General features: G+C 65.3%; 57 protein-coding genes and 2 pseudogenes (2 of these 59 only partly in view). 13 read left to right on the forward strand and 46 right to left on the reverse strand.

What is annotated here, in order from left to right:
* Both HNP60_RS10605 and HNP60_RS10610 read right to left on the reverse strand, forming a co-directional pair.
* On the reverse strand, nt 1-272 hold the start of the coding sequence (locus tag HNP60_RS10605) for a hypothetical protein (RefSeq protein ID WP_184153442.1). 385 nt of this gene lie to the left of the window's left edge; 272 of the gene's 657 nt are visible here — the first part of the coding sequence; its start codon is at nt 270-272; its stop codon lies beyond the left edge, outside the window.
* Between the two features lie 431 nt (nt 273-703).
* Nucleotides 704-2,164 carry a DNA recombination protein RmuC gene (locus HNP60_RS10610; protein WP_184153445.1) on the reverse strand — a complete coding sequence of 487 codons (1,461 nt, stop codon included), beginning with the start codon at nt 2,162-2,164 and terminating at the stop codon, nt 704-706.
* Between the two features lie 130 nt (nt 2,165-2,294).
* Between HNP60_RS10610 and HNP60_RS10615 the strand changes: the two genes are divergently transcribed.
* Nucleotides 2,295-3,362: a PA0069 family radical SAM protein gene (locus HNP60_RS10615; protein ID WP_184153448.1), complete on the forward strand. Its 1,068-nt coding sequence runs from the start codon at nt 2,295-2,297 to the stop codon at nt 3,360-3,362.
* Between the two features lie 43 nt (nt 3,363-3,405).
* Here HNP60_RS10615 and dnaE read toward each other — a convergent pair whose 3' ends face one another.
* A complete protein-coding gene (gene dnaE / locus HNP60_RS10620; RefSeq protein WP_184153451.1) occupies nt 3,406-6,897 on the reverse strand; it encodes a DNA polymerase III subunit alpha in 3,492 nt (1,163 codons plus the stop codon).
* Between the two features lie 166 nt (nt 6,898-7,063).
* On the opposite strand from dnaE, the gene HNP60_RS10625 reads away from it, so the two are divergent.
* On the forward strand, nt 7,064-8,224 hold the full coding sequence (locus HNP60_RS10625; protein WP_184153454.1) for a Yip1 family protein: 1,161 nt from the start codon (nt 7,064-7,066) through the stop codon (nt 8,222-8,224).
* Between the two features lie 7 nt (nt 8,225-8,231).
* Nucleotides 8,232-8,558, forward strand: coding sequence for a DUF1905 domain-containing protein (locus tag HNP60_RS10630; protein WP_184153457.1), 327 nt, complete (start codon nt 8,232-8,234; stop codon nt 8,556-8,558).
* A 64-nt stretch (nt 8,559-8,622) separates the two neighbouring features.
* Here the strand turns inward: HNP60_RS10630 and HNP60_RS10635 are convergent, their stop codons facing one another.
* The 3 genes from HNP60_RS10635 to HNP60_RS10645 form a co-directional block, all read right to left on the reverse strand.
* Nucleotides 8,623-9,288, reverse strand: coding sequence for an SDR family oxidoreductase (locus HNP60_RS10635; protein WP_184153460.1), 666 nt, complete (start codon nt 9,286-9,288; stop codon nt 8,623-8,625).
* Nucleotides 9,289-9,383: 95 nt separating this feature from the next.
* Nucleotides 9,384-10,055, reverse strand: a complete 672-nt coding sequence (locus HNP60_RS10640; RefSeq protein ID WP_184048178.1) for an ABC transporter ATP-binding protein — start codon at nt 10,053-10,055, stop codon at nt 9,384-9,386.
* A complete protein-coding gene (locus HNP60_RS10645) occupies nt 10,048-11,298 on the reverse strand; it encodes a lipoprotein-releasing ABC transporter permease subunit (RefSeq protein ID WP_184048175.1) in 1,251 nt (416 codons plus the stop codon). Before HNP60_RS10645 ends, HNP60_RS10640 begins: the two co-directional genes overlap by 8 nt.
* Before the next feature lie 780 nt (nt 11,299-12,078).
* Here HNP60_RS10645 and HNP60_RS10650 point away from each other — a divergent pair.
* On the forward strand, nt 12,079-12,546 hold the full coding sequence (locus tag HNP60_RS10650) for an Hsp20 family protein (protein WP_184157007.1): 468 nt from the start codon (nt 12,079-12,081) through the stop codon (nt 12,544-12,546).
* Nucleotides 12,547-12,645: 99 nt separating this feature from the next.
* Here HNP60_RS10650 and HNP60_RS10655 read toward each other — a convergent pair whose 3' ends face one another.
* The 3 genes from HNP60_RS10655 to secG form a co-directional block, all read right to left on the reverse strand.
* On the reverse strand, nt 12,646-13,416 hold the full coding sequence (locus tag HNP60_RS10655) for a GNAT family N-acetyltransferase (RefSeq protein WP_184153463.1): 771 nt from the start codon (nt 13,414-13,416) through the stop codon (nt 12,646-12,648).
* 76 nt (nt 13,417-13,492) lie between these two features.
* Nucleotides 13,493-15,127 (reverse strand): CTP synthase, encoded by a 1,635-nt coding sequence (locus HNP60_RS10660; protein ID WP_184153466.1) that lies wholly within the window; start codon nt 15,125-15,127, stop codon nt 13,493-13,495.
* A gap of 82 nt (nt 15,128-15,209) precedes the next feature.
* Nucleotides 15,210-15,590 carry a preprotein translocase subunit SecG gene (gene secG / locus HNP60_RS10665; protein WP_184153469.1) on the reverse strand — a complete coding sequence of 127 codons (381 nt, stop codon included), beginning with the start codon at nt 15,588-15,590 and terminating at the stop codon, nt 15,210-15,212.
* A gap of 285 nt (nt 15,591-15,875) precedes the next feature.
* On the opposite strand from secG, the gene HNP60_RS10670 reads away from it, so the two are divergent.
* Nucleotides 15,876-16,436, forward strand: a complete 561-nt coding sequence (locus tag HNP60_RS10670) for an OmpA family protein (RefSeq protein ID WP_184153472.1) — start codon at nt 15,876-15,878, stop codon at nt 16,434-16,436.
* A 27-nt stretch (nt 16,437-16,463) separates the two neighbouring features.
* Here HNP60_RS10670 and uvrC read toward each other — a convergent pair.
* From uvrC to HNP60_RS10715, 9 genes and pseudogenes are all read right to left on the reverse strand, one after another.
* Nucleotides 16,464-18,387: pseudogene (uvrC, locus tag HNP60_RS10675) on the reverse strand (excinuclease ABC subunit UvrC).
* 131 nt (nt 18,388-18,518) lie between these two features.
* Nucleotides 18,519-19,172, reverse strand: coding sequence for a F0F1 ATP synthase subunit B family protein (locus HNP60_RS10680; RefSeq protein ID WP_184153475.1), 654 nt, complete (start codon nt 19,170-19,172; stop codon nt 18,519-18,521).
* Nucleotide 19,173: 1 nt separating this feature from the next.
* On the reverse strand, nt 19,174-19,659 hold the full coding sequence (locus HNP60_RS10685) for a F0F1 ATP synthase subunit B family protein (protein ID WP_184153478.1): 486 nt from the start codon (nt 19,657-19,659) through the stop codon (nt 19,174-19,176).
* Nucleotides 19,660-19,745: 86 nt separating this feature from the next.
* Complete coding sequence (locus tag HNP60_RS10690) at nt 19,746-19,973, reverse strand: F0F1 ATP synthase subunit C (protein WP_014076610.1); 228 nt, start codon at nt 19,971-19,973, stop codon at nt 19,746-19,748.
* 48 nt (nt 19,974-20,021) lie between these two features.
* Complete coding sequence (locus HNP60_RS10695) at nt 20,022-20,780, reverse strand: F0F1 ATP synthase subunit A (protein WP_184157009.1); 759 nt, start codon at nt 20,778-20,780, stop codon at nt 20,022-20,024.
* A 69-nt stretch (nt 20,781-20,849) separates the two neighbouring features.
* Entirely contained in the window at nt 20,850-21,173 is a 324-nt protein-coding gene (locus HNP60_RS10700) for an AtpZ/AtpI family protein (RefSeq protein WP_041393167.1), read from the reverse strand.
* 186 nt (nt 21,174-21,359) lie between these two features.
* Nucleotides 21,360-21,761, reverse strand: a complete 402-nt coding sequence (locus HNP60_RS10705) for a YdbL family probable chaperone protein (protein ID WP_184048153.1) — start codon at nt 21,759-21,761, stop codon at nt 21,360-21,362.
* Complete coding sequence (locus HNP60_RS10710; protein ID WP_184053434.1) at nt 21,758-21,940, reverse strand: YnbE family lipoprotein; 183 nt, start codon at nt 21,938-21,940, stop codon at nt 21,758-21,760. Before HNP60_RS10710 ends, HNP60_RS10705 begins: the two co-directional genes overlap by 4 nt.
* Nucleotides 21,941-21,963: 23 nt before the next feature.
* Nucleotides 21,964-25,182, reverse strand: a complete 3,219-nt coding sequence (locus HNP60_RS10715; RefSeq protein ID WP_184153481.1) for an intermembrane phospholipid transport protein YdbH family protein — start codon at nt 25,180-25,182, stop codon at nt 21,964-21,966.
* 74 nt (nt 25,183-25,256) lie between these two features.
* Between HNP60_RS10715 and radC the strand changes: the two genes are divergently transcribed.
* A complete protein-coding gene (gene radC, locus HNP60_RS10720; RefSeq protein ID WP_184048148.1) occupies nt 25,257-25,964 on the forward strand; it encodes a RadC family protein in 708 nt (235 codons plus the stop codon).
* A gap of 74 nt (nt 25,965-26,038) precedes the next feature.
* Here radC and HNP60_RS10725 read toward each other — a convergent pair whose 3' ends face one another.
* Nucleotides 26,039-26,344, reverse strand: coding sequence for an EF-hand domain-containing protein (locus HNP60_RS10725; RefSeq protein ID WP_184153484.1), 306 nt, complete (start codon nt 26,342-26,344; stop codon nt 26,039-26,041).
* Between the two features lie 97 nt (nt 26,345-26,441).
* On the opposite strand from HNP60_RS10725, the gene HNP60_RS10730 reads away from it, so the two are divergent.
* From HNP60_RS10730 to pyrF, 4 genes are all read left to right on the forward strand, one after another.
* The gene (locus HNP60_RS10730) at nt 26,442-26,687 is read left to right on the forward strand and encodes a hypothetical protein (RefSeq protein ID WP_184153487.1); all 246 of its coding nucleotides are present in this window, start codon (nt 26,442-26,444) and stop codon (nt 26,685-26,687) included.
* Between the two features lie 255 nt (nt 26,688-26,942).
* Nucleotides 26,943-28,262, forward strand: coding sequence for an adenylosuccinate lyase (gene purB, locus HNP60_RS10735; protein ID WP_184153490.1), 1,320 nt, complete (start codon nt 26,943-26,945; stop codon nt 28,260-28,262).
* Between the two features lie 177 nt (nt 28,263-28,439).
* Complete coding sequence (locus tag HNP60_RS10740) at nt 28,440-28,793, forward strand: lipopolysaccharide assembly protein LapA domain-containing protein (RefSeq protein ID WP_260394844.1); 354 nt, start codon at nt 28,440-28,442, stop codon at nt 28,791-28,793.
* Entirely contained in the window at nt 28,790-29,464 is a 675-nt protein-coding gene (pyrF, locus tag HNP60_RS10745) for an orotidine-5'-phosphate decarboxylase (protein ID WP_184048136.1), read from the forward strand. Before HNP60_RS10740 ends, pyrF begins: the two co-directional genes overlap by 4 nt.
* A 242-nt stretch (nt 29,465-29,706) precedes the next feature.
* Here the strand turns inward: pyrF and HNP60_RS10750 are convergent, their stop codons facing one another.
* The 20 genes and pseudogenes from HNP60_RS10750 to ndhC all read right to left on the reverse strand — a co-directional run bounded on the left by HNP60_RS10750 (nt 29,707) and on the right by ndhC (nt 49,002).
* Nucleotides 29,707-29,991, reverse strand: a complete 285-nt coding sequence (locus tag HNP60_RS10750; RefSeq protein ID WP_184153492.1) for a DUF1467 family protein — start codon at nt 29,989-29,991, stop codon at nt 29,707-29,709.
* Nucleotides 29,992-30,006: 15 nt separating this feature from the next.
* Nucleotides 30,007-31,653 (reverse strand): ribonuclease J, encoded by a 1,647-nt coding sequence (locus HNP60_RS10755; RefSeq protein ID WP_184153495.1) that lies wholly within the window; start codon nt 31,651-31,653, stop codon nt 30,007-30,009.
* The gene (locus tag HNP60_RS10760; RefSeq protein WP_184153499.1) at nt 31,650-32,444 is read right to left on the reverse strand and encodes a type III pantothenate kinase; all 795 of its coding nucleotides are present in this window, start codon (nt 32,442-32,444) and stop codon (nt 31,650-31,652) included. Before HNP60_RS10760 ends, HNP60_RS10755 begins: the two co-directional genes overlap by 4 nt.
* Before the next feature lie 32 nt (nt 32,445-32,476).
* The gene (locus HNP60_RS10765; protein WP_221414857.1) at nt 32,477-33,196 is read right to left on the reverse strand and encodes a biotin--[acetyl-CoA-carboxylase] ligase; all 720 of its coding nucleotides are present in this window, start codon (nt 33,194-33,196) and stop codon (nt 32,477-32,479) included.
* Nucleotides 33,193-34,632, reverse strand: a complete 1,440-nt coding sequence (gene nuoN / locus HNP60_RS10770) for an NADH-quinone oxidoreductase subunit NuoN (RefSeq protein ID WP_014076625.1) — start codon at nt 34,630-34,632, stop codon at nt 33,193-33,195. The genes HNP60_RS10765 and nuoN overlap by 4 nt, the downstream gene beginning before the upstream one ends.
* Nucleotides 34,632-36,173: an NADH-quinone oxidoreductase subunit M gene (locus HNP60_RS10775; protein WP_184153502.1), complete on the reverse strand. Its 1,542-nt coding sequence runs from the start codon at nt 36,171-36,173 to the stop codon at nt 34,632-34,634. Before HNP60_RS10775 ends, nuoN begins: the two co-directional genes overlap by 1 nt.
* Nucleotides 36,170-38,318: pseudogene (gene nuoL, locus HNP60_RS10780) on the reverse strand (NADH-quinone oxidoreductase subunit L). Before nuoL ends, HNP60_RS10775 begins: the two are co-directional and overlap by 4 nt.
* Before the next feature lie 4 nt (nt 38,319-38,322).
* The gene (gene nuoK / locus HNP60_RS10785; protein WP_184153505.1) at nt 38,323-38,628 is read right to left on the reverse strand and encodes an NADH-quinone oxidoreductase subunit NuoK; all 306 of its coding nucleotides are present in this window, start codon (nt 38,626-38,628) and stop codon (nt 38,323-38,325) included.
* 28 nt (nt 38,629-38,656) lie between these two features.
* Entirely contained in the window at nt 38,657-39,271 is a 615-nt protein-coding gene (locus HNP60_RS10790; RefSeq protein WP_184153508.1) for an NADH-quinone oxidoreductase subunit J, read from the reverse strand.
* Nucleotides 39,272-39,301: 30 nt separating this feature from the next.
* Nucleotides 39,302-39,787, reverse strand: coding sequence for an NADH-quinone oxidoreductase subunit NuoI (gene nuoI / locus HNP60_RS10795; RefSeq protein WP_014076630.1), 486 nt, complete (start codon nt 39,785-39,787; stop codon nt 39,302-39,304).
* Nucleotides 39,784-40,830: an NADH-quinone oxidoreductase subunit NuoH gene (gene nuoH / locus HNP60_RS10800; protein ID WP_184153511.1), complete on the reverse strand. Its 1,047-nt coding sequence runs from the start codon at nt 40,828-40,830 to the stop codon at nt 39,784-39,786. The genes nuoI and nuoH overlap by 4 nt, the downstream gene beginning before the upstream one ends.
* Nucleotides 40,827-42,839: an NADH-quinone oxidoreductase subunit NuoG gene (nuoG, locus tag HNP60_RS10805; protein ID WP_184153514.1), complete on the reverse strand. Its 2,013-nt coding sequence runs from the start codon at nt 42,837-42,839 to the stop codon at nt 40,827-40,829. The genes nuoH and nuoG overlap by 4 nt, the downstream gene beginning before the upstream one ends.
* Entirely contained in the window at nt 42,839-43,537 is a 699-nt protein-coding gene (locus tag HNP60_RS10810; RefSeq protein ID WP_184048112.1) for a hypothetical protein, read from the reverse strand. The genes nuoG and HNP60_RS10810 overlap by 1 nt, the downstream gene beginning before the upstream one ends.
* Nucleotides 43,538-43,551: 14 nt before the next feature.
* Nucleotides 43,552-44,907 carry an NADH-quinone oxidoreductase subunit NuoF gene (gene nuoF / locus HNP60_RS10815; RefSeq protein WP_184153517.1) on the reverse strand — a complete coding sequence of 452 codons (1,356 nt, stop codon included), beginning with the start codon at nt 44,905-44,907 and terminating at the stop codon, nt 43,552-43,554.
* Nucleotides 44,907-45,572, reverse strand: a complete 666-nt coding sequence (locus HNP60_RS10820) for a complex I 24 kDa subunit family protein (protein WP_184153520.1) — start codon at nt 45,570-45,572, stop codon at nt 44,907-44,909. Before HNP60_RS10820 ends, nuoF begins: the two co-directional genes overlap by 1 nt.
* Nucleotides 45,572-45,877: a nuclear transport factor 2 family protein gene (locus tag HNP60_RS10825; RefSeq protein ID WP_051003869.1), complete on the reverse strand. Its 306-nt coding sequence runs from the start codon at nt 45,875-45,877 to the stop codon at nt 45,572-45,574. The genes HNP60_RS10820 and HNP60_RS10825 overlap by 1 nt, the downstream gene beginning before the upstream one ends.
* A gap of 50 nt (nt 45,878-45,927) precedes the next feature.
* Nucleotides 45,928-47,166: an NADH-quinone oxidoreductase subunit D gene (locus HNP60_RS10830; protein ID WP_184053425.1), complete on the reverse strand. Its 1,239-nt coding sequence runs from the start codon at nt 47,164-47,166 to the stop codon at nt 45,928-45,930.
* Nucleotides 47,163-48,071, reverse strand: a complete 909-nt coding sequence (locus tag HNP60_RS10835) for an NADH-quinone oxidoreductase subunit C (RefSeq protein ID WP_184153523.1) — start codon at nt 48,069-48,071, stop codon at nt 47,163-47,165. The genes HNP60_RS10830 and HNP60_RS10835 overlap by 4 nt, the downstream gene beginning before the upstream one ends.
* A gap of 11 nt (nt 48,072-48,082) precedes the next feature.
* A complete protein-coding gene (locus HNP60_RS10840) occupies nt 48,083-48,637 on the reverse strand; it encodes a NuoB/complex I 20 kDa subunit family protein (RefSeq protein WP_014076639.1) in 555 nt (184 codons plus the stop codon).
* Nucleotides 48,628-49,002: an NADH-quinone oxidoreductase subunit A gene (gene ndhC, locus HNP60_RS10845; RefSeq protein WP_014076640.1), complete on the reverse strand. Its 375-nt coding sequence runs from the start codon at nt 49,000-49,002 to the stop codon at nt 48,628-48,630. The genes HNP60_RS10840 and ndhC overlap by 10 nt, the downstream gene beginning before the upstream one ends.
* 229 nt (nt 49,003-49,231) lie before the next feature.
* Between ndhC and HNP60_RS10850 the strand changes: the two genes are divergently transcribed.
* Entirely contained in the window at nt 49,232-49,456 is a 225-nt protein-coding gene (locus tag HNP60_RS10850; RefSeq protein WP_014076641.1) for a (2Fe-2S)-binding protein, read from the forward strand.
* Between the two features lie 149 nt (nt 49,457-49,605).
* A complete protein-coding gene (gene bfr / locus HNP60_RS10855) occupies nt 49,606-50,085 on the forward strand; it encodes a bacterioferritin (RefSeq protein ID WP_184048100.1) in 480 nt (159 codons plus the stop codon).
* Nucleotides 50,086-50,459: 374 nt separating this feature from the next.
* Here bfr and HNP60_RS10860 read toward each other — a convergent pair whose 3' ends face one another.
* The 3 genes from HNP60_RS10860 to efp are packed head-to-tail and all read right to left on the reverse strand — an operon-like array spanning nt 50,460 to nt 52,260.
* A complete protein-coding gene (locus HNP60_RS10860) occupies nt 50,460-51,284 on the reverse strand; it encodes an inositol monophosphatase family protein (RefSeq protein ID WP_184153526.1) in 825 nt (274 codons plus the stop codon).
* 44 nt (nt 51,285-51,328) lie between these two features.
* Nucleotides 51,329-51,697 (reverse strand): hypothetical protein, encoded by a 369-nt coding sequence (locus HNP60_RS10865; RefSeq protein ID WP_184153529.1) that lies wholly within the window; start codon nt 51,695-51,697, stop codon nt 51,329-51,331.
* On the reverse strand, nt 51,697-52,260 hold the full coding sequence (efp, locus tag HNP60_RS10870; protein WP_184048088.1) for an elongation factor P: 564 nt from the start codon (nt 52,258-52,260) through the stop codon (nt 51,697-51,699). The genes HNP60_RS10865 and efp overlap by 1 nt, the downstream gene beginning before the upstream one ends.
* A gap of 188 nt (nt 52,261-52,448) precedes the next feature.
* On the opposite strand from efp, the gene HNP60_RS10875 reads away from it, so the two are divergent.
* Nucleotides 52,449-52,850 (forward strand): nuclear transport factor 2 family protein, encoded by a 402-nt coding sequence (locus HNP60_RS10875; protein WP_184153532.1) that lies wholly within the window; start codon nt 52,449-52,451, stop codon nt 52,848-52,850.
* A 1,112-nt stretch (nt 52,851-53,962) separates the two neighbouring features.
* On the opposite strand, the gene HNP60_RS10880 is transcribed toward HNP60_RS10875, so the two are convergent.
* The 4 genes from HNP60_RS10880 to HNP60_RS10895 all read right to left on the reverse strand — a co-directional run.
* Nucleotides 53,963-54,427, reverse strand: coding sequence for a TPM domain-containing protein (locus tag HNP60_RS10880; RefSeq protein ID WP_184153535.1), 465 nt, complete (start codon nt 54,425-54,427; stop codon nt 53,963-53,965).
* A gap of 158 nt (nt 54,428-54,585) precedes the next feature.
* Nucleotides 54,586-55,212 carry a thiamine phosphate synthase gene (gene thiE / locus HNP60_RS10885; RefSeq protein WP_184153538.1) on the reverse strand — a complete coding sequence of 209 codons (627 nt, stop codon included), beginning with the start codon at nt 55,210-55,212 and terminating at the stop codon, nt 54,586-54,588.
* A 9-nt stretch (nt 55,213-55,221) separates the two neighbouring features.
* A complete protein-coding gene (locus HNP60_RS10890; protein WP_184153541.1) occupies nt 55,222-55,482 on the reverse strand; it encodes a hypothetical protein in 261 nt (86 codons plus the stop codon).
* Nucleotides 55,479-55,903: the 3' portion of a hypothetical protein gene (locus HNP60_RS10895; protein WP_184153544.1), read on the reverse strand. 100 nt of this gene lie beyond the right edge of the window; only the last 425 of its 525 coding nucleotides appear in the window; its start codon lies off the right edge, out of view — the gene reads right to left on this strand; it ends in the stop codon at nt 55,479-55,481. The genes HNP60_RS10890 and HNP60_RS10895 overlap by 4 nt, the downstream gene beginning before the upstream one ends.

A 55,903-nucleotide genomic window follows, 5' to 3' on the forward strand; every position in this document is an offset into this window, starting at 1 on the left:
TCAAGCGCTGTGGCATCAACAGGTGCCGACTTGGCGGCTTCGACGAACTCCTCGTTGTAGCGTCGCGCTCTGGTGCCCAGAGGGTCGACATTCTTGGCCTCCCAACTTGCCATCAACAAGAGCCAGTACGGCTGCTCATCGCCCAAAAATCTGGCTGTCTGATAGGCAAGGTAATGGACCGTTTCGCCTGACGATCGCAGCGCCTTATATTCCGCGCTCATGACAAAGGGCGTCAGTTTTGCCACCTCCTGAGGCGTGAACTCGCGATACATGACCAACCCGTTGGATGGCACTGGGGTGGCAGAGTGGGAAACTGGCCGGAGCCCAAGGGCATGCCATCGGGCAATGCCCCCCATTGTGAAATGCTGACCAGCGCCATGTATTGGAACTTCTCCCCTCCCACGGGGCACCTCAGCTTTTTCGGGACATAGGTGCTTGCGCTGACTGGAGTAAGCGCGACAAACAAAGCGAAGAGGGCAAAAAATGCCCGCTTGCCTCCTCCTGCCGAAGTGACGACACGTGGGGGCTGATGGCATTCCCGAGGCATCCGCTTGTCACTCCCGCCAGAAGGATGCGCTACGCAATGCTGCGGAGGCGTCGCGCTCATCAGCCATGAAATTGAAGCGCCCGCAACAATTTCGCCTTGCGTATCGAGGGTGCCCAGCTCCGCGCGCGGTGGCAATCTTTTCTTGTTCCGCCCCGATCATAATTCCGCTGCTTGCGCGGAATCCGTCTCGGCTTTCTCCTGCTCGTCCGGCTGCTGCCCTTCCTCGCCCGCAAGCGGCCCCGGCAACCGGGCCAGCGCATCGACCTGATCGATCGCCTCGATCTCGCGTGAGCCGGTCTCGACGCTCAGTTCCTTGAAGCGCCGGCCCGTTACCAGCACGCGATTCTCGAAGCTGGAGACGAACTTGTTGTAATGGCCGACCGATCCGTTGAGGCTCCGCCCCAGCGATGCGAGATGCCCGGCAGCGACCGAGAGGCGCTCATACATTTCCTTGCCGAGGGCGCCGACCTGCTGGGCTTGCTCGGCCAGCTTCTCCTGCCGCCATACGCTGGCGACCGTGCGCGTGATGGCAATAAGATTGGTGGGTGTGGCGAGCAGCACGCGCCGCTCGAAAGCCCATTCCCAGAGGCCGGCATCCTGCTCCAGCGCGGCAGAGAGGAAATGCTCGCCGGGAATGAACATCACTACATAATCGGCGGCCTTGCCGAAGCGCGTCCAATAGTCCTTGGCGCCGAGTTGCTGGGCGTGCAGCCGCAGCGATCCGGCATGCGCGCGCAAATGCGCCAGCCGCGTCGTATCGTCGGGCGCGTCGCTCGCATCCTGATAGGCATTGAGCGAGCATTTCGCATCGATGATGAGTTCCCGCCCGCCGGGCAGGCGCACGATCACGTCGGGCCGCAGCCGCCCGTCCTCGGTGTCGACCGAGACTTCGCGCAGATAATCGACATGCTCGGAAAGGCCTGCCTGCTCCAGCAGATTGTAGAGCGACTGTTCGCCCCAGCGCCCGCGCGCCTTGGGACTGGAGCGCAGCGCATTCACCAGCCGCGCGGTTTCATCGCGCACCTGCCCCTGTCCCGCGCGCACCAGCTCCACCGCCTCGCGCAGCGCGGCGTAACTGTCCACGCGCTCCTTCTCGACCCGGCCAAGCCCTTCCTCATAGCGCTTGAGCGTGGTGTCGATGGGCTGGAGCAGGGCCTTGAGACTCGCTTCGCTTTTCTCATGCGCCTGATGGAAGCGCTGGTCCGCCCGCTCGATGAGCGCGCGCTGCGCTTCATTCAGCAGCTTGCCCGCCGTCTCGCTGAACTGGGCGGAAAGCTGCTCGCGCGCTTCCTGCAGCGCCTTGATCTGCGCCGCGAATGCCTCGGTCCGCGCGGCGTGATCGGCGCGCAGGGCGGCGAGCTCCCGCCGGGCCGTATCGAGTGCTTCGTCCGTCTGCTCGAGCCGCGCGCGCAGCGCCTCCGCCTGCGCCGCCCGTTCCGTCGCGACGGCAAGATCGCGCAGCGCGGCATTGCGCATGTCCTCAGCCGTCGAGAGGCGCCCGGCCAGCGCGGCGCGCTCCGCCTCCGTGCCCGCCGCCAGACGGCTCCGCAGCAGCCATCCCACGGCAAGGCCGATCAGCATGGCGGCAAGACCGGCGACAAGAGCGAATGGAGACACAGATCACCTGCTTCGGGAGGAACGAAAAGGGAACCTACCTTGTCGGTCACAACGAAGCAAGCGCCACGGGCCCGCCTCGCATGATGGATCAGCGCTTGCTCAAATGTTCTTTGTATGTTCTATTTCAACCATGTCCGCGATCAAGGGCCGTGGCGCCCCGTCCAACGCCGGTTCATCCCGCTTTGCCTTGCCCGCCCGGCAGGATGACGGCGACTGGCTTGATCGCCTGTGCAACGATGCAGAGGATGCCCCGCTGCCCCTGCGCACGACGGTGACGGAAGAGCAGGCCCGCACGATCATCACGCGCAACACTTCCCCCGATGTGGGATTCGATCAGTCGATCAACGCCTATCGGGGTTGCGAGCATGGGTGCATCTATTGCTTCGCGCGGCCGAGCCATGCCCGGCTCGATCTTTCGCCCGGCCTCGATTTCGAGAGCCGGCTGTTCGTGAAGCCGGACGCGGCCGCCTTGTTGCGCAAGGAACTGGGCCGTCGCGGCTATGAGGTGCGCCCCATCGCCATGGGCACGAATACGGACCCCTATCAGCCGATCGAGGGGCATTATCGCGTGACGCGCGCCTGCATCGAGGTGCTGGCGCAATGCCGTCATCCGCTGATGATCACCACCAAGTCGGACCGCGTGACGCGCGACCTGGACCTGCTCGCGCCCATGGCGGCGAACGGGCTCGTCGCGGTGGCTCTCTCGCTGACCAGTCTCGATGCGGCGCTTTCCCGAAAGCTGGAGCCCCGCGCGCCGCATCCGCGCAAGCGCCTCGCCGCGATCCGCGCCTTGAGCGAGGTTGGCGTGCCGGTGAATGCCTGCGTTTCCCCGATCATTCCGGCGATCAACGATGCGGAGATCGAGGCGCTGGTGGAAGCGGCCGTGACGGCGGGCGCGCGCTCGGTCTCCAATATCCCGGTGCGCCTTCCCTTCGAGGTGGCGCCGCTGTTCCGCGACTGGCTGAACGTCCATTTCCCGGACCGGGCCGGGAAAGTGATGCACCTCATCCAGTCGATCCGGGGCGGACGGGACAATGATCCGGACTTCGGCAGCCGGATGCGGGGTTCGGGCCCTTATGCCGATCTCATCCGCATGCGGTTCGACAAGGCGCGGCACCGCCATAGGCTCGCGGACGGGCGCATCACGCTGCGGCGCGACCTGTTCATTCCGCCGGGCGACCAGTTGCGGCTCTTCTGAGCTGACACGATGACCAGCCAACCACCCCTTACCGCAGGCAGGATCAGGCCACCACGCGCAATTGCGGACCGATCGGCGTCATGACGACCGCGCGCACGCCTGCGATCGCTTCGATGCGCTCGGCAAGTTCGCCATCGAGTTGGAAATCCTCGCCCACGCAGACGATCGCGTCGCCGCCTTCCGGCAGGGGCGTCGTGATCTCGACGCGCGAGCGCCCGCCACGCCGGCCGGAGAGCATGCCGGCCAGCGGCGCGATGGCTTCCACCGCGTCCACGCTCACCGTCATGCGCAGCTTGGCCACGCTGGCCACGCGCGCGAAAGGCGTGACATTGCGCACCGTGACACGTGGGGTTTCCTCACCGGGCTGGCGGTCCAGCTCGACACCGAGCAGCGCGCATTCATTCTCCTCATGCAGCCGCGCAAGCAGCTTGCAGCCTTCCTCGTCGAAACAGCTCGCCTGGAACTGGCCACTGCTATCGGAGAAGGTGGCAGCCACGTAGCGCCCGCCCCGGCGCGTGTCGCGCCAGCGGATTTCCTCCACGAGAGCCGCCATCGCGGCCTGGTTGCGTTCGCCCGATCCCAGGCCGGACGATTGCCCGCACAGCTCGGCATAAGTGCGCACGCCGCGCTCCTTGCTGATCTGGCGATAGCGGTCCACGGGATGGGCCGAGAAATAGAAGCCGAACGCTTCCTTCTCCTGGGCCATCCGCTCGCTTTGCGACCAGACGGCATCCGTTGGCAGCGGCACATCGGCATGGGCGGCATCGTCCCCGCCGAACAGGCCGCCTTGCCCACTCTCGCGCTGTTCGGCGGCTTTGGCGGCCACGGAGAGGATGGTCTCGGCGGCGGCATGGACGACCGCGCGGTCCAGCCCCAGCGAATCGAAAGCGCCCGCAGCCGCGAGGCTTTCGAGCTGGCGCCGATTGAGCAGGCGCGGCTCGATCCGTCCCGCCAGATCATCGAGATCGCGGAAGCGCCCGCCTTGCTCGCGCGCCTCGACCAGCGTTTCCATGGCCTTCTCGCCCACGCCCTTCAGGCCACCCAGCGCATAGCGCACCGCCATCTGGCCGGACCCGGCGGGATCGGGCTCCACGGTAAAGTCCGCGCCGCTCAGGTTGATGTCCGGTGCCAGGCAAGGGACGCCCATGCGGCGCATGTCGTCCACGAACACGCAGAGCTTGTCGGTCTGGTGGATGTCGAAGGCCATGGAGCCGGCGTAGAATTCGGCCGGGTGATGCGCCTTGAGCCAGGCCGTCTGGTAGGCGAGCAGCGCATAGGCGGCCGCATGGCTCTTGTTGAAGCCGTAACCGGCGAACTTGTCGATCAAGTCGAACAGCTCGTTGGCCTTCTTCTTGTCGATATTGTTGGTCTTGCACCCTTCGACGAAAGTGGCCCGCTGCGCGTCCATCTCCGCCTTGATCTTCTTGCCCATCGCGCGCCGCAGCAGGTCGGCGCCGCCGAGCGAATAGCCGGCGAGGATCTGCGCGGCCTGCATCACCTGCTCCTGATAGACGAAGATCCCGTAGGTCTCGTTCAGGATCGGCTCCAGCAGCGGATGGGGATATTCGATGTCCTCCTGCCCGTTCTTGCGGCGGCCGAAGAGCGGGATGTTGTCCATCGGGCCCGGACGGTAGAGCGAGACGAGCGCGACGATATCGCCGAAGTTCGTGGGGCGCACAGCTGCGAGCGTCTTGCGCATGCCTTCCGATTCCAGCTGGAACACGCCCACCGTGTCGCCGCGCTTGAGCAGGTCGTAGACTTTCTGGTCGTCCCAGCTCAGCGCGTTGAGATCGACATGGATGTCCCGCTTCGCCAGCAGCTGCACCGCGCGCTGGAGCACGGACAGTGTCTTGAGGCCGAGAAAGTCGAATTTCACAAGCCCGGCCGTCTCGACATATTTCATGTCGAACTGCGTGACCGGCATGTCGGACTTGGGATCGCGATAGAGCGGCACGAGCTGGGAAAGCGGCCGGTCGCCAATCACCACGCCGGCGGCATGGGTGGAGCTGTTGCGCGGCAGGCCCTCCAGCATCCGCGCCTGATCCACGAGCCGCTTGATCTGGCCGTCCGCCTTGTACTCCGCGACGAACTCGGCCGAGCCATTCATGGTGCGCTCGAGCGTCCAGGGATCGGTCGGGTGGTTGGGCACCAGCTTGGCCAGGCGGTCCACCTGGTTATAGCCCATCTGCAGCACGCGGCCGGTATCCTTGAGCGCCGCGCGGGCCTTCAGCGTACCGAAAGTGATGATCTGCGCGACATGATCGGCACCATATTTCTGCTGGACGTAGCGGATCACTTCGCCACGCCGCGTTTCGCAGAAGTCGATGTCGAAGTCCGGCATCGAGACGCGTTCGGGATTGAGGAAGCGCTCGAACAGCAGGCCGAGCTGGAGCGGATCGAGATCGGTGATGGTGAGCGCCCAGGCGACCACGGAGCCTGCGCCCGATCCGCGCCCCGGCCCCACCGGAATGTCCTGCGCCTTGGCCCATTTGATGAAGTCGGCAACGATCAGGAAGTAGCCGGGGAAGCCCATCTGGATGATGACGCCCAGCTCGAACTCGAGCCGCTCGAAATAAGGCCGGCGCGCCGCCTCGTCCGTGATGCCCAGCGCTGCAAGCCGCGCTTCCAGCCCTGCCGTGGCGTCCTGCCGCAGCTGCGCCTCCTCGCCGGCGCGGTCTCCTGCAAGGCTGGGAAGGATAGGCTTGCGCTTGGGCGCCATGACCGCGCAGCGTTGCGCCACGACCAGCGTATTGGCGATCGCTTCCGGCAGGTCATCAAACAGCGTGATCATCTGGTCTGCTGGCTTCATCCAGCTTTCCGGCGAGCTTTTGGGGCGCTCGTCGCTCTCGACATAGCTGCTGCTCGCGATGCACAGCAGCACGTCGTGCGCGCCATGGAAGCCGGCATCGGCATAGCAGGCGGGATTGGTGGCGACGATCGGCAGGCCCCGCGCATAAGCCAGGTCGAGCAGCGCGGGCTCTGCCTTTTCCATCACCGGATCGCCGGTGCGCGAAAGCTCGATGTAGAGCCTGTCGCCGAACAGTGCCTCCAGCCGGTCGAGCCAGGCCCGGGCCGCGTCGGGCTGGTCCTCCGCGATCAGCCGCGCCAGCGCACCCTCGCCCGAGGCGGTCAGACAGATCAGCCCTTCATGATGCCGTGCCAGAGCCTCGAAATCGACATGCGCATCCGCCTCGATCGGCCGGTCGACATGCGCCTGGCTCACCAGCGCGCAGAGATTGGCATAGCCCGTTTCGTCCTGCGCAAGCAGCACCAACCAGTCGAGCACGAGCGTGGCACCATCCGGCCGCCCCGGCCGCGCGATGGACAATGTGGCGCCGATGATGGGCTGAACGCCGGCTTTGGCCGCCGCGTCGGAGAAGGACATGGCGGCATAGAGCCCGTTGCGGTCCGTCAGCGCGACGGCGGGAAAGCCCTGCTCCTTCGCCCGCGCTGCGAGTTGCTTTGGCGCGATCGCCCCTTCAAGCAGCGTATAGGCCGATAGATTGCGAAGCGGGACATAAGGCGCATGGGGCATGGCAGGCCCTTTATGTGGCGTGCGGACCGGCGCTGACAACCCATGGCTTGCCGACGCAACGACTTGTCCACAGGCTTTTGCCTATTCATGCGCGCAAACTTGCCAGTTGTGGCGATTCATGGTCCAACTGAGCACTGATCATATCCGTTTTGGGGGAGACGATGTCATGACAGTGGAAACGCCCGCAGGGCCCGGCGGAGACATCGCCGCCCGCGCCAAGGCAATCATTCTCAAGCCCAGGGATGAATGGCCGGTCATCGCGCGCGAAACGACGCCCAGCGGTGAAGTCTTCACGCGTTATGCCGTGCCGCTGGCCGCCATCGGCCCCGTGGCGAGCTTTCTGGGTGGGCAGATTTTCGGCTATGGCGCGTTCGGTATCAGCTTTCGCCCTTCCATCATGGGGAGCCTGTCGATTGCCGTTGGCGGCTACATATTGTCGCTGGTCGGGATCTTCGTGCTGAGCTTCATCGCCAACAAGCTGGCAGCCAGTTTCGGCGGCGAAAGCAGTTCCCGCAATGCGTTCAAGCTTGTGGTCTACTCCATGACCGCAAGCTGGCTCGCCGGAATCTTCAGCCTCGTCCCGTCGCTTTCCCTGCTCGGCATCGTCGGTCTCTATTCCTTCTATCTCTTCTATGTCGGTGCCGCGCCGATGATGAAGGTGCCGGGCGAAAAAGCACTAACTTACACCATCGTCACCGTCATCTGCGCGATCCTGCTCTATTTCGTGACCGCAGCGATCGTCGGGGCGATCGGCGGCATGTTCGGCGCGTCCTCCTGGGATTCGCCGTCGGTTTCGGAGGGCGGCGGCAGCATTTCCATCCCCGGCGTCGGCACGTTCGATACGGACAAGATCGAGCAGGCGGGCCGGGACATGGAAAGCGCCATAGAGGGCAATGTGACGGCAGCAGCGCCCGCCGATCTCCAGTCCCTGCTGCCCGCCAGCATCGGTGCCTACCAGCGCGTCGCAGTCGAAAGCGCCCGCGCCGGCCCCGGCAGCACGGCCGAAGGCACATATGAGGCTGGAGACAGGCGGTTCACGCTCAAGATCGCGGACATCGCCATCGCGGGCGCATGGGCGGGCATGGCCAGCGCGTTCGGGGTGGAAGCCAACCGCGAAGATGCCGACGGCTATGAGCGCACCAGCACGGTCGACGGCAATCTGGTGATCGAAAAATGGGATCGCTCCGCCGGCGACGGCAAGTTCGCCACGATCGTGGGCAAGCGCTTCATCATCGAGGCGGAAGGCGATGCCGCCAGCATCGATGAGCTGAAGGCCGCCGTCGCCAGCATCGATCAGGGCAAGCTCGCCACGCTCGGCAAGAGCTGAACCCGCGATGCCACATGAGGCGGAACGCCTGCGCTTCACGTTCGAAGCGGAGGTGATTTCCTGGCGCGGCCCGGCGCCTTATGTCTTCATCGCAGTGCCCGTGCACGACGCGCAGGCGCTTCGCGAAGCCGGTCGCGCGGTCAGCTATGGCTGGGGCATGATCCCCGCCAGAGTGACGATCGCGGATGTGACGTTCGAGACGTCGCTCTTCCCGAGGGACGGCAGCTATTATCTGCCGCTCAGGGACAAGGTGCGGGCGCAACTCGACATCTCCGTGGGCGACCGCGTGTCGGTCACACTTATCATCCCGGCTGCGTCACCCCGGGCGGGTTAGACCAAGACCGTTTGGTTCTCAAAACGAGAGAACGGCAATGATTTAGCCCAAGGCCGGCGAGGGATCACCAAGCGAGCTCACTGCCATCATAATTCCAGAACCGCCCGGTCCTGGCGACATCGAGCGCATCGAGCACGGCCCGCAGGCCCCCGGCGCTGGTCGCCACGTCGATGTCCGCTCCCGCGCCGCCCATGTCGGTGCGCACCCAGCCGGGATGCAGGCAGGCCACCGCGATGCCCTCCGCCGAGAGATCGGCCGCAAGGCACTGAAAGACCTTGTTCACGGCCGTCTTCGAAGCGCGATAGGCGACATGGCCGGACTGCGGGGAGGCCATCGACCCCATCAGGCTGGAGACGACCGCGATCTTCCCGGCAGGCGCCTTGCGCAGATTGGGCAGCAGCGCCTGCGTCACGCGCAGCGGGCCAAGCACATTGACGTCAAGAACCTGCGCGAAGCCGTCGAAATCCATATCGGTCGCGCTTTGCCGGGCCGGGCCGGAAATGCCGGCATTATTGATGAGCAGATCGATCGCCCGCCCCTCCAATGCCGCCGCGAAGGTCTCGATGCCGGCCGGGTCGGTCACATGGAGCGCGAGCGTTTCACCGATGGGTTCTTCCGCCTTGTCAGTCCCACGCATGGCGCGGATCACGATATTGCCGGCCGCCGCATATTGGCGGGCAAGTTCCAGGCCGATGCCCCGATTGGCGCCGGTGATGACGATAGTGGCCATGCTCTCTCTCCTTGCGCTCGAACACATTCATGGTCGCCCGCTCCGGGGCACCGTCATACACCGGACCATACACCGGATGGTGGGACGCTGTCGCCTCAGTCCAGTCGTCCGTCGTGCAGCCGCACGATCCGGTCCATCCGCGCGGCGAGCCTTTCATTATGCGTGGCAATCAATGCCGCCGACCCCTGTTCGCGGACCAGCCGGATGAATTCGTCGACGACCACATCGGCGGTGCGCTCATCCAGATTACCGGTCGGCTCGTCCGCCAGCACCAGCGCGGGCCGGTTGGCGAGGGCGCGCGCCACGGCCACGCGCTGCTGCTCGCCACCGGAGAGCTGGCTCGGCTTGTGTTCGAGCCGCTGCGCAAGACCCAGATCAGTGAGCAGGCTTTCCGCCCGCGCCCGCGCCTCGTCCATCCCCCGGCCGAGAATGAGCTGGGGCAGGATGACATTCTCGATGGCGGTGAAATCCGGCAAGAGATGATGGAACTGGTAGACGAAGCCCAGCTTCTCACGCCGCAGGCGCGTGCGCCCTTCATTCCCTTCCTTCGCCACTTCCACGCCGCACAGGCGGATGGAGCCGCCATAGCCGCCCTCCAGCAGGCCGATTGCCTGCAACATGGTCGATTTTCCGGACCCGGAAGGGCCGAGCAGCGCGATGATTTCCCCCGCATCAACCGTGAGGTCGACACCGCGCAGCACGTCGATCCGGGCGCCGCCCTGGGTGAAGCTGCGCGAAAGCGCGGTGACGGAAAGGACTTCACTCATAGCGCAGCACCTGCACCGGATCGGTGTTGGCGGCCTTCAGCGCCGGATAAAGCGTCGCGAGGAAGGAGAAGCCGATGGACATGAAGCAGATGCCGACGATCTCCACCGGATCGGGCTTGGAAGGCAGCGTCGTCAGGAACCGGATCGAAGGATCCCAAAGCTGCTGGCCAGTGAGGAACTGCACGCCATCGAGGATTCCCTGCCGGAAATGCAGGATGATGAAGCCGAGCGCTGCGCCCGCCAGCGTGCCGGTGGCGCCGATCGCCAGCCCGACGGTCACGAAGATGCGCAAGAGCCCGCGCCATGTCGCGCCCATCGTGCGCAGGATGGCGATGTCCCGCGTCTTCGCCCGCGCCAGCATGATGAGAGAGGAGAGGATGTTGAACACGGCGACCAGAATGATGAGCGAAAGGATGACGAACGACACCACCCGGTCGACCTGAAGCGCCTCGAACAGGCTGGAGTTCATCTGTCGCCAGTCGATCACCAGCGCCTTGCCTTCCACCTGCTTTGCGAGCGGCGCGAGGATCTCTCCTACCCGATCAGGATCCACGGTCTGGACTTCCACCATGCCGACCTGATCGCCCATCAGCAGCAGGAGCTGGGCATCCTCCATCGGCATGATGATGAACGCCTTGTCATAATCATAGACGCCGATCTCGAAGATCGCGCCCACCTCATAGGGAAGCTGGCGCGGCACGGTGCCGAATGGCGTCGAGCGACCCGCCGGATTGATGATGCTGATGGTCTGGCCGACATTGACGCCGAGATTCTCGGCAAGGCGCGAGCCGATCGCCACCTTGCCGCTGCCCGCACGAACCGAATCGAGCGAGCCGGCGACCAGCTTGCTGCCGAGCGCGCTGTTCTCGCGGATATCGCTCTCCGTCATGCCGCGGATCAGGGCCGCTTCCACCCGGCCATTGAAGATCGCCAGCAGCGGCTGCTCGATGAGCGGGGTGGCGCTGGTGACGCCTGGTGTCTTGCGCGCCTGCTCGGCAATCGCCTGCCAGTTGTCCAGCCGACCGCCATAGCCTTGCACCACCGCATGGCCGTTCAGCCCCACGATCTTGTCGAACAGCTCCGCGCGAAACCCGTTCATCACGCTCATCACGACGATGAGCGCCGCAACGCCCAGCATCACGGCGACCAGGCTGATCGACGCAACGAGGAAGATGAACCCTTCCCCCCTGCCCGGCAGCAGGTATCGCCGGGCGATCATTCGTTCATAACGGGCAAGGATCATAATGCTGCGGGCAGCTCTGAAACGAGGGAATGCTCACCTCTATGGCTCGCCGGCCCGGGTGGCAAGCGTACTGAGCGTTCATTCCGGATTGCACGCACATGCTCATGTTCCCCCGGGCCCGCCTCCGCCGATGAGGCGAGCTCTTCCGCAGGGCTGCCATCGTGCAGGGCGCGGGCCCAATCCGAGATCCACATACAGCCGCCGACCGCCCTCATGCTGAGATGTGGTATCATCCAGATCGAGGACGCCCCTATCTGTTGCGGATTTGGCACAGATGCCGGTTCAATTTCCATGCGGCGCGACTTGCCCCGTGACAGGGCCGGACGGCTCGCTTAGCTTCCTCCTCGAAACACAGGCTCTTCATAGCAGGCCGTGGTTCAGGGATGTCGCTCTCCCGCCTACCCGCTTGAGGGGGCCGGCAAGGCGCGTTGAGACGACACCAAAGGGGGAGACGATTATTCGTCCACGGGCGCCCGGATCGGCAACGATCTGGGCGCTTAGTCTTTCAGCGATATCGTTTTCTGTCCTCCCGCGATTTACCGGCCGCCGGCCCGCCCTTGCCCGGAACGCTTTTCGGCGGCCCCTTTCCATAGGTCAGGCAAAGCATTCACGCCTCTTGAGCCGGCGTGTCCGAATCTGAAAACGGCCCTCTTGAAACCGCCTGGACCACGCATATCTCCCTCACGTCCGGTCGCCACTTCGGGATCGGACGGATGCCCCGGGCGCCCGCCGCGGGCCCGGCATCGCAGTTCAAACACGCTCCACAAGGAGGATTTGATGATGCGTGGATTTGATTTGACCCCCTATCGCCGAACCACTGTCGGCTTCGATCGCCTGTTCGATCTCATCGAGAACAATGCGCGGCTCCAGCAGGCCGACAATTATCCGCCCTACAATATCGAACGGCTGGACGAGGACCGCTATCGCGTGACACTCGCCGTCGCCGGCTTCAAGGCGGACGAGATCGACATCACGGCCCAGCAGAACCTGCTGCAGATCAGCGGCCGGAAGGCCGAGGTCGCCGAGGGCGATCACGCCAAGTTCCTGCATCTGGGCATCGCGAATCGCAACTTCGAGCGTCGCTTCGAGCTTGCTGACTTCGTGCGGGTCGACCGCGCCGATCTGTCCGACGGGCTGCTTACCGTGGAACTGGTCCGGGAAATCCCGGACGCCATGAAGCCCCGGAAAATCGCCATCAACGGCAAGGGTGAGGTCATTGACCTCAAGAGCGACAAGGACGCCGCCTGAGCCGTTTCGCCGTCTCTCTAAACCAGTCAGAGAGAAATGAAGGGCGTCCGGGGCAACCCGGGCGCCCATTTCATTTCATGAGGGGAACGCCATGCCCGGCTAGCCCCTCTTGATGCGGTAGTGATATCCGTAAAGGTCGCGCGTGAAACCCAGCCCCCGATAAAGCGCCAGCGCCGGCAGATTGTCCGCCATCACCTGCAGGGCCGCCGCCCGCGCGCCTTGCGCCCGCGCCCAACCGAACAAGGACAAAAGGCATTGCCGCGCAAATCCCTGCCGGCGCACCGCAGGATCGCTCACCACCGATTCCACGATCAGCAGATCGCCTTGCAGCGCGCCATAGGCCACCGCCTTTATATCGCCCGCCTGGCAGGCCATGGCGAACCCGCACGGCAGCAGGATCGCCGCGACCGTCTCCCGATAAGCGAGGCGGGCGGCATCATCATTGCCGCTCAACCGGTCACGCGCCGCGAGCCAACGCGCGTCGGGATGCGGGATGAGCGCCGTCTCCTTGCCTTCGTTGGGCTGCGTGGGCAGGTCGGCCATGTCGGCCCACAATGTTTGTGTATGCGCGTCCGCTGCATAGCCCCGTTCCGCCAGCAGTGCATCGACGGGCGGCGAGATGTCGGGCACCCGGAAAATCGGCGTGCGCCCCAGCGATTGATAGAACGCTTCCACGGCCTCGATCAGTGGCTTGCTCGCGGCCGCGTCGCGATGGAGCGGATTAGCGGAATTCAGCCGCCTCGTGGGTCCTCCCGAGGCGCGCAGAAGCCAGCCATCGAGAATGATCTGGCGCGACGATGGCCAGGCGTTGAGGCATGCCGCCTCCACGCGCCAGCACATCGCATCAGAGGCGGGATCGTGAATCGCCATCTTCGCTTCCCGGGCCCGGTGCCGTCACTGGAGAACAGCCTGCCCGCCAACTCCGGCGAGATCGGCCCTCCACGCGTCAGACCAGCCGGCTCTGCTTCAGCGCCGCGGCGATGAAGCTGGCGAAGAGCGGATGCGGATCGAAGGGCTTGGACTTGAGTTCGGGATGGAACTGCACGCCAATGAACCAGGAGTGATCCGGCCGCTCGACGATCTCGGGCAATTGCCCGTCGGGAGACATGCCGGAGAAGATGAGGCCACCTTTCTCCAGCGGCTCGCGATAGCGGGCATTGACTTCATAGCGATGCCGGTGCCGCTCGCTGATCTCCTCAGCCTCGTAGATGCTTGCCACCACGCTGTTGCCAGCCAGTTTGGCGGGATAGGCGCCCAGCCGCATCGTGCCGCCGAGATCGGTCTGCTCGGTGCGCTTCTGGAGACCTTCCTTGCTCATCCACTCGGTGATGAGGCCCACGACCGGTTCGTCGGTCGGGCCGAATTCGGTGGTGGAAGCGCCAGCGATACCCGCGGTATTCCGGGCGCTTTCGATGCAGGCCATCTGCATGCCGAGGCAGATGCCGAAAAAGGGTACGTTGCGCTCGCGGGCGAAACGCACGGATGCGATCTTCCCTTCCGATCCACGCACGCCGAAGCCGCCCGGCACCAGAATGCCGTGCATCGGCTCCAGTCTCGCGGCAATGTCGCTCTCTTCCTCCTCGAAGAGTTCGGCATCCAGCCACTGAATCCGGACCTTGACGCGATTCGCCAGTCCGCCATGGACCAGCGCCTCGTGCAGCGATTTGTACGCGTCCGGCAGGCCGACATATTTGCCGACGACGCCGATCGTCACTTCGCCTTCGGGGTTCTGCTGGCGATCCATGATGTCGATCCAGCGCGCCATGTCGGGCGCGGGCGCGCCCTCGATGTCGAAGGCGCGCAGCACGGCGGCATCCAGCCCTTCGGCATGATATTGCGCCGGGACGGCATAGATGCTGCTGGCATCCAGCGCGGGAATCACGGCGTCGGTCGGCACGTTGCAGAACAGGGCAATCTTGGCCCGCTCGCTATCCGGCAGCGGATGCTCGGTCCGGCACAGCAGGATATTCGGCTGAATGCCGAGCGATGTCAGCTCGCGGACGCTGTGTTGCGTGGGCTTGGTCTTCAGCTCACCGGCAGCCGCAATATAGGGCACCAGAGTCACGTGAACGAAGATGGAGCGCTTCGGCCCCAGCTCATTGTGGAGCTGACGGATCGCTTCCATGAACGGCAGGCTCTCGATGTCGCCCACCGTGCCGCCGATCTCGCAGAGCACGAAGTCGACATCGCCCGTCTCCGCAAGAGCGAAGGCCTTGATCTCGTCCGTGACGTGCGGGATCACCTGCACCGTCGCGCCGAGATAGTCGCCGCGACGCTCCTTCTGGATGATCGTCTGGTAGATCCGGCCCTGCGTCACATTGTCCGCCTGCCGGCTTACGACGCCGGTGAAACGCTCATAATGGCCGAGATCCAGATCGGTCTCCGCGCCATCGTCGGTCACATAGACTTCGCCATGCTGATAGGGCGACATCGTGCCCGGATCGACATTGAGATAGGGGTCAAACTTGCGCGTGCGGACCTTGAATCCGCGCGCCTGGAGCAGTGCCGCAAGCGAGGCAGCCATGAGGCCTTTGCCAAGCGAGGAGACCACGCCGCCGGTGATGAATATGAACCGCGCCATGGGAGATGAGGCTTATGCTGAACCCGAGCAGGAGGGCAAGCGGACGAATCCGCCTGCGGTGAAAAAATTATGCGGAAATGCGTTACTGAGCGAGCGGGACCGCCGGCTCTTCCGCCCGATTGCCGGCCGCTGCGGCGGCGCCGGAAAGCGCATCATTGCCGGCAGGCGCGCCACCGGCCGCATCGCCTGCGGGGGCCGTCTGGCCCACAAGCGACGTATCCAGCGTGGCAGCCCGGTGCTGCGTCGCCGCGATCACGGCGAGCACGATGCTGAGGCCGACGAACAGCCCCGCGAGAATGGTCGTCGCACGCGTCAGAAAGTCTGCGGCGCCGCGCGCGGACATGAGACCGGACGGGCTTCCGCCCATGCCCAGCCCGCCGCCTTCCGAACGCTGCATCAGGATGACCGTGACCAGCGCGAAAGCGATGATGGCCTGAACGACGAGGAGGAAGGTGAAAAGCATGAGTGGCGGAAACTTCCGTATGATCGCGTGTTGCGCCGCCCTTAGCGCCGAACGGCGACGGCTTCAACCTCGCCCGTATCGAACGCGCACCCGAATACCCCGCGCGCGTCCCGGACCGCCGCGCGAGACCGGGCAGAGCGCAGGCGTCGCAAACTGTGCCGTGATGAGACAATCATGCCCCCGCTGCGTCATTCTGGCGCAGCGATGCGGCAACCGGCACTTCAATTGTTTGGCCGCTGGTGACACTCTGTCCTCAAAGTCTCGTCAACCATTCGAAGGATCGCCATGACGCATAGCTTCGTCGCTCTCCGGCCCGCCCTCGCCGTGCTCGGTTGCGCCGCGCTTCTCGGCGGCTGCGCCACGAAAACCTATGTCAATGAGCAGATCGGCGCACTGGAGGCCCGGCAGAACGCTCGAATCGATGCCGTTGACCGCACTGCGCAGGAAGCGCTCGAACGCGCCAAGGCTGCCCGCCAGCTCGCGGAAGGCAAGTTCGTCTATTCCGTGGTGCTGAGCGACGACAAAGTGCATTTCCCGACAGGCAGCGCTGCCCTGTCGCGCGAGGCCGAGAAAGGCCTGGCCGAACTCGCGCAGAAGCTGATCGCCGAGAACCGCAACGTCTTCCTGGAAATCCAGGGCTATACGGACAATGTCGGCAGCGCGGCCAGCAATCTGCGGCTGGCGCAGGCCCGCGCCGACGCGGCGATGCTTTTCCTTCACAAGCAAGGCATCCGCGCCAACCGCATGTCCACCATCGCTTATGGCGAGGCCCAGCCCGTCGCTCCGAACACCACGCCGGAAGGCCGCGCGAAGAATCGCCGCATCGTCGTGATCGTGCTGGACTGAAAGAGCAGCCGCCCGCTCCCTGCCCTCTCAGCCATGGAAATAATCATAGACCGTCTGCGCGACGGCGGATGATACGCCCGGCGCGCGCTGGAGATCATCGAGGCTCGCATTGCGCACCGCGCGCGCCGTGCCGAAATGCATGAGCAGCGCTTTCTTGCGAGCCGGGGCCGATGCCGGGCACGTCATCAAGTGAACTCGCCGTAATCGCCTTGGCGCGTTTCTGCCGGTGCGCCCCGATGGCGAAGCGATGCGCCTCGTCGCGCAGCCGCTGGAGATAGAACAGCACGGGATGATTCACCGGCAGCGTGAACTCCCTTCCATCGGGCAGGTGGAACACCTCGCGCCCTTCCCGCCCGTGATGGGGGCCCTTCGCGACGCCCACCATGGGAACATCCTCCACGCCCATCTCCTCGAGGACCGCGCGCGCCGCGTTGAGCTGGCCCCGCCCGCCGTCGATCAGGACGAGGTCCGGCCATTCGCCCGTCTCGCGCTCGGGGTCTTCCTCCTGCGCACGCGCGAAGCGTCGCTCGAACACTTCGCGCATCATCGCGAAATCGTCGCCCGGCACGGTTTCGGGACGCCGGATGTTGAACTTGCGATAGGCATTCTTGCGGAAGCCCTCCGGCCCCGCGACGATCATCGCGCCGAGCGCGTTCGTGCCCTGGATATGGCTGTTGTCGTACACCTCGATGCGGTCGGGCGGCCCTTCGAGCCCGAACAGATCGGTCAGCTCGGCCAGAACCTTGCCTTGCGCGCTGCTTTCCGCCTGCCGCCGTTCGAGAGCCTCCTCGGCATTGCGCTGCGCCTGCCTGAGGAGCTTAGCCCGCTCGCCGCGCTGCGGCACCTCGATGCGGACCTTGCGGCCGATCCGCTGGCTCAGCGCCTCGGCGAGCAGAAGCGTCTCGGACGGTTCGCGATCGCACAGCACGAGCGGCGCGGGCGGCACATCCTCGTAGAATTGCGCCATGAACTGCATCAGCACTTCATCCTCGCTCACCTCCGCGGTGTGGACGGGGAAGAAGGCGCGATGCCCCCAATTCTGCCCGCCCCGGATGAAGAAGGCCTGGATGCAGATGCCGCCATTCCGGCTGGCCAAGGCGAAAAGGTCCGCATCGCCAAGTCCTTCGGCATGGATGGCCTGGCTGCCCTGAATGAAGGTCAGGGCCTTGAGCCGGTCCCGGTAGACGGCCGCCATCTCGAAATCGAGCGCCTCGGCGGCGGCATTCATCGCCTCGCCAAGCTTGGCCTGCACCTGTGTCGACTTGCCGCCCAGGAAATCCTGCGCGTCCGAAACGAGCTCCGCATAAGCGGATTCGCTGATCCGGCCAACGCAGGGCGCGGAGCATCGGCGAATCTGATAGAGAAGGCACGGGCGCGAGCGATTGTTGAAGAAGCTGTCCGTGCAGCTGCGCAGGAGAAACAGCTTCTGAAGGGCGTTCAGTGTCTTGCGGACCTGCCCCGCCCCGGCAAACGGCCCATAATAACGCCCCTTGATCTTCCGCGCGCCGCGGTGGAGCTGCACCCGCGGGAAATCATGATCCTCGCGCAACAGGATGAAAGGGAAGCTCTTGTCGTCGCGCAGGAGCACATTGTACGGCGGCCGGAAGCGCTTGATGAGCTGCGCTTCGAGCAGCAGCGCCTCGGCTTCGCTCTGCGTGGTGACGATCGTCATCGAGCGGGTCTGCGAGACCATCCGCTGGAGACGCTTCGAGAGGCGCTCGACCTGCGTATAGTTGGCGACGCGATTCCGAAGCGCGCGGGCTTTGCCGACATAGAGCACGTCGCCGCGTGCATCCTGCATCCGATAGACGCCCGGCCGCGCACCGAGCGTCTTCAGCGTCTCGCGGATCGCGGCAACGCCGGCTTCGACGTCCGGCAACTCACTGCCGCGGACCGCGTAAGTCGCCTTCTCCTCGTTGAAGCGATTGGGGGATGACGGACGATCACTCATGATGGCGATTTAGGCGTGCGCTGTTGCGGGGGCAATGCGCCGGGCGACCGAATGTCTCGCCAGCCGGCGTACACACGAAAAAGCCGGGCAGGTCGCCCTGCCCGGCCTTTCATGACGCATGATGCGCCGGATCAGTGCGCCAGCTTGCCGATCACCTCGTCCACCAGGCCCTTGTCGGCCTTGGCGTCATGGGCCTGCCGGATCAGCGTGGCAGCCGCGGCGGTCGCAGCGGTCGCGGCGCGGGCGCGCACATCGGCGATGGCCGCACGCTCGGCAGCGGCAATCTTGTCCTCAGCCATCTTCTGGCGACGGACGACGAGCGCTTCCGCCTCGGTCCTGGCGGCGCTGATCAGATCGGCCGCTTCCTGCTCGGCAGCGACGCGCATGGCATCCGCCTCCTGCGCGACCGTCGCGATCTTGCGCTCATACTCGGCCTTGAGCGCCTCGGCTTCCTTGCGGAGCCGGGCAGCCTCGTCGAGCTGGGCGCGGATCCCCGCGATCTTCTTGTCCAGCGCGCCACCGATCAGGACGGGCACTTTCTTCCAGACCAGAATGGCCAGGAAGACCAGCATGGAAAGGCTGACCCAGCCCGTCGCATCCATCCAGAGCGCGGACGATTCAACGCCATGCGCGGCCGGACCACCGAAGGCTTCGGTGGCGGAATGGACTTCTCCGTCCATGCCCTGCATCCGATCGGCATGATCGAGATTATACTGGACGGCAGCCGATCCGTTGTCGCTGGCGGCGGCCTCAGCCGCTGCCGTTGCGGGTGCTTCGTTCGCCATGTCAGATCACCGCCTTCACTGCCTGGAGCGCCATATCGGCGGGAACCTTCGCGCCGGCAACGCGCTGCACGATGTCGCTCGCAACTTCCGCCGCGACCGCCTCGATCTCGCCCAGCGCCTTCACGCGCCCGGCCTCGATCTCACGTTCCGCAGCGGCGAGTTTCTCCCCGGCCGCCGCATCGGCCTTGGCCAGTGCGATTTCCCGGTTCCGGGCAGCTTCGGCCTTGGCCTGCACGATGCGGGCCTGGGCCGCGGCGCGCGCCTCATTCTCCCTGGCGCGCCAGTCGGCTTCCAGGGCATCGGCCGCCGCCGAGCCGGCGCGAGCCGCCTCGAGATCATCGGCAATCTTCTTGTCGCGGGCATCCACCGTGGACTGCACCTTCGGCACCATACCGAGGCCGATCACGAAGAACACGAACCCGAAGGTCAGCAGAAGCCAGAAGATCTGCGACGAGTAGGTTGCGGCAAGCTGGGCTATCTGAGGCATATCACCTGTCCGTCTGCGCGGTCCGACGGCGCCCCGCAAGGGCAACCGCCGAATCCGCCATCATTGTCCGATCGTCTTGCGAGCGATCAGGCAACGAAGATCAGGATCATCGCGACGACGAACGCCAGCAGGCCGAGAAGCTCTGCGGCGGCGAAGCCGATGAACAGGCGGCCCTGCTGGCCGTCCGCGGCACCCGGATTGCGCAGCGCGCTCTCGAGGAACGAACCGAACACGTTGCCCACGCCCAGCGCGGCCACGCCGGCACCGATAGCAGCCAGACCGGCACCGATCAGCTTTGCGGCTTCTGCGTCCATGTTACTTAACTCCTTTTCAAAAAATCGCTTTGGTCGTTGGTTGAAAAATCAGTGCAGATGCTCGGCGTCGTGAATGTACAGCGACGTGAGCAGTGCGAACACATAAGCCTGAATGCCGGCCACGAGGATTTCCAGCGCCGAAACGCCGATCATCAGCGCGAAGCTGGGCACGCCGACCACGCCGCCCCAGATCGGGCTGGCATTGGAAGCGTTGATGACGAAACCGGCGAGCACCTTGAGCAGGATGTGCCCGGCGATCATGGCGACGAAGAGTCGCAGGCCGAGGCTGAACGGCCGGAACAGGAAGGACACCAGCTCGATCGGGAAGATCACCAGCACCATGGGCAGCGGCGTGCCGTGCGGGATGAACAGCGAGAAGAACTTGATGCCATGCTTCCAGAACCCCACGATCAGCACGATCGAGAAGCTCATGATCGCCAGAACGCCGGTGACGGTGAAATGGCTGGTGAAGGTGAAGGGATGCAGGCCGATCAGGCCGAGCGGCAGCAGGCCAAGCAGGTTCGCGAACAGGATGAACATGAACAGCGAGAAGATATAAGGCACATATTTGCGCCCGCCCTTGCCGATATTCTCGTCGGTCAGCTTGGCGATGAAGCCGGTCATCGATTCCACGGCGGCCTGCCAGCGGCCGGGCACCAGCTCCCGCTTCATGCCGAGCAGCATAAAGCCCCATAGAACGGCGACCGTGATCACCATCCACAGCGCGCTGTTGGTGAACGCAATGTTGTAGCCACCGATGTTCCAATGATCGGTGCCGAACATCGGCTCGATCGCGAATTGGTGCATGGGGTCGATCTTACCGGGTTCTGCCACAGTCTGCTTCCCAATAAACGCCTGCGATATGACGAAAGCGCCCTATTTTTCAGGACGCTTCGTCGAAATCCTAATGATGTTCCTGAAGGCCACGATTATCCCCAGAAAGAGGAAGGCCAGCAGGAGCCAGGGCGACGTGCCGATGAACCGGTCCAGGACCCATCCGATCAGCGCACCACCGGCAAGACCGCCGATCAGTTCCGCAAGCACCCGGTTGCCGAGACGATAATTCGCGTCGGCATGCCCGGTCCGGCCTGCACCGGTCCTGACCTTCTCGACCGCCTCAGCACGATCCAGCCGCTCAGAGAGCGACTTGATGCGACTATCCTCGGCAATCGGGTCCTGCTCGGGTTCGGTCTCGCTCATCATGCCCACTCCCGTTTGCGCCGCCGGGGCCACAAACCGTCGCTGCATGACTTGCCTGGGCCGCCCCCGTCAAAGCGGGGCCCGTGTAGAAAGCGAAGCCCCGCAAGTCAACACTAGCGGTGGGAATGGCTAAATGCGGCGGAAAAGCTGGCAATCCCCCGCAAAAGAACAGCGAATCGAGCGGGATTATTTGCCGGCTGCGGCGCAATAATCCGGCAGGGCGATCGGACCGGCGCCCTTGGTCTGCCAGTCTCCGTTGCCGATCCGGTAGATCTGCCCCTGGGCGACCCGGCCAGCGAGCGTCTGGCAACCGGTGACGGCCGCCATGTCAGCGACGGTGACGCCGCGCTTGGCGGCCAGCTCGGTATAGGCCGCCCGGCGCTTGATGTTCAGGGCGTCGACGGCCGCGCGCACCTCGGCGCTCACGGAGCCCTTGGTGCCGAGATAGCCATCGGCCTGCTCGCCCACGGTTCCTGCGGCCTTCGCGGCGCTCACGACGCTGTCCTGCGCCATTGCGGGCGCGCTCAGGGCCATCAGCCCGGCGAGCATTCCGCTCAGGAGATTCGACCTGCTGAAGATGCGTGTCATTTGGGGAAAAGCTCCGGATTGTTCTCGATGAGGTCTCTGGCGTCCTGCTGGAGACGCACGACGACTTCCTGCTGGATCTTCACGTTGAGATTGATCTCGATGGGCTTCTCGGGCGCCCGCACCTGGATGCAGGCGCACAGGCCGCCGGTCAGCAGCAGCATCAGTCCCGTTCGCCCCATCAACTCCAACCATGGTCGCTGCCTCATTCCTGATCCCTTTCTAGACCCTTTTCGCTGTCCGGGGGCTGAACGGCAAGCCCGCTCTCGCTTTGTGCTTCCTTCCTGCTCGCCGCTTCCTCGTCGAGCTGCCTGCGGATGTGCAGCGTCGGGTCGGCAAGACCGGTCGCGGTGTTGAGCAGCCCCCGGAACGGCGCCTCGATGCGAATGTTGAAAATGAAGGGCAGGCCGAGGAACGGTCGGGCCAGGAAGCTCTTCCGCGCTTCCTCCGTGCCCTGGTTGATGCCGTTGACGCGGACCTGCGTGACGAACTCGCCATCGATCGCGCCGTCGAGCAGCACGGCGAGACAGCGATAGCGGAGATTCTTGAGCGCATCGAAGGCCAGCTTGCTGACCGCGTTGAGCTTTGCATTGGACACTTCGCCCACATAAGAGAGATTGCCCGCCTGCCGGCTCTGGTCGCAAGGGATATCCAGTCCCTCGGTGGTCGTGAGGACGCGCGCCGCATCGCCCTGTTGCCGCGCCACCAGCAACCCGCCCTCGATGCGCCCGCCATTCTCATCGAAGATCATCGGCAGCAAGCCGTCGAAAGTGCCGGTGGCGGACACATTCTCCAGCTCCAGCTTGTTGATGAAGGCACCGGCATCCAGCCCCACCACGCGGAAATCCAGCGAGCGGGGCTTGCGCGAATCCAGCGCGAGGCGGGTCGGCAGCAGCTCCAGCGTGCCACCGGAGAAGGGCCAAAGGCCGCCCTCGATGACCGCCTCCTCGCTGGAGAGCAGCGCATAGCGAACCACGCCGTCATTCGCCTCGATGCCGGGATTGACGCTGCGGATGGTCATCACTTGCCCGGCCTGCGTGCGAAGGCCGAGCAGATCGGTGAAGCGCAGACTCGTCGAAAAGCCCGTCACCGGGCCGAAGGCCGCGGCGAAGGCCATGTCCTGCGTCGAGAAGCTGCCTTCGCTCGCCACGTCCGTGCCCGACCAGCGGATATGCCCCTGCCCGTTCACGACGCCGTCGACATTGGCGACCACGCCCAGCGACAGCGGCGTGATGTCATCGGGCTGGAGGCGGCTGCCGAAACGCAGATCAATCACCGTGAAGTCGGCCCGCCCTACCCCGCTGGGCAGATCGTGCCGGATCGTCACCGCGGCGATCGCTTCCCGCCGCACCGGATGAACCAGCGTGCCGGTCGCCTCGATCCGGCCGTCAGCGAAGGTCAGGCGGACATTCTCCCCGACCAACGGATTGAACCGCCGATCGGCCTGCGTGTCGCTCACCCGCAACGCGCCGTCGACCGACAGCCGGCCGTCGCGCAGCGTCCAGCGCCCGGCGATGTCGGCCAGGTCGAGCGGCACGGTCCCGATCCGTCCCGCCCCGCCCTCAATCGTCCCGGCAAAGCCACTCCCGCCCGTCATGGCGCCGGCGAGCCGGGCCGCGGCCATGCGGACCGGGTTCTCCCCGGCGCCGATGCGCAGATCCGGTCCAGCCATCTCGAAACGCCCCGTCGCCAGCGCATAGCGGGCCGAGCGGGTCGAGAAGAGCAGGCGGTTGTCACCCATCCTCCCGGTCAGCCGGACGGGGCCCGTGCGGATCTGCCCCTCTTCGGCGCCACACAAGGTGAGCCCGGCCGGATCGATCGCGACGCCGGCGCTCCGCAGAGACCGCCAGCGCAGGGGCACGCAGTCGCTCGCCAGCGAAACCCCGCCCGCCGGCGAGAAGCGGAGCCTGAGCGGCATGTTCAGCCCCTCGATCGCGCCATCCGGCAGCGGACCATCCAGCGTCAGCGCCGAACTCACGGTGCCGCGCCCGGCGGCATCGATCGCGAAGGTCAGCGGCGCCAGCGCCAGACGCGCCGAGCCTGCCGCATAAGGCGCCAGCGTCGCCGTTCCGCGCAGCTCGCCCTGCGGCCCGGTCGCGAGACGGACGCGCCCTTCCGGCAGGCCGCCGCCGCGCATGTCCAGAGTAGCCGTGGCGCCGATCGCGCCCGTCGGCCAATCGAAGCGCAGCACGCTGCCCTCCTCGGCGGAAAGGCGCGCCCCGCTGGCAGAGGTCAGTTCAAGACGGTCGAGCCGGGCATTGCCTCGCCCGCCGAGCAGATTGACCTGCCCGCCCACGGCCAGCCGGTTCCGCTTGCCGAGCGCGTCCAGGGCATGGGCGAGCCGCCGGGCAAGCGGCTCGACGGGAGTGCCGGCCGTCGCCGCGACGACTCTCTCGGGCTTCAGGCCACGGGTGGGGCGCGCATTGTCGATCGTCGCCATGCCTTGCCAGACCAGCGCCCGATTGCGCGCCTCGGGCCGGAACGCGAAATTGCCGCCGATCTTGACCGGGCCGGTGTCGATGCCATCCACGGCCGCGCCGGTCGCGGCGAGCGATGCGCTCCCGCGCAAGTCGCCGTCCTTGCCGGAAAAGGCCAGCAGGCCGGACAGGCGATCGAACACGCGGTCGCCCTGCCGCGCTTCATCCGCATGAAGCGTGATCGCGCCGCTCGGATTGCGAAGTGACGGGTCGAGGCGCAGATTGACGCCGAGGCGCGGCGTCGCGAGCGTGACTCCCGCGTCCGTGCATGTCGCCGCCGACGTGGACACAGGCCCCTTCAGCCAGATGCCGTCTTCCTGGGTCGTCACATCGAGCGGGGCGATGAGCCGCCCGGTCCGGCACGCGCCCACCGAAAGGCCGGTCGAGGCGAGACTGATCGTCCCGGAGAAGCCCGCCCGCAGCGGCCCCCGCCCTTCCATGCCAAGGACGAGCATCCCCTGATCGGTCGCGATATCGGCGCGGGCATCGTTCAGGTCGACGATCCAGTCGGGCAGCTGGGCCGCCCCGCCACCTTCCCCCAGCAAGCGATCGACCGACCCAAGGCTCAGGGCGCCGTCCGCGATCCGTCCTCGCAGCCGCACCCCGCTTGCCCGCACAGCCGCGATGCGCGCGCCCGTCAGGCTCCAGCCGACATCCACTTCGACGGACCGGATGACGAGATCGGGCCGCTTGGGGTCCCCGATGACGAGATTGTCGAGCCGCTGCGTGCGCGGGCCGATTCGCGTGACCTGATAACGGCCCTGCACGCCGCGCGCGGCCAGTTCCCGCGCGATGAAGCTGTCCGCGATGGGCTTGCGGGCGAGCCAGAGGGCGCCCCCGGCCGCGACGAGCGCGAGCGCCGCGCTCCCGCCGATCCATCGTGCCAGTCGGGTGCGGCGGCCATGCGCACGGGCGGCTTGTTCTGGCAGTTCGGCATCCTCGGCCAAGTCGATCAGCCGTCCTTCCTGGTATTTGTCATTCCGCTTGCCGCTTTTACGACCCGCGCCTAGCGTCAACACTCATGAGCGAAGGACGATCCCGGGGCAAGGCCCCGCCCACGCATGACGGCACCGGGCATCGCGCACGGCTGCGGGAACGACTGGCGGAAGGCGGCCCGGATGCGCTGCTGGATCATGAACTGATCGAATATCTGCTGGCCCTCGCCATCCCCCGGCGGGACACCAAGCCGCTCGCCAAGGCCCTGATCGCCCATTTCGGGAGTCTCGGCGGCGTGCTGACGGCGGACTGGGCCGCGCTGGAGCGGATGCCGGGCCTGGGCGAGACCAGCATCGCAGCCCTCAAGATCGTGCAGGCCGCATCCCTGCGCATGCTGCGCGGCGAGCTGGTGCAACGGCCCGTGCTCTCGAGCTGGCAGGCGCTGCTCGATTATCTCAGGGCCGACATGGCTTTCATGTCGGTCGAGCGCGTCCGGGTCCTCCACCTCAACAGCCGGAACATGCTGCTGCGCGACGATCATATGGGCGATGGCACGATCGATCAGGCTGCGGTCTATGTGCGTGAAGTGGTGAAGCGCGCCGTCGAGCTTGGCTCCGCCAGCCTCATCCTCGTCCACAACCATCCGAGCGGATCGCCCGAGCCCAGCCGGCAGGATGTCGAGTTCACCCGCGAAATCATCCATGCGCTGAGGCCGATCGGCGTGTCCGTGCATGACCACATCATCATCGGGACGGACGGCCATTATTCGATGCGCAACGAGGGCCTGATGTAGGGAGCAGGAAAAAGGAGCCGGATTGCTCCGGCTCCTTTCCGCGCCCATCAGGGAATTGGGTCTTTCCTCCGCGATCAGCCCTGGAGGAATTGGGTCAGCTCATCCTTGCTGACGAGCTTGTTGCCGTCTGCGTCGGCCGTCGCGAACGCGTTGCTGGCATAAGTGGTCACTTCCGCCTCATCGACCGTTCCGCCGGAGGACTGGAGTTCGGCCGTCTTCAGCGCCTTGATCCACGGCTCGAACTCCGTGGGAGAGAGCGAGCCGTCGCCGTCGGCGTCCGCCTGCGGGAACTGCTGGTCAACGAACGCAACGACCTGCGGCTTGCCTTCAGCGGGCGCTTCCGCAGTCTGCGCAGGCGCCTGAGGGGCTGGCTGCGTCATAGGCTCGCCAGCGGGGACGGGCGCCTCGGCAGTCTGGGCAGGGGCCGTCGGCGCAGACGCCTGAGGTGCCGGTTGAGTCGCGGGCTCACTGGCCGGGATGTCGGTCGTGTTCGGCTGCGGCGCCATGGTCGAGGGCGCAGGCGCGGATTCCGTCGGGCCCGGGGCGGTCGGATTGGTCGCCGGGGTCGGATTCATCGGCGCATCCGTCGTCTGCGCATGGAGCACCGCCGGCGCGGCCGCGATCAGGGCGGCCATCGCGAGGGACGAGGTAAATTTGGTCGATCTGGACATCATCTACTCCTGTTCTTCTGAAGTGAATCGATGCTTGCATCGTCGTTCTTGAAGTCTGTGCCGGGGCGCCTTCAGCCGTGTCGGGGGCGTTGGTTTCCCGGTGTCGTTGCTCTCAAAACGGCCATCGGGAGCCATGTTTCCGGGATGACCCCTGCGGACGCGGTGAATCGAGCCCTTGCCATGGCGAAACGCCCTCCAAGTCGATTGCACGCCCGGCCTAGGCTCCGGCTCACCGGCGCATTTGCCCCCCGGCCGCCTGCCTGCTAGGGGCCGGCGCATCCCGTCGTCCAAGCCCAGGAATATGCCCATGGTCCCTCGTTACGCCCGCCCGCAGATGACCGCCATCTGGGAGCCGGAAGCACGCTTTCGCATCTGGTTCGAAATCGAGGCGCATGCCACCGATGCGCTGGCCGAGCTGGGCGTGGTGCCCAAAAGCGCCGCGAAAGCCCTGTGGGACTGGTGGGCGAACAATCCCGCGATCGACGTGGCTGCGATCGACGCCATCGAGGCCGTCACCAAGCATGACGTCATCGCTTTCCTGACCTGGGTGGCGCAGAATGTCGGGGACGAAGCCCGCTTCATGCATCAGGGCATGACCAGCTCGGACGTGCTGGACACCTGCTTCAATGTGCAGCTCACGCGGGCGGCCGATCTCCTGCTTGAGGATCTGGACACGCTGCTGGCGGCGATCCGCCGCCGCGCCTTCGAGCACAAGCTGACGCCGACCATCGGGCGCAGCCACGGCATCCATGCCGAGCCGGTGACATTCGGCCTGAAGCTCGCGGAAGCCTATGCCGAGTTCAGCCGCTGCAAGACGCGCCTGCTCGCCGCGCGGGCAGACGTCGCGACCTGCGCGATTTCCGGCGCGGTGGGCACTTTCGCCAATATCGACCCGCGCGTGGAAGCGCATGTCGCCGAGAAGCTGGGCCTCGCGGTCGAGCCGGTGAGCACGCAGGTTATCCCGCGCGATCGCCATGCGATGTTCTTCTCCACCCTCGCCGTGATCGCCGGTTCCATCGAGCGCCTCGCCGTCGAGGTTCGCCACCTCCAGCGCACCGAAGTGCTGGAAGCGGAGGAATATTTCTCGCCCGGCCAGAAGGGCAGCTCGGCCATGCCGCACAAGCGCAATCCGGTGCTCACCGAGAATCTCACCGGCCTTGCCCGCATGGTGCGCGCTTATGCGCTGCCCGCGCTGGAGAATGTCGCGCTCTGGCATGAGCGGGATATCTCCCATTCCTCGGTCGAGCGCTTCATCGGGCCGGACGCCACCATCACCCTCGATTTCGCGCTGGGGCGCCTGACCGGGGTGATCGACAAGCTGCTGGTCTATCCCGAGCGGATGATGAAGAACATGAACCGCATGGGCGGGCTCATTCATTCGCAGCGCGTGCTGCTGGCGCTCACCCAGACGGGCGTGAGCCGGGAAGACAGCTACGTCCTCGTCCAGCGCAACGCGATGAAAGTGTGGGAATCGGACGGCAAGCTGTCCCTGCTCGACCTGCTGAAGGCCGATCCCGGCGTCTCGGCCTATCTCGGGACCGCCGAGCTGGAGGCGCTGTTCGACCTCGATTATCATCTCAAGCATGTCGACACCATTTTCACGCGGGTGTTCGGCGAGGCCGGCTGACCCGCGTGGCGGGCATCGGACGCAATTGCTCGTCCGATGCCCGCCGCGGATCGCTTCTGAAAGACGCGAAGACAGGCTCCCTGGCGGGCGGCGCCCGAATATCGATCACGCCCCTAGGCAACCGGCCCCTTCCCTCTTATGGTCCGCAGGGACAGAGCACGCTGGAGAACCGAAACCATGCAGTTCCTGCGAACCGCTTTCTGGGTCGTGCTGGCGATCATCGTCATGATCTTCAGTTTTGCCAACTGGACCCCGGTGACAATCAACCTGTGGGGCGGGCTGCAGCTTGAGACCAAGCTGGCGCTGATCGTGATCGTGGCCTTCCTCGCCGGCTCGCTGCCTTTCTGGGCCCTGCACAAGGCAACGCACTGGCGCCTGCGCCGGAAACTCGACACGGCCGAGCGGGCCCTTGCGGCAGTCGTTCCCTCGGCCTATGCGGCCCCCACCGCGCCGCTGCCCCGCGCGTCCACCCCCGCGCCCACCAGCGCTCCCGACACGCCTCCGACAGGATCCGACCCGGCCCAGCCATGAGCAGCATCATCTACGTCGCCATCGATACGCCTCTTCTGACCCGCGCGCAGGACATTGTGCGCAGCGTGCGCAACCATGTCGGCGGGATCAAGCTCGGCCTGGAATTCTTCTGCGCCAATGGCCATCACGGCGTCCATGAGATGCGCAAGTTCGGACTGCCGATCTTCCTCGACCTCAAGCTGCACGATATTCCCAATACCGTCGCCAAGGCGGTGCAGGCACTGCATTCGCTCGAACCCGCGATCATCACGGTCCATGCCTCGGGCGGGCGCGCGATGATGGAGGACGCGAAGGCCGCGGCAGGCGTCCATACCAAGGTCGTCGCCGTCACCATGCTGACCAGCCTCGACGACACGGACCTGGGCGAGACCGGCGTCTCCGGCACGGCCCGCGAGCAGGTGGCGCGGCTGACCGAGCTGGCCCGCGCCTCCGGACTGGACGGCATCGTCTGTTCCGGCGCGGAAGTGGCTTATGCCCGCAAGCTCTGGCCGAGCGGCTTCTTCGTCGTGCCGGGGGTCCGGCCGAGCGGCGCGGCCAAGGGTGACCAGAAGCGGGCCGTCACGCCGCGCGAGGCGCTGGATGCCGGCGCTTCCATCCTGGTGATCGGCCGCCCGATCACGCAGGCGATGGAGCCCGATCAGGCCGCGCGGGAAATCGAAGCGACGCTGTAGCTCCGGGCGGCCTTGTGGACCGCTCCGGCGGCTCCCCGCCGCCAGTCGCACAGCAGGGTGTTTTTACCGGACATTTTCGACGAGCGGGTTTAGGTGCCTATGTGTCCGTAATCCCGGGCGTTCTTGCGCGGGAAGTGGACAGATTAGGACACATAAAACCGGCCGTCAGCGAAGGTCGGCTGCCGTTGCCGGACTGCTTGCCAGATATCTCCGATAAGCCTATGTTATATAACGACTAATGGCTATTCAGCGAATTCCGCGGGCGGGGAGAAGATGGCGTCGAAGCTGCGCACCGTGATCCAGCCATTGACGTAATTGGCGTAGAACAGGCCGAACAATATGGCGGCCACGACGCTGGTCCGCAAGATGATCCGCCAAGGCCGGAACTCGTGCGGCGCGCTGTCCGCCTGCCCCGGCACCCGGTCCTTGCCCATTTCATCCGACGTGCGAACACCGAAGGGCAACACCACGAAAAGGCTGAGAAACCAGAACAGGAAATAGATCGCCAGCAGCGATGTGAACCGCATGATCCGCTCGCTCCCTCAGCCCGCCTGCACGATCGACACGCTGACGATCGGCTTCTTGCCGGTCCAGTCCAGCGCCACGCGGCGCACGGCGATGCGCACCGCTTCCCGCAGCGCCTCGATGTCGCTCCGGCGCCCCTTGGCGCTGACGGTCGAGGCGAGCGCCGCGCGCGCTTCCTCCAGGAACAACTCGCGATCCTCCTCGATCGGCACGCCGAGCAGGCGAATGTCCGGCACGCCCACCAGCTTGCCGGCCGACGACAGCGCCAGCCCCACGCTCATATGGCCATGGAGCATGAGCTTGCGCCGCTCGCTCATCGGGCCGCCATCGGCGGGCAGGATGACGTCCCCGTCCAGCACCAGACGGCTGGCATGAACCTCGGTCAGCTTGGTCGGCCCGTTGGGCGCGAGCCGCAGCACATCGCCATTCTTCTGGACGATGGTGCGCGCGATGCCCTCGCTGGCGCCGAAGCGGGCCTGCTCCATCATGTGGCGCATCTCGCCATGGACGGGCAGCAGGATCTCGGGGCGAATCCATTCGTACATCGCAGCCAGCTCCGGCCGGCCGGGATGACCCGAAACATGCACATGCGCCTGGCTCTCCGTCACCATGACGACTTCCTTCTCGGCCAGCGCGTTCTGGATGCGGCCGATGGCGATCTCGTTGCCCGGGATCTTGCGCGAGGAGAAGATCACCGTGTCGCCGGCATCGAGCGAAATGGGGTGCTGGCCGGCGGCAATGCGCGCCAGCGCCGCGCGCGGCTCGCCCTGACCACCGGTCGCGATGATCATCGCTTCGCGCGGGGGAACGGCCATGATCCCGTCGAAATCCAGCAGCGGCGGGAAATCGTTGAGATAGCCGCAGCTTTGCGCGACGCTGAGGATGCGATCGAGCGAGCGCCCCGCGACGCACAGCTTGCGCCCGGTGAGCCGCGCGACATTGGCGAGCGTGTGCAGCCGCGCCGCATTGCTCGCGAAGGTCGTGACGACCACGCGCCCGCGTGCGCCGGCCACGGTGCTCAGCAGATCGGCCTGCACCGACCCTTCCGAACCGCTGGCCTCCGCATTGAACACATTGGTGCTGTCACAGACCAGTGCCAGCACGCCCGTGTCGCCAATGGCGCGCAATTCCTCGGCCGTGCTCGGGCGGCCGAGCTGGGGCTCGTCGTCCAGCTTCCAGTCGCCGGTGTGGAAGATGCGGCCGAACGGCGTCTCGATCAGCAGCGCATTGCCTTCCGGAATCGAGTGCGCGAGCGGGACGTAGCGGAAGCCGAACGGCCCCAGCTCGAACCCCTCGCCTTCCTGGATGACATGCAGAGGAACGCTGCTTTCCAGCCCCTCCTCGGCAAGCTTGCCGCGGATCAGCCCGGCCGTGAACGGCGTCGCGTAAAGCGGCACGCCCAGCTCTGCGGCCAGATAAGGCACGGCGCCGATATGATCCTCATGGCCATGCGTCAGCACGATGCCGAGCAGGTCCTTCTGCCGCTCCTCGATGAAGGCGGTGTCCGGCATGATGAGGTCCACGCCCGGATAGGAGGCGTCGGCGAAGGTCACGCCGAGATCGACCATCACCCATTTGCCGCGACAGCCATAAAGGTTCAGGTTCATGCCGATTTCGCCGGACCCGCCCAGGGCCAGGAATAGCAGTTCTTCGCCGGGCGTCATGGCTTCGTCATGCCTGTCTTCAAACTCCGCTCGTAAAGGATGGCCAGACCGTTGATGGTGAGATCCGGCACGATGATGTCAAAAAGGTCGGTCTTCTCGTCGAACAAGGCAGCGAGCCCGCCGGTCGAAACGACACGGGCCGGGCGACCGATCTCCTTGCGCATGCGCTCGACCAGCCCCTCGATCATCGCGACATAGCCCCAGAACACGCCGATCAGCATCTGGTCTTCCGTCGTCCGGCCGATCACGCTCTTGCCCGCGGGCGCGGCGATGGCGATGCGGGGCAGCTTGGCCGCCGCGCTGACCAGCGCATCGAGCGAGAGATTGATGCCCGGCGCGATGATGCCGCCCTTATAGGCGCCGCTGTAATCGATATGGTCGAACGTGGTCGCCGTGCCGAAATCGATGATGATGAGATCGCCCTCATAAGCCGCATGAGCGGCGATGGCGTTCACTGCGCGATCGGCGCCGAGCTGCTGGGGCGTGGGCACGTCGACATTGATATGCCACTCGACCGGCGGCTGGCCGGCGATGAGCGGCGTCACCCCGAAATATTTGCCTGCCAGCACTTCCAGATTATGGAGCGCGCGCGGCACCACGGTGGAAATGATGACCGCCGTGACATCCGCCATCGCCAGCCCCTCCAGCCCGAGGAGCTGGTTGATCCAGACGGCATATTCATCGCCCGTGCGCCGGGGATCAGTCGCGATGCGCCAGCGCGCGCGAATCTCCCCGCGATCCACGAGCGCGAAAACGACATTGGTGTTGCCGGCATCGATAGCGAGAAGCATGGCCTGTCCCTGTCAGACTGTTGCGGGCAAAGTCAATCGAGGACGCCGACGTCGCCGCTGTGAACGACGTGCCGCGCGCCATCGCCGGTCTCCAGAACGAGCGCGCCATCGGCCTCAAGCCCCGCGAAGCAGCCCGCCAGCGACGGGCCATCGCCCATGGAGAGGAGAAGCCGCGTGCCGGGCGGATGGGCCCGCCGCTGCCACTCGGGAAGAACGGCGCTCAGCCCGCCCGTGCGCCAGCGCGCCAGCCAGAGATCCACGGCGGGCACCAGCGCATCGAGCACTTCGGCCGCCATGAGGCCGGCGCCGCCGGGCAGATCGGCCAGGGCGGCAGTCAGCCGATCGGGCAGCGCGGGCGCCTGCGCGACATTCACGCCGATGCCTGCGATGACGGCATCCCCTTCCCGCTCCAGCAGCATGCCCGCGAGCTTGGCGCCGCCGGCCATGACGTCATTGGGCCATTTGAGCTGGACATCCGCCTCCGGCAGCAGGCCGGACAGCGCCGCGTGCACCGCCACCCCGAGCATCAGCCCCAGCCCGGAAACCGGCGGGTCGCCGGGGCGCAGGCGGATCAGGGTCGAGGCATGGAGATTGCCTGCCGTGCTGAGCCAGCCCCGGCCGAGGCGGCCGCGCCCGGCGGACTGGCGCTCGGCGCGCAGCCACTGCCCCTCCGGCCAGCCATCGCCGGCCAGCGCGCGCACGTCCGCATTGGTCGAGCCGGTCTCCGGGACGAGCCGGATGCGCCCGGTCAGAACAGCGACGCTGCGGCTGCCGCGCTTGCCTGATCCAGCGCGGGATTGAGCAGATAGCCGAACACGATCACCGCGGCGCACACGACGATGATGCCGTAATCCACCATGGAGCGCTCGGCGGCATAGCCCTCGGCCGGCGGATCGAAGTAGATCGTCTTCACCACCCGCAGATAATAATAAGCGCCGATGACCGAAGCCGCGATGCCAATGGCGGCCAGCGCCGTCATGCCCGCGCCGACGGCGGCATCGAAGACCAGGAACTTGGCCCAGAAGCCGAACAGCGGCGGAATGCCCGCGAGGCTGAACATGAAGATCGCGAAGGCGGCGGCCAGGCCGGGCCGGGTCTGCGAAAGACCGGACAGGCTGGCGATCGTCTCGACCGGGTTGCCGTCCTTGTCCTTCATCTGCAGCACGCACACGAAGCTGCCGGCGGTCATCACGATATAGATGAACAGATAGCTCATCAGCGCGGCGACGCCCTCGGCGGTGCCGGCGGCCAGGCCGATCAGCGCGAAACCGACATTGTTGATCGACGAATAAGCCAGCAGTCGCTTGATGTTCGACTGGTTGATGGCAGCCACCGCGCCCAGCACGATGGAGGCCAGCGCCAGGAAGATCACGATCTGCTGCCAGGCGATGCCGCCCGGCCCGAAGGCACTGATGGCAACGCGGGTGGTGAGCGCGAGCGCCGCCACCTTGGGCGCACTGGCGAAGAAGGCGGTGACCGGGGTCGGCGCGCCTTCATAGACGTCCGGCGTCCACATGTGGAACGGCACGGCGCTGATCTTGAAGGCAAGGCCGGCCAGCACGAACACCAGACCGAACATCAGGCCCGTGCTCATCTCCCCGCCCATCGCCTGCGCGATGCCGGCGAAGCTGGTGGAGCCAGCAAAGCCGTAAAGCAGCGACATGCCATAAAGCAGGATGCCGCTCGCGAGCGCGCCCAGCACGAAATATTTGAGGCCCGCCTCGGCCGAGCGCACGTCCCGGCGCATGAAGCTCGCCAGCACATAAGCGGCAAGGCTCTGCAGCTCCAGCCCGACATAGAGCGTGAGGAGATCGGTCGCGGAGACCATCATCGCCATGCCGATGGAGGAGAAGACGATAAGCACGGGATATTCCCCGCGCAGGCCGCCCTGCCGCTCGAAGAAGCGCGGCGCCACGACGATGGAGACCGCGGCCGCACCGAAGATCATCGCCTTGGCGAAGGCCGAGAAAGCGTCGGCGCGATATAGCCCGTCGAAGATCTCGCCGCCGGCATGAACGGCAGGATGCGCGAGCGCGAGGCCGGCCACCACCAGCGCGGCGACGGAGAGCCAGCTGACCAGACCGGCAATGCGATCGCCCGAGAAGGCGGCCGCCATGAGCAGCGCCAGACCCGAAACGGTCAGGATGATCTCGGGCAGAACCGAGGCGAAAACGCCGAGACTGTCCATCAGTGCGCCTCCCCGGCAGTGTCATGCGTCGCCTGTTTCTCCGCCGGTCCCATGGCCAGCTTCGCGTCGCCTTCCGGCCGCGCGGCTTCGGTGCGCGCGACGATCGCCGCGACGTCGTTGCGCATCGGCGCGAGGAAGCTCTCGGGATAGACGCCCATCCACAGCACGGCGAGCGCGATGGGCACCAGCAGCGCCAGCTCACGCGGGGAAAGATCAGGCATCGCCTTCACATCGTCCTTGACCAGATCGCCGAAGACGACGCGGCGATAGAGATACAGCATATAGGCAGCGCCCAGGATGATGCCGGTCGTGCAGACCAGCGCGACCCAGCTCGAGGCCTGGTAAACGCCCGTCAGCGCCAGCAGCTCGCCCACGAAATTACTCGTGCCGGGCAGTCCCACCGAGGCCATGGTGAACAGCATGAACAGCAGCGCGTAACGCGGCATGTTGATCGCGAGGCCGCCGTAACGATCGATCTCGCGGGTGTGGAGCCGGTCATAGATGACGCCCACGCAAAGGAACAGCGCGCCGGAGACCAGGCCATGGCCCAGCATCACCATCATGGCGCCTTCCAGCCCCTGCTGGTTGAACGCGAACAGGCCCACGGTGACGATCGCCATGTGCGCGACCGAAGAATAAGCGATGAGCTTCTTCATGTCCTGCTGCACCAGCGCCACGAGGCTCGTGTAGACCACCGCGACCATCGACAGGGCGAAGACCAGCCAGGCGAAATGGGCCGAGGCCTCCGGGAACATCGGCAGCGAGAAGCGGATGAAGCCATAGCCGCCCATCTTGAGCAGCACGCCGGCCAGGATGACCGAGCCCGCCGTGGGCGCCTGCACGTGCGCGTCCGGCAGCCAGGTGTGGACCGGCCACATCGGCATCTTCACCGCGAAGCTGGCGAAGAAGGCGAGCCACAGCCAATATTGCGCCTCGACCGGGAAATCATAGGCCATCAGCACCGGAATGGCAGTCGACCCCGCCTCGCGCACCATCCACAGCATGGCAATGAGCATCAGCACCGAGCCGAGCAGCGTGTAGAGGAAGAATTTGTAGCTTGCGTAGATCCGGTCCGCGCCGCCCCAGATGCCGATGATGAGATACATCGGGATGAGGCCGGCCTCGAAGAAGATGTAGAAGAGGAAGATGTCCTGCGCCGCGAAGACGCCGATCATCAGCGTCTCCATGAACAGGAACGCCGCCATATATTCGCCGACGCGCTTCTGGATCGCGTCCCAGCTCGCGCCGATGCAGATCGGCATCAGGAACACGGTGAGCGCGATGAGCATGAGCGCAATGCCGTCTATGCCCAGCGCCCAGGCGAACTTGCCGAAGATCGGCGCATATTCGGTGAACTGCCACTGGGGCGCCCCGGCCGTCTGGTCGAAGGACATCCACAGCAGCACGCCGAGCACGAAGTCGATCAGCGTCGCGACGAGCGCGATCCACCGCGCCGACTGCGCCGTGACGTAGAGACAGGCGATGGCGCCGACCATGGGGACGGCGAGCATCAGCGAAAGGATGGGGAAGCTCTGGCTCATTTCGGCATGATCGCCCAGGTGACTGCCGCGGCGAGGCCGATCAGCATCACCAGCGCATAGGAATAGAGATAGCCCGACTGAAGGGCACGGGTGACCCGGCCCCCGGCGACGACCACAGCCGCCGCACCATTGGGACCGAAGCGATCGATCACGCCCTGATCGCCGCCCTTCCAGAAGATGCGGCCGAGCCAGAAGGCGGGACGCACGAAGAGCAGGTCATAGAGCTCGTCGATGTACCACTTGTTCAGCAGGAAGGTGTACAGCAGGCCGAACTGCGCCGTGAACCGGGCGGGCCAGTCCGTGTGGCGGATATAAGCGAGCCAGGCGATCGCGAGGCCGGTGGCCATCACCGCGAACGGCGACCACTTCACCCACTTGGGCACTTCGTGCGCGGCATGGACGAGATGCTCGTTGAAGAACAGCGTGCTGGCCGCCCAGAAGTGCGCGCCGCCCTCGGCATCGAAGAAGGCATGGTGGAAGGCGAGACCGCCGAACACCGCGCCGACGCTCAGCACGATGAGCGGGATGAGCATGACCAGCGGGCTCTCGTGCGGATGATAGCCGCCCGTCCCGTCTGCCAGCGCATGCACGCCGGTCTCGTGACCATGCGGATCATGGCCGGCATCTTCCTGCGCGGGGGGATTGTCCGCATCCGGCGTGGCGTGGCCATGCGCCTGCGCGTGGGCATGGCTGTCATGGGCATGATCGGCATGGGCATGATCGTCATGGCCGTGGCCATGCGCGTCATGCACGGCATGCTGGATATGCTCGCTCTGGATCCAGCGCGGCTTGCCCCAGAAAGTGAGGAACATCAGCCGCCAGCTGTAGAAGCTGGTGAGCAAGGCCGCGAACACGCCCACGAAGAACGCGCCGGTGCCATGGCCGCCGGCCGCATAAGCGCTCTCCAGTATGGCATCCTTGGAGAAGAAGCCGGCAAACCCGAAGACCGTGCCCGGAATGCCGACGCCGGTGATGGCGAGCGTGCCCAGCAGCATCGTCCAGAAGGTGATCGGGATCGATTTCCGCAGGCCGCCATAATAGCGCATGTCCTGCTCGTGATGCATGGCATGGATGACCGAGCCGGCGCCCAGGAACAGCAGCGCCTTGAAGAAGGCATGCGTGAGCAGGTGGAACATCGCGGCGCTGTAAGCGCCCACGCCCGCGGCGAAGAACATGTAGCCCAGCTGCGAGCAGGTCGAATAAGCGATGACGCGCTTGATGTCGTTCTGCACCGTGCCGATGGTGGCGGCGAAGATGCAGGTCGCGGCGCCGACGATGGTCACGACCGACATCGCGACATGGCTCGTCTCGAACAGCGGCGAGAGCCGGCAGACCATGAACACGCCCGCCGTCACCATGGTCGCGGCGTGGATGAGCGCGGAGACCGGGGTCGGGCCTTCCATCGCGTCCGGCAACCAGGTGTGCAGGCCGAGCTGCGCCGACTTGCCCATCGCGCCGACGAACAGCAGCAGGCAGAGCACCGTCATGGTATCGAGCCGCATGCCGAGGAAGCCGATGGTCGAGCCCGCCATCGCGGGGGCAGCGGCCAGGATCTCGGGGATGTCGATGGTGTCGAACACCAGATAGATGCCGAAAATGCCCATCATGAAGCCGAGATCGCCGACGCGGTTGACCACGAAGGCCTTGATCGCGGCCCGCACAGGCCGACGGCTTGCGGAACCAGAAGCCGATCAGAAGATAGGATGCCAGGCCCACGCCTTCCCAGCCGAAGAACATCTGCAGCAGGTTGTTGGCCGTCACCAGCATGAGCATGGCGAAGGTGAACAGCGAGAGATAGGCGAAGAAGCGGGGCTGGTCCGGATCCTCGTCCATATAGCCCCAGCTATAGAGGTGGACGAGCGCCGAGACGCTGGTGATGACCACCAGCATGGTCGCGGTGAGCGTATCCACCCGCAGCGCCCAGCTCACGTCCAGTGTGCCCGAGCGCACCCAGGTGAACATGGGCTCCACGAACTGCGAACCATGGCCGCTGAGGAACGGCAGGAAGACCGCCCAGGACAGCGCGCAGGACAGGAACAGCGCACCGGTGGTGACGATCTTGGCCGGCACATTGCCGATGACGCGATTGCCCAGCCCCGCGATGAGCGCGGCGAGCAGCGGACCGAAGACGATGATTGAGATCACGCGCTCAGCCCTTCATGCGATTCATGTCGTCGACAGCGATGGTGCCGCGCGCACGGAAATAAATGACGAGGATCGCCAGACCGATCGCGGCTTCACCCGCCGCCACGGTCAGCACGAACATCGCGAACACCTGCCCGACCAGATCGCCCAGATAGGCGCTGAATGCGACGAGATTGATGTTCACCGCCAGCAGGATCAGCTCGATGGCCATCAGGATGATGATGACGTTCTTGCGATTGATGAAGATGCCCAGAACGCCCAGCACGAACAGGATCGCGCTCACGACGAGATAATGCGCAAGGCCGATCATGCCGCGTCTCCAGTCCAATAGCGCCCGATCACAGCTCCACCCCCTGCCCCACGGGCTGATTGACGTTGCGGATCGCCTCCTCCGGGCGACGGCGCACCTGCTTGCCGATATCCTGCATGCGCGTGCCGCCGCGGGCACGATGCGTCAGCACGATCGCGCCGATCATCGCCACCAGCAGGATCAGGCCCGCCGCCTCGAACAGGAAGATGTAGCGCGAATAGAGCAGCTGGCCGATCGCCTCGATGTTCGGCGTCGCATCCGGCACCGGCGCGGCGCGCTGGCCCAGATTGAGCGTGCCCGCCCGCCAGGCGCTGATGCCGAGCACCAGTTCCACCAGCAGCACCAGCGCTATGGCGCCGCCCACCGGGAAATAGCTGACAAACCCGGCTCGCAGCTCCGCGAAATCGATGTCCAGCATCATCACCACGAAGAGGAACAGCACCGCGACCGCGCCGACATAGACGATCACGAGCAGCATCGCGACGAACTCCGCCGAGAGCAGCACCATGAGCCCCGCCGCATTGAAGAAGGCGAGAATGAGCCACAGCACGCTGTGCACCGGATTGCGCGCGAGAATGACCATCGCGGCGGAAGCCACGACGATGCTCGCGAACAGGTAAAAGGCGAGAACTTGAACGGTCAAAACGTCCCCCTCTGGTCCCTGCGCGGCGCCTTAACGGTAGGGCGCATCGGCGGCAAGGTTCGCCGCGATCGCCCGCTCCCATTTGTCGCCGTTGGCCAGCAGCTTGGCCTTGTCATAGATGAGTTCCTCGCGCGTTTCCGTCGCGAACTCGAAATTCGGGCCTTCCACGATCGCGTCGACCGGGCAGGCTTCCTGGCAGAAGCCGCAATAGATGCACTTCACCATGTCGATGTCATAGCGCGTCGTGCGGCGCGAGCCATCGTCGCGCGGCTGCGCCTCGATGGTGATGGCCTGCGCCGGGCAGATCGCCTCGCACAGCTTGCACGCGATGCAGCGCTCTTCCCCGTTGGGATAGCGGCGCAGCGCATGCTCGCCCCGAAAGCGCGGCGAGATCGGGTTCTTCTCATAGGGATAGTTGATGGTCGCCTTGGGCTTGAAGAAATACTTCAAGGTCAGCCAGTGCGCCTTCACGAACTCCCAGAGCGTGAACGACTTGATGAGGTGAGCAACGCTCATCCGGCAGCTCCATAACGGGTCAGCATGAGGAACCCGGATACGAGGAAAACAAAGAACAGCGAGAGGGGCAGGAAGACTTTCCAGCCCAGCCGCATCAGCTGGTCATAGCGGAAGCGCGGCACGGTGGCCTTCACCCAGCTGAACACGAAGAAGAAGAACAGGATCTTGGCGCACAGCCAGACGATGCCCGGCACCATGTAAAGCGGCGCCCAGTCCACCGGGGGCAGGTAACCGCCCCAGAACAGGATGGCGTTGAGCGCGCACATCAGGATGACGTTGGCATATTCGCCGAGCCAGAAAAGCGCGAAGCTCATCGAGCTATATTCGGTCTGGTAGCCGGCGACGAGCTCCGATTCCGCCTCGGTCAGGTCGAAGGGCGCGCGCGCCGTCTCGGCCAGTGCGGAAATGAGGAAGACCACCGCCATCGGGAAGAGCAGCGGATTGAAGCCGTGCCCGTTGAGGAAGCCGTAATAGCCCTTCTGCGTCATCACGATGGTCGAGAGATTGAAGCTGCCCGACCAGAGCACGACGGAGATCAGCACGAAGCCGATCGATACTTCATAGGAGATCATCTGCGCGGATGCGCGCATCGCCGAGAAGAAGGGATATTTCGAGTTGGATGCCCAGCCCGACATGATGACGCCATAGACGCCCAGCGAACTGATCGCGAGAATGTAGAGCAGGCCCACATTGATGTCGGCCAGCACCAGCCCGGCATCGAACGGGATCACGGCCCAGGCCATGAGCGCCACCGTGAAGGTGATGATCGGCGCGAGCAGGAACAGGCCCTTGTTGGCCGCGCTCGGGATGATCGTCTCCTGCAGGAAGACCTTGAGGCCGTCCGCGAAGGACTGGAGCAGGCCGAAGGGGCCGACCACGTTCGGCCCGCGCCGCAGCGCCATGGCCGCCCAGATCTTGCGATCGGCATAGATGATCATCGCGACGGCCAGCATCAGCGGCAGGGCGATCAGCAGGATGTAGATGAGGTTCGCGACGAACCAGCCCCATCCGGTGCCGAGAAGAGATTGGAACCAGGAGGTCATTCCGCGGCCTCCGCGAAGTCTGCGCCATGGAGCAGTTCCGCCGAGCAGCGCTGCATCGTCGGGCTGGCCCGGCAAATGGCATTGGTGAGGTAGAAATCCTTCATCGGCAGGGCGATCTCGCCGGATGGCGCGGCCGGCAGCGACGGTACCGACCAATCATAACCCGCCAGTCCTTCTTCCGCCAGCGCCGGCACGGCCGCATACATGGCGGCGCGCAGCGCATCGAAGCTGTCAAACGGCAAGGGATGCCCGAGCACATCGGACAGGGCGCGCAGGATCGTCCAGTCCTCGCGCGCGTCGCCGGGCGCAAATACGGCCTTCTCGCCGCGCTGCACGCGCCCTTCCGTATTCACATAAGTGCCGGCCTTCTCGGTATAGGCCGCGCCGGGCAGGATCACGTCCGCCGCATGCGCGCCCTTGTCGCCATGATGGCCGACATAGACCTTGAAGCTCTGCCCGAAGAGATCGAACGGCACATCGTCCGCGCCCATGAGGAAGAGCAGCTTCGGCGCCGCCTTGGCGATCGCCTTCGCGCCGCCCGGCGTGGCATAGCCCAGCATCAGCCCGCCCATGCGCGCCGCCGCCATGTGAACGACATTGAAGCCGTTCCAGTCATCCCGGACGAGCCCGAGCGGCTCGACCGCCGCCAGCGCCGCGCCATGCAGGCCCGGCACGGCCAGCGCGCCGCCGCCCATGATGAGCGCGGGGCGATGCGAGGCACGGAACGCCTCGACCAGATCCTTGGGCAGGTTCGCCAGCAGCGCCGCATCATTGCCGAGCGAGGTCACCTTGTAAGTGAGGTCCACGTCCGGGCCGAGCGTCCAGACCTTGGCGCCCTTCTTGATCGCCTTGCGGATGCGCGTGTTGATGAGCGGCGCTTCCCAGCGCAGGTTGGTGCCCACCAGCAGGATGGCATCGGCATTCTCGATGCCCGCGATGGTGGAATTGAAATTCACGGCGGAGAGGCTGGAGACGTCGTAATCGAGGCCGCCCTGACGCCCTTCCAGCATCGTGCCGCCCAGCGCCGTCACCAGTTCGCGCGCGGCGAACATCGTCTCGCAATCGAGCTGGTCGCCCGCGATGGCGGCCACCGAGCCGGCCGCACCTTTCGCGACCTGCGCAATGGCGGCGAAGGCCTCGTCCCAGGTCGCGGGCACGAGCTTGCCGTCCTTGCGGACATAGGGCTTGTCGAGCCGCTTGCGGATGAGCCCGTCGACCGCGTGACGCGTCTTGTCGCTCGCCCACTCCTCGTTCACGTCGTCATTGATGCGCGGCAGCACGCGCAGCACGGCGCGGCCGCGGCTGTCGACGCGGATATTGGTGCCCACGGCATCCATCACGTCGATCGCGAGCGTCTTCTTCAGCTCCCAGGGCCGCGCCTCGAAGGCATAAGGCTTGGAGGTGAGCGCGCCGACCGGGCAGAGATCAACCACATTGCCGGAAAGCTCGCTCTTGGCGGCATGCTCCAGATAGGTGGTGATCTGCATGTTCTCGCCGCGATGGATCGCGCCGATCTCCGGCACGCCGGCCACTTCCTCGGCGAAGCGCACGCAGCGGGTGCACTGGATGCAGCGGGTCATCACCGTCTTGACGATGGGGCCCATATATTTCTCGGTGACCGCCCGCTTGTTCTCGTGGAAACGGCTCGCGCCACGGCCATAAGCGATGGACTGGTCCTGCAGGTCGCACTCGCCGCCCTGATCGCAGATCGGGCAATCGAGCGGGTGATTGATGAGCAGGAACTCCATCACGCCCTCGCGGGCCTTCTTCACCATCTCGCTGTCGGTGCGGATCTCCTGGCCCTCGGCAGCCGGCAGTGCGCAGCTCGCCTGCGGCTTGGGCGGCCCGGGCTTCACCTCGACGAGGCACATGCGGCAATTGCCGGCGATGGACAGGCGCTCATGATAGCAGAAGCGCGGAATTTCCTTGCCGGCCAGCTCGCACGCCTGAAGCACGGTCGCTCCGGCGGGAACCTCGATCTCGATGCCGTCTACGGTTACTTTGGGCATTATTGCTTCCCCGAAACGGCCGCGGGCCCGGCCTTACCCATCTCAGCCTCACGATAAGCGGCTTCGGCGAGCACCGCCGACAGAACCGACTTACTGAGCGTTGCCTGCGGGCCTTGCGGAAAACAGGACCCGAACTTTGATGACAGCGCCCCTAATGCTTTCGTCTCTGCCGCGCTATCCGGCTCTGCCAGCAGAAAGTCTTTCGCAGCTTCAGGGTCGGAGCGCACGACGCATGAGCCGAATTCCATCAATGTCAGATAGACCTTGCCTGACTCAGACTGGGCATCATCTACATGCTCGGCAAATGGAAAAACCTTCCCGCTCAGAGCAAGTTTATCGCGCCCATTCTCTTTGAGATAAAGCGCCCGAAAAACAGCCCCGCGCAATGTGTTCTGATGTATCCTCGTCGTACCGTAAGCAAGACATGAGGAGTTTTTTTCAATCAGCTGGCCGAGCTTCTTAATACCCTCGGACCCGTGCTTAAGCCGTACATAAGCCTTAACCTCGTCAGCGCGCTTGGCGACAAGGCACTCAGCGAAACTTTCAACGGCCATACGACCACGCGTTTCGTCCGTGAGTCCGAGCCGATCGGGTACAGAACCAGAGGGCGTGCTAGGAACAAGGCTTCCCGTCTTCGGCTCCTTGGCCTGCGCAAGCGCCGGCGATGCCAAAAAGGCAGCCACAACCGCGGTACTCAAGGCGAGACTGCCTCTCACTCCGCCGCCTCCATCACGGGCGCCATACCGCCGCGCTTGGCGGCGATGCGGCGTTCGATTTCGGGGCGGAAGTGGCGGATGAGGCCCTGGATCGGCCAGGCCGCCGCGTCGCCGAGCGCGCAGATGGTGTGGCCTTCGACCTGCTTGGTGACCTGGAAAAGCATGTCGATCTCTTCCACCTCCGCGTCGCCGCGCACGAGGCGCTCCATGACGCGCCACATCCAGCCCGTGCCTTCGCGGCAGGGCGTGCACTGGCCGCAGCTCTCATGCTTGTAGAAATAGGAGAGCCGCGCGATTGCCCGCACGATGTCCGTGGACTTGTCCATGACGATGACCGCCGCCGTGCCGAGGCCCGAGCCGAGCGCGCGCAGGCCGTCGAAATCCATCGGCGCGTCCATGATCTCGGCGGCCGGCACCAGCGGCACCGAGGAGCCGCCGGGGATGACCGCGAGCAGATTATCCCAGCCGCCGCGAATGCCGCCGCAATGGCGGTCGATCAGTTCGCGGAAGGGAATGCTCATGCTTTCCTCGATCACGCAGGGCTTGTTCACATGGCCGCTGATCTGGAAAAGCTTGGTGCCGCGGTTGTTCTCGCGCCCGAAGCTGGAGAACCACGCCGCGCCGCGCCGCAGGATGGTGGGCGCCACCGCGATGCTCTCGACATTGTTGACCGTGGTCGGGCAGCCATAAAGCCCCGCGCCGGCCGGGAACGGCGGCTTGAGGCGCGGCTGGCCCTTCTTGCCCTCGAGGCTCTCGATCTGCGCGGTTTCCTCGCCGCAGATATAGGCGCCCGCGCCGCGATGCACGAACACGTCGAAATCATAGCCGGAACCGCAGGCATTCTTGCCGATGAAGCCCCTGGCATAAGCCTCTTCGACGGCGGCGAAGAGCACCTTCGCCTCGTAGATGAACTCGCCGCGGATGTAGATGTAAGCCGCGCGGGCGCGCATCGCGAAACCGGCGACCAGCGCGCCCTCGATCAGCTTATGCGGATCGTGGCGGATGATCTCGCGGTCCTTGCACGAGCCCGGCTCGGATTCGTCGGCATTGATGACCAGGAAGCTCGGGCGGCCATCCTTGCTTTCCTTGGGCATGAAGCTCCACTTCATGCCGGTCGGGAAGCCCGCGCCACCGCGACCACGCAGGCCCGAGGCCTTCATGATGTCGATGATGCCGTCCTGCCCGATCTCGAGCAGCTTCTTCGTATTGTCCCAGTCGCCCCGCTTCATGGCGGCGTCGACGCGCCAGTCCTGATAGCCATGGACGTTGGTGAAGATGCGGTCCTTGTCCTCCAGCGGGCCGACGAACGGCGGCGGAGGCGGCGGCGCGGCGGGTGTGGTTGCGTCAGCCATTACCATTCCCCCCGATAATCGTGATTCTCGTGGACCATGGCCTTCGTCGCGGTCGGGCCGCCCTCGGGCGCGCTGGTCTGGCGGTCGATCTGCGGGCCGATCTTCGGCTGCTTGCCGGCGGCGAGATCGTCGAGGATCGCGGTCATGGTCTCGAAGGTCAGGTCTTCGTAATTGTCGTCATTGATCTGCACCATCGGCGCATTGGCGCAGGCGCCCAGACACTCGACCTCGGTGAGGGTGAAGAGACCATCCGCCGTCGTCGCGCCCTTCTTGAGGCCGCGCTTGTAGCAGGCGTCCAGCACATCGTCCGACCCGCGCAGCATGCACGGCGTGGTGCCGCAGACCTGCACATGGAAACGGCCGACCGGCGCGAGATTGTACATGGTGTAGAAGGTCGCGACCTCATAAGCGCGCATGAACGGCATATCGAGCTGCGCGGCGACATATTCGATCACCGGGATCGGCAGCCAGCCCTGCGTATTCGTCTCCGCGCCGACCTGGCGCTGGGCGAGATCGAGCAGCGGCATCACCGCCGATTGCTGGCGCCCCTCGGGATAGCGCGCGATGACCGTCCTGGCCTGCGCGGCATTCTCCGCCGTCCAGGCAAAGCCGCCCCAGCGGGCGCGGACTTCCGCTTCGTCAGGAATCTGGGGTGCGTCAGCCATTAACGGATGAACTCCACGCGCGACACCTTGTCGCCCTCGAATGAATAGATGGACATGACCTCGAACTGCTCGCCATCCGGCGCGCGCGAGACCTTCTCGTGCAGCACGACCGTCTCGCCGAGGCAATGGCTCGCGAGAATGTCGGCGCGGTTCTGCGGGAACTGCGCGAACATGGCCTTGAGCCCGGCGCGCGTCCCTTCCCTGCCCTCGCGGATCACCGCGCCGCGATAGCCCGCCTCGCAGGCATCGTCGGTCATGAACGCGACATAGGCGTCGGCGTCCTGCGCATTGTAGACCTCGATCATGCGCGTCGCGATCGCGATACGCTCGTCTGGGGAAAGAGCGAGATCGATGCTCACCGATCACACTCCCCGAACACGATGTCCATCGCGCCGAGGACGGCGGTGGTGTCGGCGAGCATGTGGCCCTTCATGAGGAAGTCCATGGCCTGCAGATGGCTGAAGGCGGTGGGGCGGATCTTGCAGCGATAGGGCTTGTTGGAGCCGTCGCTCACCAGATAGACGCCGAACTCGCCCTTGGGGCTCTCGGTCGCCACATAGACCTCGCCCTCGGGGACGTGGAAGCCCTCGGTGTAGAGCTTGAAGTGGTGGATCAGCGCTTCCATCGATTGCTTCATCTCGCCGCGCTTGGGCGGGACGACCTTGCGATCGAAGCTGGCGACCGGCCCTTCCGGCATTTCGTTGAGGCACTGCTTCATGATCCGCGCGGACTGGCGGACTTCCTCCACGCGCACCATGAACCGGTCATAGCAGTCATAATTGGTGCCGACGGGGACGTCGAACTCCATGCGGTCATAGACGTCGTAAGGCTGCGCCTTGCGGATATCCCAGGGAATGCCCGAGCCGCGGATCATCGGACCGGAGAAGCCCCATTTGAGCGCGTCTTCCTTCGAGCAGACCGCGATATCGACATTGCGCTGCTTGAAGATGCGGTTGTCCGCCACGAGGCTGATCGCATCCTCGAAGAGGCGCGGCAGGCGATTGTCGAGCCAGTCGCCAATGTCCGTGAGCAGCTTCAGGGGCACGTCCTGATGGACGCCGCCGGGCCGGAAATAGGCGCTGTGCATGCGCGCGCCGGACGCGCGCTCGAAGAAATTGAGGCAATCCTCGCGAATCTCGAACATCCACAGGTTCGGCGTCATCGCGCCCACATCCATCACATGCGACCCCAGGTTCAGCATGTGATTGCAGATGCGGGTCAGCTCCGCGAAGAACACGCGCAGATATTGCGCGCGCAGCGGCACCTCGAGGTTCAGCAGCTTCTCGATCGCGAGCACATAGCTGTGCTCCATGCCGAGCGGCGAGCAATAATCGAGCCGGTCGAAATAAGGCAGCGCCTGCAGATAGGTCTTGTACTCGATCAGCTTCTCGGTGCCGCGATGCAGCAGGCCGACATGCGGATCACAGCGCTCGACGATCTCGCCGTCCATCTCCATGACCAGACGCAGCACGCCATGCGCAGCCGGATGCTGGGGGCCGAAATTGATCGTGTAGTTCTGAATGGCCGTGTCGCCGGGAAAGGGCTCTCCCTCCTCGGCCAGCGGCTGCAGCTTCTCGGCATAGGTCGACATCAGGATTCACCCTCCGGCGCCTTGGGCTTGCGGGCACGCGGGGCCTTGGCCGGCGCATCGCCCGTGGGCGTCGCCTTCCGGGCGCGGGCCGGCTTCTCCGGCTTCACCGTCTCGGCCTCGGCTTTCTTGGTGCGGCTGCGCTTGGCGGCTTCCTTGTTGGCAGGCTCGCCAGCGCCGGTCTGCTCGGGCTTCTCGGTCGTCTTGGGCGTCACCGTGGTCGGCGCGGGCTTCTCCGCCGCATTGGGCGGAGGCGGCGGCGCCGCGACCGGCGTGGGCGCGCCCGGCGCCTGGCCATGCGCCTTCTCGTCCCCGGGCAGCACGTAACGCGCGCCTTCCCACGGACTCATGAAATCGAAGCTGCGGAAATCCTGCGCGAGCTGCACGGGCTGATAGACGACGCGCTTCAGTTCCTCGGAATAGCGCAGCTCGACATAGCCGGTGAGCGGGAAGTCCTTGCGGAAGGGATGCCCCTTGAAGCCATAATCGGTGAGGATGCGCCGCAGGTCCGTATTGCCCTCGAAGAGGACGCCGTACATGTCGAACACCTCGCGCTCCAGCCAGCCGGCGACCGGCCAGAGATGCGTCACCGTCGGCACGGCATGATCCTCGTCAGTGCGCACCTTGACGCGCAGCCGGTGGTTCTTCGTGACCGAAAGCAGATGGTAGCAGACCTCGAAACGCTCGGCGCGCTCGGGATAGTCCACGCCCGCGATTTCCATGAGCTGCTGATAGGCGAACTGGTCGCGCAGCGTCACCATCACATCGGCGAGCGCCTCACGCGTGACGCCGATCGACATCTCGAAATGCGCTTCGCTGACGGCCAGGACAGCATCGCCCAGCGCGGCGCGCAGCGCATCGGCAAGGCCCTCGATCGGCGCGACGCGGGGGGCGGAATGGACTTCGGCCATACTCTCTTCCCTCACCGCTCGATCGTGCCGACGCGGCGGATCTTCCGCTGCAGCTGCATGACGCCATAAAGCAGCGCCTCGGCGGTCGGCGGGCAGCCCGGCACATAGATGTCCACGGGGACGATCCGGTCGCAGCCGCGCACGACGCTGTAGCTATAATGATAATAGCCGCCGCCATTGGCGCACGAGCCCATCGAGATCACATATTTCGGCTCCGACATCTGGTCATAGACCTTGCGGAGCGCGGGCGCCATCTTGTTGCAGAGCGTGCCGGCGACGATCATCACGTCGCTCTGGCGCGGCGAGGCGCGCGGCGCGGCGCCGAAACGCTCCATGTCATAGCGCGGCATGTTCACATGGATCATCTCGACCGCGCAGCAGGCGAGGCCGAAGGTCATCCACCAGAGCGAGCCGGTGCGCGCCCAGGTGAACAGATCTTCCGTGCTGGTGACCAGGAAGCCCTTGTCGCTGACTTCACCCGACAGCGCCTTGAAGAACTCCGGATCCGGCTGGGTTCCGGCCGGCGGCGCGCCGAGCGTGCCGGGCCGTTCAAGCTCTACTCCCAATCGAGGGCTCCCTTCTTCCAGGCATAGACAAGACCGAGCACCAGCTCACCGATGAAGATCATCATGGTGACCCAGCCCGTCCAGCCGATCTCCGACAGGCTGACCGACCAGGGGAACAGGAAGGCAGCTTCGAGATCGAAAATGATGAACAGAATCGCGACGAGATAGAAGCGCACGTCGAACTGGCTGCGCGGATCCTCGAACGCAGGAAAACCGCACTCATATTCGCTGAGCTTCTCCGGGTCCGGCTTGTGCGCGCCGGTGAGGCGCTCGACTGCCATGGGCAGGAAGACGAACGCGCTCGAAAGCAGCAGCGCCACCACCAGGAAAAGCAGGATCGGGAGATATTCCGACAGATCGACCAACGTGAATCCCCTTGGCCAAACAGGGCCTTCGCGGGGGCTTTAGGACTGCTGCACTTGCGAGGCAAGGCCCCGGGGGCTGAGAATGACTCGCAACTAGAGGGAGTTTGCGGCGCCCTTCCCGGACAGGTCCGGACAGGCTCGCGGATGTGGCGCGTCTTGCGGCGGATCGAGGGTGCGGAGAGGTGGTTTGCTATTGCAAATGCCTCGCATAAGCCTTACTTCGACCCTCATGCTCGTCTGCATCTGCAACGCCATCCGCGAAGATGAATTGCGGGAAGTCGCCCGCCACGGGGTCACCTGCCCCGAGGCCGCTTATGCCGTGCTGGGGAAAAGCCCGCAGTGCCGCATCTGCCTCGACCATGCCGAGGACGTGATGAGCGAGGAGCGCGCGCGCTGCGCGGATCGCTGCCCGTCTCGCCAGCGGTTCGAGCCCGCGCCCGGCCTCAGCGCCTGAACCGGTTATCGCGACTTATCGGCAATAGCGCCGGTTTGTCCTGTAAATGCAATCCATTATCCATAATATTTGCGAGACGTTCGCGCGTGAATTCGCGCGGCGCCGCTGTTATGAAGGCCCCTTCAAGACAATGAAACGGGAGCTCCCCCATGAAGGGCGATGAAAAGGTCCTCGATTATCTCAATCAGGCCCTCAAGAACGAACTGACCGCGATCAACCAGTATTTCCTGCACTACCGGCTTCTTCATCACTGGGGAATCGCGCGGCTCGCGAAGTTCGAATATGAAGAATCCATCGACGAGATGAAGCACGCCGACAAACTCGCCGAGCGCATCTTGTTCCTGGACGGCCTCCCCAATTTCCAGCTGCTCGGCCGCCTGCGGATCGGCACGAACGTGGAAGAGATCCTCAAGGCCGATCTCGAAGTGGAGATGGAAGCGATTCCCCTGCTGCGCGACGCCATCCAGCATTGCGAGAGCGTGCGCGACTATGTGACGCGCGACCTGCTGCAGGACATCCTCGACAGCGAGGAAGACCATGTCGACAAGCTCGAGACGCAGTTCGAGATGATCGAACGCATGGGCCTGCAGAATTATATCCAGCTCAACAGCGAAGCCATCGAGGGCTAGGGCGCGGGTTTCGGGGGTGGCGGAAACCAGCGTTTGAGCCATTTCCCCTTGTCATCCCGGACTCGATCCGGGATCCCGCTTCTTCCGGTTCCTCGAACCGGCTGGGTCCGGCGATCTTCAAGGCAGCGGGATCCCGGATCAGGGTCCGGGATGACGTTGTTCATGACGAGATGGGGCGCGCCGCCATCGCCCCGGCATTTGTTCACGTCGCCCAGGGCTCAGGCTGAGAGGCCCTCGCCTTCGCGCATGCGGCAAAAAGCGCCCGTCGGACCTGCCGGCCGGGCGCTTTTGTCTGTCTGGGAAATCGGCGAGCAAGCCGGGCGCGGCGGCCCGGGATGGAAAGGCAGCGCCCAAGCGTGCGCCCCTCCCCCTCTTCAGGCGTTGCGGAGCGAGCCCGCCAGAAGCTTGTGCAGCTTGCTGTGCATGATGTCGTTGCCGGCGAGGATCTCGCGGCGCTCGACCGGCTCGGACCCGCCGCGAAAATCGGTGACGAAGCCGCCTGCTTCCCGCACCAGCAGGATGCCGGCCTGCACGTCCCAGGGCTGCAGCCCCGATTCCCAGAAGCCGTCGAAACGCCCGGACGCCACCCATGCGAGGTCCAGCGTGGCGGCGCCGAAGCGCCGGATGCCCGCCACCGAAGGCGCGATGGCGCCGAAGATGCGGCTGAACTGGGCGAGATCGCCATGGCCAAGAAAGGGTATGCCGGTCGCCACCAGCGCTTCCGACAGGTCACGCCGCGCCGAAACGCGCAGCCGCTGATCGTGGCGCCAGGCCCCGCGCGACTTCTCCGCCCAGTAGCTCTCGTCCGTGATCGGCTGATAGATGAGGCCGGTCGTCACTTCGCCCCAGCCGCGCCCGTCCCGCCGCGGCTCCTGCACGGCGATGGAAATGGCGAAGTGCGGAATGCCGTGGAGGAAATTGCTGGTGCCATCGAGCGGATCGATGACCCAGCGCGGCTTCATCGGATCGCCCTCGATCTCGCCGCCCTCCTCCAGCAGGAAGCCCCAGTCCGGCCGCGCCTTGCGCAACTCCTGGACAAGCGTGTTCTCCGCCTTCTTGTCGGCGACGGAGACGAAGTCCGCCGGCCCCTTGCGGCTGACCTGAAGATGCTGGACCTCGCCGAAATCACGACGAAGCTGCGGTGCGACCTTGCGGGCGGCACGCTCGATGACGGTCAGCAGACCTGAATGGGATACCATGTTCTGTTCCTCTCTTCCGCGCGGGAAGAGTATCTATGCAAGTGTCACTTCTTGGGCGGCTGCGGGGCCATCTCCGGGCGGAAACCGCACACGGCCGCCATGGCGCCAAGCACATTCTCGGGCTTGCTCTTGTCCAGCTTGCGCGCCGTGATCGCCTTGTCGGTGTTCTCGCTGATCTGGCTGAAGGGCACCGAGTAGACGCAGGCGAACAGCACGTTCTTCACGACCTGCGGCACCTTGTCCGACTGCAGACCGCCCATGAACACGCGGAAATTGTTCGCCGCGGCCTGCATCTGCGCCTGGCTGGGCGGCTTGGGCGCCGGCTGGGCCTTCTTGGCCTCCGCGAGGCCGGGCGTGGGCGAAAGCGCCAGGGCAGCGATGCCGAGCGCGAGAGCGAGGCGAGTGCGGGCCATCAGTCAGCCCGCTTCACATATTCGCGCTCGTAGACGTCCACGATGATGCGCGTGCCGGTCGTGATGTGCGGCGGCACCATGACGCGCACGCCATTGTCGAGAATGGCGGGCTTGTAGCTGGCCGAAGCAGTCTGCCCCTTCACCACGGCGTCGGCTTCCACGACGGTGGCTTCCACCTGCTCGGGGAGCTGCACGCTGATCGGGCGCTCCTCGTACATTTCGAGCATCACCATCATGCCATCCTGCAGGAAGGCAGCGGCATCGCCCACCAGATCGGTCGGCAGGCTGATCTGCTCGTAGGTCTCCGTGTCCATGAAGACGAGCATGTCGCCCTCGGCATAGAGATACTGGAAATCCTTGGTATCGAGGCGGATGCGCTCGACCGTCTCGGCGGAGCGGAAGCGCACATTGTTCTTGCGGCCGTCGATGAGGTTCTTCAGCTCCACCTGCATGTAGGCGCCGCCCTTGCCGGGCTGGGTGTGCTGGATCTTCACGGCGCGCCAGAGACCGCCTTCATATTCGATATTGTTGCCGGGACGGATGTCCACGCCGCTGATCTTCATGAGGATCGCCTGTCTGCTAAGGTTGGAAAGAGCCGGAGCGCCCTCTACGCGTCTTGGCGCGGCTCGGCAAGTGGGGCGCGTTCGGGCGAGCCGGGCGCCTGCCCGCGCTTGTCCCGCCGCCCCGGCTGTTCTCAAGCCGGCCGGAAGCGGCTATCCCATCCGGAAAAGACGGCAAGGAGAGGATCGTCATGACGCGCACGCCCGAGGAGCAGGCGAATGTCCGGCTGGTGCTGGACCTGTTCGAGAAAGTGCTCATTCCGATGGACAAGACGCTGGTCGACGATTTCATCGCGGAGGATTATCTGCAGCACAGCTCGCTCGCCGAGCCCGGGCGCGAGGCGCTGAAGGCCTGGCTCGACCATGTCCGCGCGGTTTCGCCGCAGGCCACCCAGACGATCCATCGCGTCTTCGCCGAGGGCGACCATGTCATCACGCACCAGCATGTCGTGCGCTGGCCCGGCGACCCCGGCTTCGCGGTGTGCGACATCTTCCGCATCCGCGACGGCCGCATCGTCGAGCATTGGGACGTGCTGCAGGAAATCCCGGAAAAGCCGGTCAATCCCAACTCGATGTTCGAGAATGGGCGGTAGGGCGGATCGATGGCCGTGGGGCGGCCTGCAGATGGCGGTTATTCGGTATTCGTCCGGAAGGGGCCTGTCGGGATACGACGACATTGCGGACATCGCTCAGTTTTGAGATCATCTCTGAATGCGGTCGTTGAACGTCTTGTTTGTGAGTTGTGCAGCGCTTCTATCCTGTGCCCCGCAGCCAGTCCTCATAGCTTCGGACCGATGTTGGTCCGTCGCCGTTGGCGACAAGGTTGAAGGCACAGCGCTCCTCTTCGCCAATGCAGGCGAAGGATGCATTGAATGCGGTGCATCTGTGTCGGGGCGCGGCTGCTCCGGGGTAGGATTTTCAACCGGAAATGACGCCGTGGCTCAAGCATATGATCGTATCGTGCATTCAGCGCCGGCAGATAACCTCGGATTTGTCCGCCAGGTTGTTTTCTTGTCGGGAGAGGTTGTCGCTAATGCAGCGACAGGAAAGCAGATGATCCGTGCCACCAGCTTACGGCTCGCAACGGAAGATGGCGGCACGTAGAGACCGATGAGAGCCGACCGACCGTTTTTCACCCTAATCGAGCCATTCCGCTATGACATGGCCTTTCGTAAAAGCAGACTCTTCGGACACGACGTCATTGCTGCTGTTGCTCTCTCCCCTTGAGGGGAGAGAAACGGAGGCTTGTCAGCGTGCTGACTAGCCGAAGTTGAGAGGGGGCCAGCAGCCAGCGTGCGACCTCCCCTCTCCCAACCCTCTCCCCTGAAGGGGAGAGGGCTACGGGCGACCCAACAGCGGACAGCCTGGACAAAAGGCTGTTGGCAGCAGCGCCGCGTTTCCGCCGTCATTCCCGTGCACACGGGAATCCAGCCGTGACGGTGCGATGCTGCGCGGTGGTGATCCCGGCAACATGCGATGACGGCGCAGACGGGACTTCGCACCGGACAGTGCCTGCACCCTCGGCTGCCGTCGAAAGGGTGACTGGATTCCCGTTTGCACGGGAATGACGAGGAAAGGTAGGGGCGCCTCCCCTCCTTATCATTCCGCCCGGGTGGTGCAGGCCGTTGAAGCGGATGCCGCGCCGGCCCGCGCCTTGGTCGCGCTGTCGGCGCCATCGGCCCGGCGAGACCGCGTGGGCGCGGGTTTACAGGCGCGCGGCGATCGCTGCGACGCCGTTGCGCACGCCTTCGAACATCTGCCCCTGCGCGAAGGCGGGGATCATCTCCTGCTCGATGATGCTCTGGCATGTCTCGTCGGTCAGCCTGGCTTCCATGCCATAGCCCACCGCGATGCGGACGAGCTGTTCGCGCGGCGCGACGAGGATCACCACGCCGTCATCGATGCCCTTGCGCCCGATGCCCCAGCGATTGCCCAGATCGCGCGCATAGCCGGCAATGTCGCGACCGCCGAGCGTGGGCACGGTGGCGACGACGAGCTGGTGGCCGGTGCGCGCCTCGAGGGCAGAGAGGTCGCGAGTCAGCGCGTCGCGCTCGGCCGTGCTGAATAGCGCCGCGGCGTCCGTGACGCGCCCGGCCAGCGCGAGATCATGGCCGGGCGCGGGCAGGGAGGCCTCGGGTGCGGATGCTTGGGGCGCGGATGCCTCGGGCACGGATGCTTCGGATGGGGTCGTGTCTGTGGCGGGGCGCGTTTCGGATTGCGCCGGTTGGGCGTGTCCGCACGCCGACAAGCCGGGCCCGCCAGCCACGACGAGGAACAAGGCGGCAGCGGCGAGCGGGCCGTGCAAGGCCCTCAGCCGATGCCGGCCGGTCATCCCAGCACCGGCGTGAAGGCTGCGACGCCAGCACCCGGGCCATCCGGATGGTTCCAGACCGCACCGCTCACCGCGAGGAAATCCGCGCCCGCCTCGACCAGCGGCCGGGCGTTCTGCGCCGTGATGCCGCCGATCGCGACGCAGGGCAGCTCGAACAGCGAGGACCACCAGCGCAGGATATCCGGCTCAGGCCGGTGGCTCGTCTCCTTGGTCTCTGTGGGATAGAAGGCGCCGAACGCGACATAGTCTGCCCCCGCCTCCCCGGCTTCCATCGCCAGATGGCGGCTGTCATGACAGGTCACGCCGATCTGCGGGCCCGGCCCGAGGATGCGGCGCGCCTCGGCGGGATCGCCATCGCCCTGCCCCAGATGCACGCCGTCCGCGCCGAGGCGCTTGGCCAGCGCGATGCTGTCATTGACGATGAAGGCGACCTCCCGCTCGGCGCACAGCGCCTGCAACGGGACGGCGAGCCGCGCGATCTCATGCTCGTCGATGCCCTTGAGGCGGAGCTGGACCGCCGCGACCGGCCCTCCGTCGAGCGCCGCCTTCAGTTGCGCCGGGAAATCCGGGCCGATGGCGGGCGGGGAAATGAGATAGAGCTGGCAGGACGGCATATGGGTCATGCCGCCGCCTTAGAACATGTTCCGCCCGGATTGAATCGGAACCTGCGGGGGATGGTTCTTTTGGCTGGGGATATGTCGGGAGATGCGCTTCCGGGCGGCGTGGGCGAATTCCGAGCCCATGGCGACGCGCCATCTCGTCATCTCGCCATTCACGAGGTCATCCCGGACTCGATCCGGGATCCCGCTGCCTTGAAAATCGCCGGAATCCAGACGGTCTGATAAAAAGGAAGAAGCGGGATCCCGGATCGAGTCCGGGATGACATTGTTCATGAGGAGAGATGGTGCGCCATGGCCTCGGAATTTGTTGACGCCGCCTCGCGCAGGTGCGGCGCCAGCGCCGCGACGAAGGCCGCGCGATCATCGAGCCGGTGCGCGAGGCGGGTGACGGTGCGGCGGCCCATGGGCAGCGGGCCGTCCAGATCGATCATGATGTTGGGCCAGGCGATCAGCGCCAAGTTGGCGGTCTGCCGGTCCCGCACCAGGGTCCTGTCCCAGGAGGTGCGCAGCCCTGCGATCCGATCGAGCGGGACGGAAATCGAGCGCAGCCAGCCGCAGCGCCACAGCAGCACGCCGTCGCGGATCTCGACCGGGCGCGCGCGGAACGAGCGGATGAGCGCGACGAGCCAGAGGAACGCGGCAATGCTCATCACCGAGAGGAGCAGCGCCAGCCATGGCTGCCACAAGGCGACGA

The sequence above is a fragment of the Sphingobium lignivorans genome (genome assembly GCF_014203955.1).
GTDB classification, from domain to species: domain Bacteria; phylum Pseudomonadota; class Alphaproteobacteria; order Sphingomonadales; family Sphingomonadaceae; genus Sphingobium; species Sphingobium lignivorans.

Bases quoted from the DNA above. Each gene is read 5' to 3' on its own strand.
- thiE (WP_184153538.1), bottom strand. From the start codon at position 55,212: ATGACCCATATGCCGTCCTGCCAGCTCTATCTCATTTCCCCGCCCGCC.
- HNP60_RS10695 (WP_184157009.1), bottom strand. From the start codon at position 20,780: ATGCACCAATTCGCGATCGAGCCGATGTTCGGCACCGATCATTGGAAC.
- HNP60_RS10835 (WP_184153523.1), bottom strand. From the start codon at position 48,071: ATGGCCGAAGTCCATTCCGCCCCCCGCGTCGCGCCGATCGAGGGCCTT.
- HNP60_RS10775 (WP_184153502.1), bottom strand. From the start codon at position 36,173: ATGAGCCAGAGCTTCCCCATCCTTTCGCTGATGCTCGCCGTCCCCATG.
- HNP60_RS10690 (WP_014076610.1), bottom strand. From the start codon at position 19,973: ATGGACGCAGAAGCCGCAAAGCTGATCGGTGCCGGTCTGGCTGCTATC.
- HNP60_RS10890 (WP_184153541.1), bottom strand. From the start codon at position 55,482: ATGAACAATGTCATCCCGGACTCGATCCGGGATCCCGCTTCTTCCTTT.
- dnaE (WP_184153451.1), bottom strand. From the start codon at position 6,897: ATGCCCCATGCGCCTTATGTCCCGCTTCGCAATCTATCGGCCTATACG.
- HNP60_RS10635 (WP_184153460.1), bottom strand. From the start codon at position 9,288: ATGGCCACTATCGTCATCACCGGCGCCAATCGGGGCATCGGCCTGGAA.
- bfr (WP_184048100.1), top strand. From the start codon at position 49,606: ATGAAGGGCGATGAAAAGGTCCTCGATTATCTCAATCAGGCCCTCAAG.
- HNP60_RS10825 (WP_051003869.1), bottom strand. From the start codon at position 45,877: ATGATCGAGGTCTACAATGCGCAGGACGCCGACGCCTATGTCGCGTTC.
- HNP60_RS10755 (WP_184153495.1), bottom strand. From the start codon at position 31,653: ATGACGCCCGGCGAAGAACTGCTATTCCTGGCCCTGGGCGGGTCCGGC.
- HNP60_RS10640 (WP_184048178.1), bottom strand. From the start codon at position 10,055: ATGAGTGAAGTCCTTTCCGTCACCGCGCTTTCGCGCAGCTTCACCCAG.
- nuoF (WP_184153517.1), bottom strand. From the start codon at position 44,907: ATGGCTGACGCAACCACACCCGCCGCGCCGCCGCCTCCGCCGCCGTTC.
- HNP60_RS10875 (WP_184153532.1), top strand. From the start codon at position 52,449: ATGACGCGCACGCCCGAGGAGCAGGCGAATGTCCGGCTGGTGCTGGAC.
- radC (WP_184048148.1), top strand. From the start codon at position 25,257: ATGAGCGAAGGACGATCCCGGGGCAAGGCCCCGCCCACGCATGACGGC.
- HNP60_RS10680 (WP_184153475.1), bottom strand. From the start codon at position 19,172: ATGGCGAACGAAGCACCCGCAACGGCAGCGGCTGAGGCCGCCGCCAGC.
- HNP60_RS10750 (WP_184153492.1), bottom strand. From the start codon at position 29,991: ATGCGGTTCACATCGCTGCTGGCGATCTATTTCCTGTTCTGGTTTCTC.
- HNP60_RS10710 (WP_184053434.1), bottom strand. From the start codon at position 21,940: ATGGGGCGAACGGGACTGATGCTGCTGCTGACCGGCGGCCTGTGCGCC.
- nuoN (WP_014076625.1), bottom strand. From the start codon at position 34,632: ATGGACAGTCTCGGCGTTTTCGCCTCGGTTCTGCCCGAGATCATCCTG.
- HNP60_RS10820 (WP_184153520.1), bottom strand. From the start codon at position 45,572: ATGGCTGACGCACCCCAGATTCCTGACGAAGCGGAAGTCCGCGCCCGC.
- HNP60_RS10685 (WP_184153478.1), bottom strand. From the start codon at position 19,659: ATGCCTCAGATAGCCCAGCTTGCCGCAACCTACTCGTCGCAGATCTTC.
- HNP60_RS10730 (WP_184153487.1), top strand. From the start codon at position 26,442: ATGTCGGTCGTGTTCGGCTGCGGCGCCATGGTCGAGGGCGCAGGCGCG.
- secG (WP_184153469.1), bottom strand. From the start codon at position 15,590: ATGCTTTTCACCTTCCTCCTCGTCGTTCAGGCCATCATCGCTTTCGCG.
- purB (WP_184153490.1), top strand. From the start codon at position 26,943: ATGGTCCCTCGTTACGCCCGCCCGCAGATGACCGCCATCTGGGAGCCG.
- efp (WP_184048088.1), bottom strand. From the start codon at position 52,260: ATGAAGATCAGCGGCGTGGACATCCGTCCCGGCAACAATATCGAATAT.
- HNP60_RS10740 (WP_260394844.1), top strand. From the start codon at position 28,440: ATGCAGTTCCTGCGAACCGCTTTCTGGGTCGTGCTGGCGATCATCGTC.
- HNP60_RS10650 (WP_184157007.1), top strand. From the start codon at position 12,079: ATGCGTGGATTTGATTTGACCCCCTATCGCCGAACCACTGTCGGCTTC.
- HNP60_RS10865 (WP_184153529.1), bottom strand. From the start codon at position 51,697: ATGGCCCGCACTCGCCTCGCTCTCGCGCTCGGCATCGCTGCCCTGGCG.
- HNP60_RS10860 (WP_184153526.1), bottom strand. From the start codon at position 51,284: ATGGTATCCCATTCAGGTCTGCTGACCGTCATCGAGCGTGCCGCCCGC.
- nuoH (WP_184153511.1), bottom strand. From the start codon at position 40,830: ATGACCTCCTGGTTCCAATCTCTTCTCGGCACCGGATGGGGCTGGTTC.
- HNP60_RS10725 (WP_184153484.1), bottom strand. From the start codon at position 26,344: ATGACGCAGCCAGCCCCTCAGGCGCCTGCGCAGACTGCGGAAGCGCCC.
- HNP60_RS10625 (WP_184153454.1), top strand. From the start codon at position 7,064: ATGACAGTGGAAACGCCCGCAGGGCCCGGCGGAGACATCGCCGCCCGC.
- HNP60_RS10670 (WP_184153472.1), top strand. From the start codon at position 15,876: ATGACGCATAGCTTCGTCGCTCTCCGGCCCGCCCTCGCCGTGCTCGGT.
- HNP60_RS10660 (WP_184153466.1), bottom strand. From the start codon at position 15,127: ATGGCGCGGTTCATATTCATCACCGGCGGCGTGGTCTCCTCGCTTGGC.
- HNP60_RS10700 (WP_041393167.1), bottom strand. From the start codon at position 21,173: ATGAGCGAGACCGAACCCGAGCAGGACCCGATTGCCGAGGATAGTCGC.
- pyrF (WP_184048136.1), top strand. From the start codon at position 28,790: ATGAGCAGCATCATCTACGTCGCCATCGATACGCCTCTTCTGACCCGC.
- nuoK (WP_184153505.1), bottom strand. From the start codon at position 38,628: ATGATCGGCCTTGCGCATTATCTCGTCGTGAGCGCGATCCTGTTCGTG.
- HNP60_RS10850 (WP_014076641.1), top strand. From the start codon at position 49,232: ATGCTCGTCTGCATCTGCAACGCCATCCGCGAAGATGAATTGCGGGAA.
- HNP60_RS10705 (WP_184048153.1), bottom strand. From the start codon at position 21,761: ATGACACGCATCTTCAGCAGGTCGAATCTCCTGAGCGGAATGCTCGCC.
- HNP60_RS10655 (WP_184153463.1), bottom strand. From the start codon at position 13,416: ATGGCGATTCACGATCCCGCCTCTGATGCGATGTGCTGGCGCGTGGAG.
- HNP60_RS10615 (WP_184153448.1), top strand. From the start codon at position 2,295: ATGTCCGCGATCAAGGGCCGTGGCGCCCCGTCCAACGCCGGTTCATCC.
- HNP60_RS10760 (WP_184153499.1), bottom strand. From the start codon at position 32,444: ATGCTTCTCGCTATCGATGCCGGCAACACCAATGTCGTTTTCGCGCTC.
- nuoI (WP_014076630.1), bottom strand. From the start codon at position 39,787: ATGAGCGTTGCTCACCTCATCAAGTCGTTCACGCTCTGGGAGTTCGTG.
- nuoG (WP_184153514.1), bottom strand. From the start codon at position 42,839: ATGCCCAAAGTAACCGTAGACGGCATCGAGATCGAGGTTCCCGCCGGA.
- HNP60_RS10630 (WP_184153457.1), top strand. From the start codon at position 8,232: ATGCCACATGAGGCGGAACGCCTGCGCTTCACGTTCGAAGCGGAGGTG.
- HNP60_RS10645 (WP_184048175.1), bottom strand. From the start codon at position 11,298: ATGATCCTTGCCCGTTATGAACGAATGATCGCCCGGCGATACCTGCTG.